Source organism: Limosilactobacillus urinaemulieris, assembly GCF_014838745.1.
Taxonomy (GTDB): Bacteria; Bacillota; Bacilli; order Lactobacillales; family Lactobacillaceae; genus Limosilactobacillus; species Limosilactobacillus urinaemulieris.
In genome coordinates, this window is sequence record NZ_JABUXR010000002.1 from 57,672 (window position 1) to 112,298 (window position 54,627).

The following is a 54,627-nucleotide window of genomic DNA, read 5'->3' on the forward strand; positions in this document are numbered from 1 at the left end:
CCAATTGGCTCACTGCCTAACGGTACCGACCCTAATGAATATTCTTGATAAATCAGTGTTATCTCATTCCCCGTTTTTAGTGCTTCCGGAATAATAACTCGAATTCCCCGAGTTTTAACCGTCAGACTTGCCCTTTGACTCTCACGGAAGCCATTAAAGGACGCCACTGACAGGTTATAAGTGGTGTTAGGAGTTAATCCCGTTACTTGATACTGCTTATTACTTACCGTAGCGATAAGTTGATCGCCATTTCTGATTCGATATTGCATTCATCATCAGTCCCAACTCAAATCAAGTGAATTTGGTGTTACGTTAGTTGCCGCTAAGTTGGTCACGTTAACCAACGCTTCATAAACCGTCAAACTAATCACGTTAGAAACCTTTTCACCAATCTTTGCGGTGATCGTAGCTGTCCCCGGAGCAATTGCTTTGACGTTTCCCGCACCATCAATCGTTGCCACTTGTGGGTTTGATGAGGTCAATACTGCTGCACCGTCAGTTTCATTAGCTGGCGTAATTGTAACGGTAACCTTAGCGGTTCCACCAACTTCAAGTGCTGTCTTATCAATTGCTAAGGTAATACTTTGAACCGGAATAGCACTTGTCTTGACCGTGATCACGTTAGACTTAGCGCTTTCTCGTAAGCCGTTGTAGGAACTAACAGCGAAGCGGTAAGTTGAATTGGCTGTTAAACCAGTAACAGTGTATTCTTTCTTATCGGTCACTTCAGCAATTTTCTTCAGATCGCCGTCAGTTCCGACACCTTGATAGATATAATATTTCATTAACTAATCCCTCCATAGTAATCGTTGCGTGTGTTCATCAATGTAGACAGATCGTAAGTCCGTCGGACTGGTTAGCTTTGAGAAGTAACCCGTGTTCGGTGACAGGTAGCTACTGCCTTGTCCGTTCGTTGCCTTAGCTTTTTCATCGTCAACAAAGCCAAGATCAACTTTAATCGTGCGATTCTCGTCTCCTAGATACCAAGCCCCATGATTATAATTGGGTGAAGCTTTTAAGTAAAAGTTACGAGGAATTTTAACTTGAATGGTGTCCTGATCCTTATATTCCGCTCTTGCAGGAATGTATTTGACATTGACCTCACCTAAGCCGTGAGAAGCACTGCCTAAACCATTAGTTTCGGTTCCGATCGCATCCTCGTAGTAAAAGACCCGTGGAATTGGATAATTGCCTTGATTATGCTTAATCTCAATAGTGTAGCCGTACAGGAAGTCTTCCAGGCTGTCCGCACTCAATAAAGATGAGTTCCGTTCCGCAACTAAGCCCATGTCAGTATTAATGCTAATAACGTTCTGATCATCCGGCATTTCGTCCTTGTGTTTGACTCGGATATTCCAGTAAGCCCCGTGACCATCGTCGTAGTTATCCCAACCATGCGTAATTGCAAGGTCACCGTCCATTAATGCCGTGTACTTCTGCATTGCATTAACAGTGGCGAAGTTGAATGGCCGGTCGTGGAATTGGGCTTGTTTGAGAATTTCCTGAATCTGCTTCGCCATCGTTAGCAGCGAAGAATACTTCGTCATCAATCCCTCTTTAGGATCATCAACCGCATTAAGAGCATCTTGTAAGGATTGCTTATACTTAGCTAACCATTCCAAGAAATTGTTGCTTAGTATCATCGCCAAGCCTATCTAACTCCTTTGAAATGGTTGTTTGCTTAGTTTGCAAATCAGCCAGAATCTTTTCAAATTCTTGTTCTCGTTCAATGCCTTCTTGACGGAGCCTCTCTTTAGCGTTAGTCAACGCAATATCCAGCTCACTAATATAGAAGTCACAAGCTCGTCCCATTTGAGCAACGCCGCCCAGAACCCGGAACCAAATATTAACTCCCGTTAAATGTGTATGACCGCCATCATCAGAATCATCAAGTAAACCAATAAAGCCCTTGAAAATTCCTTCTTTAGGAAACATCTGCTCAGGAAAACGATATAGTGCTTGACCATTGGCTTGACAATCCTTTGGATCGCCTGTTGATGAAACCGTTCCAGCGTCAGGTGCCATTTGCAGGTTCTTCTGATCATCAAATGAATAGTGACCAACATTCCCTTGAATAAAAGGCTTCATACCAGAAACATCTAATAGCTGTCCTTGGTAATACCAGACAATTTGCAGACCAAAGTTATTATCACCGACCCGCCCTTTAAAGTAAGGCGTTAGGTCAAACACTTCGGCCCCCTCTTTAGCAATATCAATCGCTATTCGGTAATGATGACCATTATTGTTATGTGTTACCTTAACTGGCAAAATTAATCCCTCCTTTTCTAACTAATTTCAGATGAAGTATCCGTATCACTAATATCAATAATGCTGGTTTCCCCGTCATTATCAGTAACAGAGATTCCAGCATCATTGATTAATTCAGTTCGGATATCATCTTTGTTCAAATCATTAAATTGCCCGTTCAGCGAATTAACCTCACTATTAAGATTATTCAACGCTTGTTCAATTAACCTAAAGTTCTCAACTAAATCATCATAAAATTCTCGACTAAGCGTAATTGGCAAATCAGTCGTATGTAACTTAATCCGCTCCTGCATTCTCTTCATCTCCCAACAAATAATTCCAATCTTTCCAAGCATCATCCTGACCATTTCTTAATAAAGTAACTGGACTTTTACTATCGACGATTTCTAATTGTTGTCTAGCATAACAATGGTTATCATTAACGATTACTTTGGTAATTAATATCCCTAGTTTCCCCTGATTAATTTTAATTCGAGAATTATCTAAAAATACTTTTTCATAAAAAACACCATCTGAATAATCAGCTGGTGTCTTCAATAAAGTATTCTTATCTATACGAATTCTGGGAACAATCTTAGCTCCTATTAATTTCAATATACGTTCACCATCGTCTCGGTTAAACATAAATGATCCATCAGGCCCTAATTTAGGAATTTTATTAATACCGTCTGGAGATGCTACCAAAAATTTACCACCCTGAACGGAAGTAGTTGAATAGTCAAAGCCCACAAACGCACCAGAACTAACTTGATAATCTTTATTGGGATTAGTCTCTACTGACTCATTTGCGTCAATTATCTGAATTAATTTACCGCTAACGTCAACATCTTTCCCTAGCCCATTTAGGGAATTAATACTTAACAAATCCATCTTTTGATTTAATTGATCATTATCAGCCTTTACAGTCCATTTATAAATAGTATTTCTCTCAAATTCAGCAGAATTAATATTCTTAAATTCAGTAGCCGGAGCATATAGTCCAACATTCCATCGATTCATCTTCCAGTTTCGATAAAATGGGCGAAAAATCTCTTCTATATTTTTGTTGTTCTTTACTTTCAGAAAATAATAAGCATTATTTGATAATCCAAGTTTATGAGCATTCTGGATAGACCACTGAATCTGATTTTCAACATCATCTTGGTATTCGTGGTAGCCATGAACAATTAATCCAGCATTTTTAGCACCTATAATAAATTTAGCTGCCCGCTCATCCTGAACATTCCCCACACCAAGACGAATAATTACTGATTTAATCCCTTCAGACTTTAATTTACTGAAATCTGTGGTTAAACATTGTTCAGAAATATCAATCACGTTGGGTGTCAGCATATTGTTTAGCCTCACTTTCAGTCCAAGTTTCTTGACCACTTTGTGTTTCCATATTAGAAGTTATTATCTTACGAACACTATCTTGAATAGCTGAAACATTATTGAGTTGGGCATTATCGTAATCAAGAATATTTTTACCATTAGAATTCAGCGTTTCAGTTGACTGACTGATTTCACTATATGGATACCATTGATAACCAACAACGGCCACAGTAGTTACAAAATGCTTGGGTTTAACTTCAACTCTGATTAATTCGCCAGGAATTGGCTTCTGATTACCTTGTAAAGTTGCGTCAATCTCTAAATCGGGGTTGAGATTAAGCTGAGTATCTGCATACCTCTTCATATCATCCTTGTTTTGAATAGTATCAGAAGTAATATCATCCGCACCAAATTGTCCCCATCGGTTAACACTTTCCTGATTTTGATACCAGAATGGTGCAAAATAATACATTTCTTTGCTATCAGTTGTTGTATTGTCAACGTCATTATCATCCCCAGCTGACCCAACTACTGCCGCCATTTGATCATTACGTTCCCACCACGATGGCGGATAGTAACTAATTGGGGTAACCTTGCACGATTCTCCAGGCTGTGGTTCATATTCCATCGTGGTTGAATTTAAAGCAAGAGTTACATGGTAGCTTGCTCCATGAGAACCATAGAATCCCATATCACCAGTTTGTGGCGAAGCAACATCGCTTCCACAACTCTCAAGTGACACCGTATACGCTGGTACATTAATACCAAAATCCTTATATACTTGTGAAACGAAACTAGAACAATCCATTCCACTAAATGGATTTCCACCTCGTGAACCACCTGCACCACCCCATACATATGGAACACCAACATATTTCTTGGCATCATCAATTACTGCTTGAGCACCTTTACCAGCATTTCCATTGGGTAAACCGGTATCGACTGTAGTATCCTGCTCATACGTAGCGCCAACTAGGCGGGCACAATTACTCATATTTGTAGAATCATAAGATAACGTTATCTCTGCTGTATCGTGCAAATAATCAATCCGATTACCATAATTTTTATAAAACTCATCATGCGAATAAACACGGATATTTAAGTTGTCTGGGTAAATTACGCAATCTGGCCATGCTTCTCTGATTCGGTCTAAGAGATCTTTTCCACTACCGCTAGCATATGGATCGTCTACATTAACTGAGTTAAATTCTCCAATTACTTGATACGTCACGCCCCAGCTGTTGTTTTTAAAAATACAATCTAGGATATTCTGTGGTGTCACCTGCTCAGTCTGATCATCACTACTATCTGAAGTAACCTGTAAATCAGTTTGATTGGAATTGCTATTATCTTCTGAATAATGTGAATTGTCTCCCCAATCAACTGAATCCTTATTACTGTAATGCCTTATACGCGAAATTTCATTTGAAACATGTGATAAGCTCACATCCACTGTCGCAATCCCACCTGAATAGTCTGGTTGAATCTGTTTAATTACAAACCATTGATCAGCAATTTTTACCATATTTTGAACTTCTAGCAGATTAAAGGCTTCTGAGCCATCATCATAAGCAGTAAATTGCGCTTGATACGTATTATTTACTTCCCATTGGATATAAATTGAATCTGATAATGCAGACTGGAGAACTGCTATATTATCATTTCCAGGGTTTACTGGAGGATAAAAGTACCCATCCTTAATCTCCAAAATAACCAAGGGAGTTGTAAGTGAACTCATATCAAATAGATAAATGGAAAACTAAATGTAATATCTATTGAGTTAGCTCCAGTACACTCAATATCATTCCACTCAGGATCTAAACTAATATAACCGAAATCGGTCTTACCGTTAACTTGTTCACCATCAAGATAAGTGGTTAATAGTTGACCATCCCAAATAATCACATGCTTACCATCACTGCTTTCGTTATAGGTCCAAGTAGTATTAGTAGTTTTATTGTGAATCTTCAATGAATTTCCATTAAACTTAATGATTATCTTTAAATCATGATTTTGAAAATAAGGATCAACTTTAATATCACTGGCGTTATAAACCTTAAAATTATTAGTTGTAAATTTATAACTCACTGAATCAGAGTGACTAGGCAAATTCATCCCAAATTGCCACCCCGATTGTTGAAACGTATAAGGGGAATCTGAACGATATAGTGAATAACGATACGGCTTAGGCAGATCAAAAGGAATTGTTAAATTAGCATAATTAGCTCCTGATTGAATTGGCGTAATATCAAATGGGTTAACATAGCCAAAATAAACTTTGGCATTATTCACGTCAGTTCGTACTCTAATCAATTCTCTTCGTCCAAACAATTTATATATTTCATGTTTAGCTAATTGGTAATCTTCCCAATTCCTGGAAGCCAATATGAATCGTTCGTTAAACGTGCGCTTAGCGAATGTTTGACCCACAAAAAAAGACCCATCCTTTCCAGATAGATCTTGATAATTATTAGTGAATTGCGGTGATGAACTAGCATCATCAACTCCCAAGTATGTTATACCTGGAACCTTATCAGTAATGTCGAATTCATCACTATCACCAATTTTCATTTTAAAAAATGGTTCCATGACTAGCTCATCCCCTAACTAAATGATCTCATTGCAGCGTCACGCGCTTGCTTTTTATAAAATTGCTTAGTATCAAAACTTCCTTGAGATTTTATTGCTAAGACTTGGTCATTACTTAATCCTAACAATTGTTCAAACTTCCCTAATAACTGATCAAACTTAGCATTAAGTTCTTGTAATTCCCTGTGATCTTCAGAATTATCAACTTGATTACTACGAGTTGGCTCTTCAGCATGGAAACGAGCGACAATCTCGCCCAGTAGTTGATAAGCTCTGGATCGTTTCGACATATCCAATGGGACAATCATTTCAGGACGATTATACTCACCAGCTTCGTATAATCCATGCTTATTAATAAGACCACCATTTTCAAAAGAATTAAGTCGTCTTGACCCTTGTGGACCTGAGTGTAACCATTCCATTTTGCGGTGACCCCAGATAGTTGTCCAACCAATCGAATTTTGCCAGTCCGAGTTATTAAAGAATGCCAATAACTCATCTAGCGGGTTCATTCGATTGTGGTGTCCCGGCATTGCATAAGCATTGAAAGTACCAGGAGTGTATTGCAATATACCTCCAGCTTCATTACCACCAGAGTTCATATCATGGATCTGCTGCATAACTGATCTGTTCCCAGATTCGTTAATAATAACCTGCATCAAGTCATGAATAAAGGCATCGCTAGGATGCACATGCATCATTGCAGCTGCACGCCGAATTAATCCTTCGGACGCTGCCCCACCATTGGGTCCTTGAAATTCATCTAGCATCTTTTTAATCCAGTTTTTAGCTTGCTGAGCAATGAACACTGGAACATGCTGAACTAAATCATTAGCAAATTTAATTGGTGTTGAAACTTTGACAAATTTTTTGAAAACTGATTCTAAAAATTCTACTGGGTGATCCATGAATTTATCAATATTATCCATGAAACTTTCCACATCATCTTTCAGATCGCCAAAGAAATTACCGACAGCATCTAAAGTACCCGTTGCATAGTGTGGGATTTTGCCCATCATCCGCATCAAAGTGTAGCTCCGTTCGCCATCAAGTACCGACGTACCTTTTGGCAACGGAACAACCATGTTACGCACCGCTGGGAACATGCCTACCGCACCGTTTGGCAAACGGTAAAGTTCACGATAATGGCCCGTCTTGCCATCGTTCACCTTAGCAAATCCACCAGGATGAGCACCTTGCGTACCAGTGGCATAACTAGGCATTGGCACTTGCCAGGAACCGCCAATCTTGGAAGCCCCTAACTTATCAAGCACCCAGTTAATCCCTTTTTGCAGGTCAGCCAGCATATCGTTAAATGGTTTAATTACACCACGGACTAAATCAACAAAATGGGTATGAATGGCTTGCTTAGCATTGGCGACCGTATCACCAATACTACTCATCTTGTCCTGCCAAGTTTTAACCATATCGCCCAGCCGTCCGCCGGTCATATCGTTTAACTTCTTATACATATCACGGAACAGACGTTGATGAAATTTATTCATATCATTAGCTGTTCGTTGGGTGTCGTCGAATAAACGATCCCAGTGACCACTAGTCAGATCTTTCCAAGTCTTAGTTTGATCTTCAATAACTTTATAACCAGCTTTGAATGTCCGCTTATGCTTTTGAAACATTCTCTGCGCCGCCTTGGTTGTCTGCCGATTCATCCAGTCCCAAGTCTTAGCGACATCTTTAGAACTGCGGTTTCCCCAACGGGCAACGTAGTTCCAGCCATTACGAGCATCCCGACTGGCCCGATTCCACATATTCTTGGAAGTTCGTTGAACATTTCTGCTCATCGTGTTCCAAGTTTTCCGGGCGTCTTTAAGGCCCCGTTGATTTTCACGGATTTGGTTCCGCCAAGCCGTCTTGGTCGTTTTGGTAATTCTCTTCCACATTCGAGAAGACGTTTTTTGGATGTTTTTCGATGAACTGCTAAAGAAGTGGCCGACCTTTTTCAGGCCGGTTTTAGCAACTTTACCAAGTCCATTAACAAAGCTCCGGAATTTCTTATTGTGCTTATACAGCAAGGCAATTCCACCCGCAATTGGGTTTACCAAGAATAATGCAATTTGTTTCCAATCACTCTTGAACCAGTTAACAACCGCCTTAAATCCTTTGACGATGGTTTTACCAGCCTTAACCGCCAGCTTCCCCATTTCACTACACATCTTCCTGAAGGTCTTACTATGGGTATACAACAGGGTAATTGCTACCACAACCGCCTCAATTGCAATAACCCACGGGTTGAAGCCAGCAGTTGCAAACTTCACGGCCAAGCCCAGAGCTTTAAAACTTTTAATAATCAATGGCAGCTTAGCAAATCCCTTAACAATATCTACCGCCATTAAGGTATCTTGCATTGTTTTAAAAGCAACACCAACACCTATAATTGTAGCACCAAATGTTTTTACCACTGACTGGTGCTTAGCGATAAAACCAATGAACTTAGCAGCTTGCACAGCTGCATTTGCCATTAACTTAGCCAGCATTTGCAGGCCATGCTGAGTATCTTTATTCTGCAAAGCATTGCTAAGTTCATTCAATCCAGTAGCTGAAACTTTTAATAGTGGCTTAGCAAGTTTGGCCTGTGTAGTGGTCCATTCCTGGCGTAACCGGTGCATAGATCCACCGGCAGACTGGTCAAATGCTTTAGCGTTCTTGCTGTAGTCCTTAGAAGCCTTGGCTAGGATGTCATTAAATTGGTCAGTAGTCATTTTGCCGGACGATATTAAGTCCTTAAAGGCTTGTTGTGACATTCCTGACGCCTTTGACATGGCAGCAGTTAATCCTGGTGCCTGTTTTTCTAGCCGACCCAAGGAAGCACTAGTAACTTTACCTGAACTCTCGATTCGCGACAAGCCACCAGCGAAGGCATTTGCCTGTTGATCAGATAGCTTCAATTGATCTGCCAAACTGGCGACCCCTTTGGTTAACGTTGTTGTTTGGCTAACTGAATGAGTCATCCCATAGAATCGGGTTTGCAAACCGTTAACAGCCTGCGCAGACAGATTAGTGTTCGTCTTCAATTCAGTTACTTGAGCAGAGAGTTCTTTAATGCCATTATCAGATACCCCAATATTCTTCCAGCGAGCTTCCAATGCGGCACCAGCTTTGGCAGCTTCCATCCCATTAGTAATAATGCTGTGAAACTGACTGGTAATAAAAGAAAAGCCTTGTTGAATCCAGCCGCCCATCAGATTAGCTTTCAGGGCACTGCCAAAATTAAGGGTCGTTTGACGGGCCTTTTCTTCGGCCTTATCAACATTTAGGATCTGATTGCGGAAAAACTTCCATTTAACTCCCTTAGGTGGTTCAAGGGCGATTTTAAGTTCTTCTGCACGATTTCTAGTATTAGCAATTGTTTCGCCAGTCCGATTCAACTGTGTTTCTTGCTTCTTGTAAGCCTCACTTGTTTTACCGGATTGACGCTCAATTTCATTAAGGAGCTTCTTTTGCGTAGCCTGCTGCTTTTCTAAGGATTTAAGTGAATCTGTTAATCCCGATAATTCATGTTGATTGGCTTCCCTGCTTTTTCCTTCTGCTCGTAACCTATCAACGTATGCTCGTGAGGCTTCCGAGGTAAGGCGGTACTGCCGTTGCATTTCAGCTAGCCCAGAAGTGTAATAGCTAGAATTACCCTTGGCCTTATTTAATTGTGATTCATAACCAGCCAGCTGTTTATTAGCCTGACTGATTTGCTTTTCCAAGTTTAGCCACTGGCTTCTCTGCTTACTATTCTCCTGGTTTAAGCCTTCTTGTTGCGAACGCAATTCAGCAATCTTGGCCCGCTGAATATCCATCACTTGGCTAAGACCACTAATTCGAGCCTTAACTGCTTCTGAATACTGCCCCGAGCTTTTTAAGACCTGTTCTTGGGCCCGCCAGCCGCTCGCTACTGCACTAACAGCATTGCGAAAGTCCCGCATGGAGGTAATGGCCGAAATCGTATCGACGGAAATCCGGGTAGCCATTTCATTTTGAACTTTCAAACTGTTACACCTCCTTTCCAGCAAAATAAAAAGCCAGCTATTACAGCTGACTCAAACGGTCGTTAATCATTTTTTGTAATTGTAGAAGTTGTTCCCGATTGGCAACGTCCCGAGTAAACTTCCGGGCGTAACTACCATACTGATAGTTACGCTGCTTATTAGGGTGCTCTTGTTGCCACTTCTTAGAAGCTCTCAACTGTGCCAGAGAAGTCTTCACAATTAGGCATCCCCTTCTAATTCTTCAGCCGGTGTTTTCCGTCCTTCAAGATGGTAAAGTCGTTCATCAATGGAATCAATCATTTTTTGGTAACTTTTATCAAGCAGGCCACCTTGTTTTATGGAACCCGGATATAGATAGTGCTCAATTAAATCTACCGTGTTACCTCGATCAACAAACAAAGTTAAGTGGGAATTAAAAGTGTAAGTGACTTCTTTCCCCTGGGCTTTTTGACCAGCTAAAGCGCCAAGAAATCCTGTACCGAAGCCACCAATCATATTACCAATAATGGCTCCCAAAATTGGGTGCCCCTTATTAATCGTACTCTCTTCCTTAGACCACATATGGTCCATAATTTCTGAATAACTTATCAATTGCGAATCAGCAATCGGACTCTCTTTAATAAACAGCCGCTTTTTTTCATCATCAAAATACATATCAAAAAAAGGAATGTTATCGCTTTGCTTATACTCTTTGTAGAGTGCTTTGGCTTCACGCTTATCCATAGTCACCCCCCCCAACAGCTTAATTATATAACTTATTAAGCTATTAAGGAAGCCCTTACGTAATTACTAGCCACCAAACATTTGATTCATCTTCTTGAACCCTTCCGCAGCATTGATTGGCCGTTCTTCTCGAGCTTTGGCACTTTGAATTTTCAGTAACTCAAAATAATCCTGCTTATCTAACTCTGATGGTAAAATTCCTGATTCAAGCATTAATCGTTGGCGAAAGTAGTTTCGATCTTCTAACTCTTGTTGATAATCATTTATTGCTCTTCTGAGCTGGCCGACTGTTCTTTTGGGGCTGCTTTCTTAGTCTCCTTTTCATAAGCAGATTCTGGCACGCCTTTGATTCGATTACATACATAGCTTAGATATTCACCAAGAATAGTAAAGTCCGCATGATCCTTAACAATTGTAATTTGCTTATCAGATAAATTCAAAACATCTTGCAAGAATTCTAATGACTTCTTAGTAAATTGACGTTCTTTTGTTAACATCGTTAATGATTGCTTAACAGAATCTTCTTCATCACTATTCTTTTCTGATTCGTCCATATCGACATTTAATGAGAGCATCGCAATCATCATTTCATCAGCCTTATCAACGTTGGTTAAATTAGTGTGAACGTTGACGGGCTTTTTTAAACCAATTTTCGTTGTATTCAATTTAACAACCATAAAGTTTCCCCCCCTCATAGCCGCCCTTACGTATTGTGTATTTCAATTGGCGACTGGTATTTTATTTATGCGGTTGGCTTATTAACATTCGACTGATTAGTATTAGTAAAACTATCTGTACCAGTGGCTTGAATATAGGAAGCCATCGGGTTATCACCCTTGTACCCACCGAACACTTCTGCCAGCATAACGTCATAACCCTTCCAGGACTTAGAGTCCCCAGTGTTATACATCTTGTAGGACTGCTGTGACCCATCTACATTCAGAAAGACGTTATTGGGAATTGGCGCCATTGCTTGGTACGTAAAGGCTGCATTACTATCCGTTTCATTCTTATTGGAAGTTCCATGGTTACGAGTTGGAATAATCATTTCACCGTTAGCAAAGCCCTCAAAGAACCAATTACCGTCAAAATCATGAGTGGCTAGTAAAATCGCAACATGGGGTTTCTTGCTACCTAGTACACGGCCACCATTAACAACACCATAACCAACCATCTTACTAGCATCTTCATATGGAATATCTAACATTGTTAAGGCTAACTGAGGTGTTGGAACCCCATGATTAATCCGCTTAACTTTGTTATTCGCATATTGTTGCTGACCAGCTTCTTCAAGTGCTGTGACATTGGCGGTGGTAGCACCATCACCGTCACCATCCCAAAGAGCAATCCCAGCTGGTCCTAATCCACCCTTATCAGGGTCAGTAATTAAAATACCTTTATCATCAGTAATTCCACCCATGACAAAGTCAATCCCTTTAACAGACATACCTGCCATTATTTTTCACGCTCCTTTATTACTAAATCCTTGGCAAAATAAAAGACCTTATCCACTTGCTGAGTGTCGGGGTCCGTTGAATGGTTTCTTGAATTTTCAATTGTCCAGCCGTCTTTAACAAACAACCGTGCAATTTTCATCTCTTCATCTAATGTTGAAAGGCCAGAATTTAATTTATAGAAGATATGAACTTCTACACCAATCGTCCAGCCTTTAAAAGTTTGGTTCGCATAATAGGTTGGCTCATTTAACCATTCACTGATAATACATATTGTTTCACTGGCTTTGACTCCAGCCCCTTTAGGAACCTTTTCTTTAAAATAACGATTAATCCAGGGAAAATCATTTCCCATCAATTCTCTTGCTTGGGTAACTGGTAGTTTCATCATTTACCACCACCCATTGCATCATAAACTTTCTTTTCGGCTGCAAATACCGCATCTGCGGATTTACGTCGTGCGTTATCTACAAAGTGAGTTGCTGGCATTTTAATTGTGCCATCATTAAGGAAACGAGCAACATAAGCTTTTTTTCCAAAACCAACCGTTGCGTTTCCGTTCTCCTCACCATTAATATCCGTATCTTGGCTCATGACATTATCCTGCAAGTGACCGTACTTAACGTCTTTATGGTTTGTTCTTGGCGTTGCTTCCCGTAGATGATCTTCTAAAACCTTGGCACCTGCTTTTGTCATCGCCTTTTGGGTTTCTTGATCTGGTACTACCAGTTTCTCAGCACGGTTAACAAATTGATCTAGTTGTAAACCAAAGTCATCCATTCTAATCATCACCTTTCGTAACATCTTTCAATGTAATCAGATCATAACGCTGTAACGAATGGCTATCATCGCGACTAATAGTAATAATACGGTAAGTCGCATCATCATTACCGTCAATCTGCGCCAACATTGACTTATCGACCTTATATTGTGAACGGACTGCAACCACAATCGTGTCTTCCAGTTTTGTTCCTAATAACGAATACTGTTGGCTTTGTGAACGCTGATAAAAGGCACAGTGCAGGCACCTTTTGGATACAAACTTGGTCGTAGAGCCATCAATGGTATCCGTATCGATCTGCTCTGTCACTCCAAAATCAATTAGATGATTGAGCCGGCTGATCGCTAGTTTCATCATTATCACCTACTTCTAAATCGTACCGCCCACGTAACTGACCGATAATACTGTTCACAGTCAAATTGATAGGAAATGTTTGTATATCGGATAATGCTAACCGATATTGATAATAAGTCGCTGCTAATGCCTTAACAGCACTTTCAAATAGTGGTCTTATATTTGCCTTCTCATAGAAATCTTGGTTATCGCCAACAGCATTCTTAATGAACTGATCAGCGGCTGCAATATACCCTTTTAAGAGGCCATCATCCGCTGACCCGTCCAGGTACAGTAATCCTTTGATTTCGTTCAGCATCTTGTCATCTGAATCAGCCAAGCAGTTCACCCACTTTCAATTAAGCAGTTTTACCACTATTTTCTGGAGTAGTTGCTGGTTGATTAGCAACAGTCTTAAATGAGCCAGCAGCCCAAGCACCATCATCAATCACTTCTACATCAAAACGATCAATACAACGAATCTTTGTCGTATTATGTTCAAATGCTCCTGCACCGACGTTAGTAGTAAATAATGACATATGTTCACGGTCGTATAAAGTAATACCTTGTTTTAAATCACCGTAGTAGAGCGGATGAGCACCAGAAATATCAGGTAACCACTTGTCAGCAACTACCGTGATTTGCTTTCCATCAAGCAAATAAACATCCTTTTGAGTTACATCACGTTGTAACATATAGCGACCTTCAGCATCCTTAACTTTTGAAAGAACATTGTACCCAGATTGGTTAGTAACAAAGGATGAAGTCTGCATAATAGCTGGATCTAATGTATTGTTTTCTAAGTCCTTAATATCATCAAATTTAGAAATTGTTGGCTTCTTAGCAGGCTTGCCCATTGCGGCGATAATTGCCACGTTACGAGTAACAGCTACTTTTTTAGCAATCCAGTTAGAAAGCCAAGCTAAAATATTTTCAGCGGAATCTTTTAATAAGTTGTTAGTAACCGTATTAATACCACCATATTCGTCAATAGCATATTTAATTAAACGAAGCTTCGGATCATCACCTGCACCGATTTCAGCTCCTTCACTATCGATCTTAGCCATTGGTGTCATGTCACTAAGTACTTCATATACCCGAGATCCAGACGTTGTAGAAACTGATTCAACGTTAACCAGGTTTTGCAAAGTAGCAAATTGACGAACCAAGGTGTGAATAGCGGTCTGAACATCAGTCGGAATTGTCAGGCCACCATTACCAGCAATATCGGTTTCTGTTGATGAAGTAACTGCGTTAAAACGTCCACGAATCATATTCTTAAAGTTATTGACAAAGTCCTTCTTCATATCCTTTTCCTTATCGGTCAAAGGCTTTTTATCCTTATCTTTCATCTTTGCCACTTCTACAGCTCGTGCTTCGTTTAGTTGCTCCTTAATTGCATCACGCTGTGACTTCAATTGGTCACGCTTTTCTTTTAATTCATTGAACTTTTCTGTAGAGAAGTCGTCATTTAAAACGGCCGCATTCAGCTTGCTATCTAGATCTGACACTTCTTGACCCTTGGCAATCCAAGCATCATTTAATTCATTAATTCCCATTTTGGTCATCATCCTTTCCAAATAAAATCGCCAACTTCTGGTCTCTCAAACTAGGAGTTGGCTTTTGCTTATTATTTTTAGTTTCCGGCTTAAGTGCGTTCTTAGTAACATCTTTCCGGTTTAATAAAGTCAACAATTTGTTAACAGCTGCTTTAGGAACAATCGTTGAAGTAGTATTAACTACTTGAGGAGTTTTTTCATCAACGAACAAGATCTTATCCGCAAATCCCTTATCCACTGCATCCTGTGCAGTCATCCAGGTTGACTTAGCCATCATCTGTAGAATGTCATCTCGCTTCATACCCGTCTTCAGTTCATAAGCATTAACAATCGATTGATCAGTGGCATCCATCATGTCGGCTGCTTTAGATAAATCATCAGTGTTTCCTTGAGTAATGGTCCACGCCTTATGAATCATTATTTGGGCTGTCGGCGATATATTAACTTCATCTCCAGCCATTGCAACAATACTTGCGGAACTAGCAGCTAATCCCTCAATATTGACAGTTACTTTTCCTTGATAACCTTTTATAAGTTGGTGTAAATTTCCGAAGCTGCTGAAACATCACCACCATTGGAAGCAATATCAACTTCCAATGCGTCACCATCTGCCGAATCAATTAAGTTATTAACTTTAGCTGGCGAAGTTGATGGAATATCAAAGAAATCATAAAAAGCTGCAGAAGCATCATCGACAATATCACCTTTAATTGGAATCTTCATCATTATTAACACCCCCCTTCGTTGCATCATTACTAGGTACTACTTGCACCGCTTGAACCTGTGCTTGCGATTGTTCTTTTTCTGGTAAGTCCTCTGGTAAATAACCAGCTTGTTGTAATAACCAGGTTGCTTGATTAGAGGCGATTGTACCATTCTTCTGCAAGTTAGAAATATTAGTGACATAGGCATCACCAGTCGGATCAATCACGGGCCGTAAGTCCATTTTGATTTGACCAGCTAACTTATTATTCAGTTCAGCAATCACCGAGTTAGTAAACCGTGATAATGACTGCAAATAATTAGCGTTCATCATGTCAATTGATGATTGCTGATCTCCTTGACCATTAATCACACTGTCGCTAACCCCGTAAACCTTAGCAATCTGAGCACCAGTCCAACTAGCCTGATTCAATAATTGAGCCACATTTCCTTGAATTTCTAGCGGTTCATACTTTTCCAAATCATCTAAAACAATTGGTCCGTTGTCCGAATTGTTCATTTGCTTCATGAACTCTTTCGAACGTTGAGCTTTCATTTTTCCGTTTAATAAGCCACCCTTGGTAACTGATAAAATACCAGGCGCCATAATGGAGCGCCCCAGTGCAGCTAGTGTAAGTCGATTAGAACTATCCCGAATTGCTAATTCATCAGCTAGTGATGCTAACGGGCTAATTCCTGTTTTACCGCCGTTCTGAGAAAGCAATCGAATGTGAATCATATTGCTTTGCGGAATGGCTTGAACAACACCGACTTCTGGTTCATCAAAAGTTACGTTATAAACCAATCCGGAACCGTCTTCTAACAAAAAAGGCGTAACTTGTGACGGTCGCAAATACTCCCATTGAGTATCAGTCCCATTATCATTACGCCATCGATATGCATAGGTCTCACCGCCTAATAATAATTGTGCAAACATGGATTGCCAGAATGCATGAACATTAGAAGTCAATGTTGGATTGTCCAGGATACCTTGCGTTCGTGATGATTCGGCCACAAATTTGGCATCTGCCATATCAGCAGATAGTTGATAGATTAATGAATAAATATCCGAATTTTGTAACGCTGTCCTGGCATCGACATATTTACTATTATTATCCGGATCTAAAAAATGCAGAATATAGCTATCATCTGCAATTGCAAGTCCTGGACTTGATTTTGGCATCTTAAATACAGGCATTACTTTTACCTCCTTTCATTACTTTGGTGGAGACGAAAGATACTCTGTTGCTAATCCAACCAGGATAAAGGCGACGCCAATACTCATTAACCCGGCAACTTGGTTAATTAAAAAACAGCCCCAGATAATAAATCCAAAGGCTGCTAAAAAACAGATAACGTCAATAAAGTGCCAAATTGTTTGAAATAATTTAATTATCATCGTCATCACCTCCCAGTAACCCTGATTCTTCACTTTCAAACCATTCTTTAACCTGCTCACTTGTCATCAGGTCCACTTGTTTACTCTTATCATTGGCTACACCAAAATCTTCAAAATGATACATACCTTGATATAAAGCATCGATAATTGCATCGACCACGTCAATTTTTAACGTAGCTTTAGCTTTATCGACTTGAATTCCAATTTTATCTTCCATGATTTGCGCGTTAATCAAGGCTTTCTCCATGATTTTGTCATCATCACGAGTGATGGTGCCTTCAATCATACCTTTTTGTAGGAATTTAGTGGAGTCTTTCAATTCACTGGTTCGTTGACGTATTGGTTCTAGCGGCCACTCCGTATTAATATCCATCTGTTTAATGGCCGTAGTAGCACCCCATGCATCGTAACCAAAAAACATGACCTTAAAATCATGATCATGAACATAATCTAACAACCAGTGATAGACCTGATCGTCATTAATTAATCCTTGAGGGTGAGAAGTAATTGTACAGTAACCTTGCTTAGCTAACTCTCGGTACTCTATTCCATCCTGCTTTTCCTTCGCCTCAATGGAACCGGCCTTATTCCAAGGAATAAAGCTATGTTGTTTAATGTGCCAGCGAGGATTGCCTTGATTATCCGTATATGGAAAGATAAATGCAATCGCTGTATTATCACTAAACATTGAGTAGTCAAAACCAATATAGACTTGACGCCCATCAATTTGATCAAAATTTATTTTGGCTCTTTCAATATCAGATAGCTTCAAGTAACTATTAGTAGCTTCTTGTAACCATAAGTTCAGACTTTTATTTTGAAAGTCATCAATGGATCCTGTCAGCATGTCTGAATCACGTTTGTCACGCAAGCCATCTAAAAGGATCTCTTTTTGATCTGGCAAGTATAGTAGCGGATTAGACTTATACCAAGTTTCTTCTTTAAAAGTCTCATCTAAGCTATCCTGTGACCAAATCATCCCCAGCATCCGATCACCGTCACGGGAATAATCCTGCTCCATAATTTGTTGAACTACCTTCTGATCATCGTGGAATGGCACCGATGGGTCTTGGTAAGAGGTTGAAATTTCAATGTACTGGTGGTTGGGGATTTTCGACTGTCCGGACATAATATCTTCACTACCCTTACGAGTAGCAACATTCCCAATTTCATCAAAAATAGCAGTTGTAAAGTGCTTGGAGTCATATTTATCAGCATTCATCGACATTGGCCACAAATTATTATTCGTCTTCCGCATCGTAATTCCTGTGTGATCGCGAATAACGATGTCTTGTTCTTTTGCTAGTTGTGCAAATACCGATTGACGTTCAATAATAATCTTTAGCATGTGGTTAATGTAACCGTATAGTTTCCCCGTTTGATCGTAATTTGATGCGGTAACCAAAAAATCCTGGTTAGCTAGTCCCATTGACTCAATCAAGAAACAGTAAACCATATAGATAGCCATGAGGTAAGTTTTACCTTGACCACGAGCAACAGAAAGAATAACTCGCGTGAAACGTTTCTTATTCTTATCATCCCGCCAACCAAAAATCATGCCAAAAATAAATTTTTGCCAATTCATTAAAGCTGTTGGTTCATCCGTATCAACGTTTGGCGCAATCTTGGCGAACTTCATAATTTTATTGACTTCTTTAAGGTCATAGTGATAGCTAAATTTGCCACGCTCTGCACGTTGTAAATCTCGTAGATGACGAAAGGAAGCTAGTTTAATCAAGTAACCACTAACTACCTTTTTATCTAAAACATCAAAGGCGTATTGCGTAGTTGGATCAGCATATTGGCGACGGATATTCTCAAAATTGCATTGATGATAAGCTCCTATCACGTCATGTGTTTGTGTCAGGTCGATTTGTTGCATTACTAAATACACCTCCTAAACTAATCCAATATCTTTAAACTGTTCCGCAACTGATTTTTCTTTTTTGTGACTAGCAATCTGCATTAATTCCTGACGAGCTTGTGGTGAAAGACCTAATTGTGAGCCAATTGACTTCAACTGTTTTAGTGCATCATTCATTGTTGCAACAGCAGGATTTTTTCGGTAACCGGCAAAATCTTTACCAATGATTTGACCGGTTGAATCTTGTAATGAATTAAATAATTTAGTTTGAATCCCATTTTCTTGAATATCTTGATATGCTTGGCGATAAATTTCATATTCCGAGCAATATTGTTCAACTAATGCATCATCTATTCTTTGAACCCGTTGCGTACTCTCTAAAAAAGGCACAACTTTACGCCAACACCCCTTTGCTAAGCGTCCTAAATAATGAGGTGGATCCTTAGATAAACGTCCGTTATTCTGCTTAAAATAGGCTTTTCTGGGCATTTTTAGATCTCCTTTCATTATTTTTGAAACAGTTTGACCCCCCTGGGGTAAAATTTTTAAAATTAGGGGTTGCGTGCAAGCTGGCTGCAATGTGTGCGCTCTTTCTGAGCGTGGTAACGGGGGCGGGGTGCTAAACTTCTGCCCCGTTTGGAAATAATCTTCATCAAAATTAAAATTGCTCTGCGGACATTTCTGAGGCTCTCAGGGCGATGTCGTTTTAACTATTAAATTCATTGCGTTAGAGTCTATTGGTGCCCTTTAGTCATTAGATACTTGATACTAAGTACATCATGCAACTTGGCGACTTGCTTGCGCTGGTTGTCGATGCCTGTACCATACCACTCATGTTCCCAATCGGTCTTTAATCGGTGACACTTGCGACAGATGGTTGCCAAGTTATCAAGATGATCTTTGAGTTCCTCATCATATTCAATCGGTACAATGTGATCAACGGTATTGCTGTTAGGTTGACCACAATATTGACAGATGTAATGATCACGTTCTAACACCTGTGCTCTTAACCGTTGCCATTGTCGGCTTCGGTAGAACTGGTACTGATTATGCTTAACACTATTCCGATTACGCGTTTGAGTATTGTACTTGTGTTGGTACTGTTGACTATGTGACCGTGCCCATCGTTGACGATTAGCAAGGTACTTCGCTTCGTGTTCATAATGCTGTTGGCAATAATGATCTGGTAGTTGTACCATCGAATGGCAACCAGAATAACGACATCTTCTATATCTAGACATATTTAATGACCTTTGCAATTATGTAGATAGTTTCATATAGCTTATTATGTGAAAATACTGAATCAGCAGGCACGTCAATAGTTTGGTCATGACTGCATCCAACGATTTCAATATCATCATACTTTTTGGCTAGCTCATTTAGCCATTTCTCCATGCCAAAGCTCAATGGGTCTTTGTGCTGACATTCAGACCAGTCATCCTCGTAAACCTTGAAACGGATTTCTCTTTTTAAATTCATCAGAATTACACCTCCATAATGTTATATCGATCGACATATGGCTTGATTGCATTGTATGGCCGTGTTGAATAACCAACTGGTGCATCAAGCAAATATGTAGGATCTCCATGAAAATCATTATCATCTTGATTAAACATTGCGATGCTAAAAGGATGTTTTCCTTTCTTGCGCAGTTCCGCAATCTTTTTTATCAAATCATCTGCACTATGAATTTTATACACTGTAATTTTCTGCATATTACCACACCTTTCTAAATTAAGGTAAACAAAAAGACGGTAGCCTATGCTATCGTCTTAATTATTCAGTCGCTCTTGTATCATTTCTTGCAGTTCTTTCAAATCATCATCAGTTGCTAAATCACGGATAAACTTACGAGCATATGACCGATAACGGTATATTCGTTGCTTATCCTTATTCTTATCGTTCCACTTCTTGTTAGCCTTTAGTTGAGCTTCACTAACCATAATGTCGACCTTCTCACGTTAATATGGTATACTGAATATGCAAAAAGCCAAGAGGCTCCATCTCTTGACTTCTTGCGTTCCGGAAATTAGACTAACCAGCTAACCGCTATTTGCGATTAGCTTTTTTTATTATCGCATAAGCCTTAGCGAAGTTAATCGCGGCTACCGACAATAGCCAAATTGTCAGTGCGATAACATGGCAGCCTCTCTTTCCGGAGTACTGTTATTTCCATCAGTATCATCCCCTTTCCGGATTCAGGGAATCACTTCCGGAACGCTGTAGTCTTTCGGGCGTCCCTTACTTGACTACATTTATATTATACATTATTAACGTATGGATAACAACAGAAAATTGAAAGAATCTTATTTATTTTTATGTACTTTAAAAGCTGGCAAGCGTTGACCTGTCAGCTTTTTCTATACGTTCATTTGCAATTTTGAAATACTTATCGTCTAGCTCCATACCGATAAAATTGCGCTTCAGATTAACCGCTGCTACTCCAGTTGAACCGGATCCCATTGTATTATCTAGTACGGTCATACCTTCATCAGTATACGTTTTAATTAAGTATTCAAGCAGATCTACCGGTTTCTCTGTTGGGTGGTTACTATGATAATTTCTATTGCTGAACTCAATTACATCAATTGGATAACGTTCACCGTGAGAAATGTGAGAAGGATATACGCCACTTGTTATGTGATAATTAGTTGACGGCTTATTTTTACCCTTGTCAACGTACAATTTGAACCCCATCCGCATTTGTGGATTGTAAGTTGGTAAATGTTTGTAAAACACATACACATTTTCGTGTGCTCGTAATGGCATATGATGAGACCATAAGAAACCAACAGCCATCGTCTTCTGCCATACCCAGTCATAGCGGAACGGCATCTTTTTAGGGGCATTCATGATTAAACTTGCACCAAATTTGCCCATGCCAAATAAAAGAACAGCACCATGATCTTTAATAATCCGCTGGTACTGTTCAAATAGTGGTTTTAAAGGAATTACTGAATCCCATTTATTAGCTGTCATTCCATAGGGCAGATCAGCCAAAACTAAATCAACTGATTTATTTTCTATTTGTTTTAGTAGTTTTAGACAATCGCCTTTGAATAGTCTTACGCTCACGTTCAAGCTCCTTTCTATGCCGTTCAGTGTGGTTTAGCATGTACAGCTCTGCACCACTACTAACCGTGCCCCATTTTTTATAATGTTTCATTGCTAAACTTCCCAGAAAATCCGTTCATTCAAGATATGCTTGTAAGTTTTCATGGCACTCTTTTGCGCCTTAAGCAATTCTTGATCATCTTTATCTAAGTTATAGAAATCATCGCTTTTCATGAACTTCTTTAGCTTACTGATTTTCAATCCTAAATCATCACGTTCTTTAACTAGTTTCAAATTATGTTCACTCATATTTTTCACTCCCAAATAAAGACGTCCTAAAAACTCCCAATCAAAGTGAGGCAAGTTGTATGGCAAATACCACTTTTGCTCCGAAATAACGTATAGTGACTTTTTACACCATCTCCCTTGAGGATTGCTTACTGGCTTACCTTCAATATCGAAGAACTGCATACCCGGAATATCGGCACCGCTATATGTAAATGTGTGATATGTTTTACCATTTTCAAGTTCGACGAAAAGAATTTCGTTGCCTACCATATGTATTCCTCCAAACAAAAAAGCCAGCGCTAGGCTGACTTAATAATTTACTTCATTATGAACCGTGATCATATTGATCAAAAGATGCGTCAATACTCATCACATAAAAAATATTTGAATTCTTTTTACCAATAATTCTGCCGAGATTCCCAAGTCGAAATACCCAGTAATCATCTTCACATTCTTTATAGCGATTACTAGATTTGAAATCAGAATGAATTCTTAATCTAACTTTTTCTTCAGGTATCTTTTCAAGCCCCTGTTTTTTATTAAGCCCAAGAATTCTAACAATATCTTCTTGAGAAAGCTGATATATTCTTTCTAAAAGTTTTAACCTTACCCTATTATCAATAGTATTTCCTCGACTATCAAGATTATACTTTGATTCCTTAGTCAAAAAGGAAAAATTAAAGGCAAACCTAGACGTATGATGAGGTTTAATTTTGGTTTCTTTTGGGAATGAGGGTGAATTAAAGTTATTACTTTTTATCTTCATCAGAAACAAAGACCCCGCTATAGAAATCTTTAATTGCCTTATCACTTATAACTTCACTTTGAGGAGTTTCTTGCCATGGCTTCTCACTATGAGTCTGCCTCATTAAATCATAAGCTGAACTATAACCATAAACATCATAGATACTATTTAAAATACTTGAAGCCTCATAATCATTCTGAAGCTCACTATAATTATTAAGATCTCTTTCTGTTATTTCACCGACTATTCCACGATGACCTCTATATTTTTCATGAACTTCTTCAACCACAGGTCCATATCTCCACGCAACAATATCATTGTTAAACATACGATGACCCGTAATAGATAAACTCGCAGCCTGAATATAATATAGTAACTTCATAGTCTTCATTTGAGTTAATTCTTCAACATTGGGGTTCGTACGCATATCTGCATTGTTTTTTACACGTAGCCAGTTAACTACTTTAAAAACATCGTACATAATGCTCCCTCCTTTACCACCTACATAGTACAATATATGCTATTACGATTGGAATACTTTTGCCTGAATCTTAATAATTTGTTCCCATCAATACTGATATTTTGGTTGTATCATGTGATAAATATGTTTAATTATTTTATGTAATTTCATTAATAAAAAGCCCAGTCGTTTGACTAGGCGTGGGTGATGTATATGTGTGCCCGGCTTTCCACACCGGACACGCTCCAGCAAACGTGTTGCATTCACACCAATATATAGAATCTAAATATATTTTGTGGTGCTTGCTGAAGCTCGTAAGCAATCGAGTTGACGTGTCTAAAAAAATAGTAGTTATTCTTAATGATTGCTTACTATGCTAAGAGCCGGAATCGAACCGAACTTCATGCGCAGGCTTCCGTTGAATCGCATAAAATTTCCACCTGTGCTCTCACCAGAGAACGTTAGCACGAAGCACTGTTAAACATTAAAAAGGAGGCTTAACATCTCCTTTAATTGATTGTGCTTCATGGAAGGCATAAGACAATATATATTGCCTTCCAAAGTGAACACCGGGAACTGCCCCCGCAAGCGTTGTCGTTTGGTGTCTGTCTTCACGTATCCACATAATCAGAACTAATTAACTCCCGCACCCGGTCGTAGTTTTCCGCCTACTCCTGTAACGGACGTTAGTGTTCTGAATAATTGTAATCTTATAGCCGTTGAGTAAGATTACAGCACTCTTCTGCTGATAACAGCACGGCTACCGTGAGACTAGCAGAGCCGGTATACATAAAACAAAGGAAGTGTTTCTTTACATCATCAAAATGCGTATGGCATTAGTACATGCTAGTCTCAACGTGGATTATGGAGCTTGCATCCATCTCCGGCTTGGTTACCGTTCCACACACTTAACAGAGAGAATCCTGAGTTGCTGGTAGTAACTCGTCTACTCCTCTGCCAGAGTCAATAAAGTCGTATTATTAAGCAGTTTAAGGACGTGCTCGGGTCACAGGTATTTGGTATTTGTAAGTTCAATTAATTTTTTGAACAATACCATAATACGGCTGTTTTTAAGGTAAAACCGGTCAAATACCGGCAGATCCCGGACAAAAACCGGCAAAAACCGGACATCTTCATTTGAAGATACGAACTGAGTCGTCAGGGCACATCAACGCACCTTCCCATAACGCTTGGTCTTGCAGTCTTCTGTACTGCCTATCGTCCATATAGGTGTTATATTGTTCGTTAATGTAATTCATCGTTCTAATTGCTGACCAGTTCTTGATGAAGCGATGAAGCAGAATATCACCTAAGATTTCCTCTTCCTCACCAACGCTCATTAGTACCTCGCAGCATTTAATTCTGGTCTTGTACTGATAAACGGCTTCAGCGTGATTAACGAACTTTTGGTCCGGGTCATGTGGTGTCCCATCATTCGGCTGTCCGTCCATACTAGGCGACTGCAAACCCGGGAACCGTTGCATTGCCTTAAGCTTGTACTTTTTCCATTCTCTTAGATACTCCTTGAACGCTTCCTTAGTGGCTTCTTTATCCAAATTACCAAATACGCTGTCAACCACGCTCTACACCCCTCGCACCTTGTGATATAATTAGTTTGCTTTATTTTTATACCAAACCGGGCGTTCCTATTCGGGGCGTCTTTTTGTTTGCTTTCTTTTTCCTGCCTCTTTAATTTATGCTCTATCCGTTTCTTGTGTTTCCGACGTAGGCTCGATTTTTGCTTCTTTTTCTTTGATTTCATGCTTTTCCTCCTAAAATCCAATTAAATCATGCACATCATAATCGATGTTCTTGTATACGTTGTAATAGTCGTAGTAAGGCTCTCCATTCTTTCTTCGTCGAACATTACCGTGAATATCGTGCCGAGCATGAGCCTCTTGAATCCTCGGATTAGTAAACCCAAATAATTTCATCTTGAAATCATGCTGACGAGGAACAACTACTTCAACTGGCAATCCAGTTCTTAGTGAAAATAACTTAAAACGTAGCTTAGCGCTCATATCAACTGCTCGTTGATTAATTCCTGTCTTCACATCGTAAACGTGCTCAATGGCTCCGTCGTGGGAATATACAACAAAATCCGGTGTATATGTATTACCCCGTTGGTTATACCCACCAAGCGGAAATTTATCAATTATCTTGTAGCTTGGATGAACCTTGAATTCCTTTCCACTGTTCTCGATGAACTGAATGAAGATCACGTTCCTTAATCGAATCGAAGTCCCAATCCTTGTAATGAACTTTCTTCCCAAAATGATTCACTAGTCATCTTCTCCTAGTAGCTCTGTCTGACCATCTGCTTCACGGTTATCTTTAACCAACTCGGTCTGATTAGATTCAATGGTTACTTTTACCCCCCATTGGCGTCCATGATTTCACCAAGTAAGTTCATATCGACATCTTTACCCTTGGCACTAAGCTGGATAACCGTATCACCGGCTGTCCGCTTAGCGTTTTTCAAATCTGCCTTAAAGTTAATTGCTTTATAATCTACACTCATCATTTATCTTCTCCTTTAATCCTTTCCTGCGTATCGTCAGCTTTAATTGTGGTTACTACTCCCAGTATGAAGCCGACTGCTCCAGCCCCTATTGCCGTGATTGCTAGTAAGTCATATATGCTCATTAGTTATCCTCCTCGTTCAGTGGTCTCCTACACATCGGACAAGCAATTGCTGGCTCTTCAGATTCTATTTCGTTCTCATAAGTTCTCTCATATAGATACCATTCGCCAAGCTCATAAACGAGTTTCACTTCCGTTCTGAAACCGTCATCAATAATTGCTTTGCTGGCAAAACCCGCTCCATCGTGAAAGTGACAGTACGGACAATTCTTCTGCTTTTCAGTTAGTTTCATTAGTCGTCCTCCACACAAACAACGCAATCATAATTGAGTAATATTTTCTTGCCGGGCGCTTCTATGCTCACAAATTTTGGTCTTAGAACCCAATTAGTTTTAAAAACTTCCATAACTTCATCAAAGTCGGCAGTAATCGTAATTGTTTGCCCATCCGTCAAGTGAATCTTAGTCATTGTTATTCCTCCACCGGTTCTTTCATGGCATCAATTGCTGGTGCTAATCGTGGGTTTTCTTTCTTCAATTTTTCTAATTCACGTTGTGAGTATTGATTAGCATAGTGTATATCGCTACAAGCCCACTCACCATCAATGTAGTTCAAACAATTAATAGCTCCATTGAGATCCTTGAACCACCGCAGACGATACCTCTTTTCCAGGGAGCGCTCTCTAACTGGTGTATCAATCAGCCGCTGAACAACCTCCATAGTACGAGCTAAATCTTGAGGAATTACATCATCAAGATTGTCAGGATCAAATTCAATGGTATCCCATACCCTCGCATCAACAGGCACGTTCAAAAAATAATCCATAGCGTATGAGTGTTTTCCAGGACCATAAAATGCTATTTCTGATCCGCTGTGTTTTGCACTTACTGTCGTTGTTGTTTTATTGATACACTTAATCAATTCATCAATTTTCATTCCTACCATCCTTCCCGCATGCGCCCTGCAATGAACGCTAAGATAATCACTAGCACCACTGGTAGCAGTACCCAGCCACCGGCAAACTTCATCGTCACTACTGCAATCAGCGCAATCGCAAACCACAGCACCGCATACAACACACTATCCATTACTTTTACTCTCCCTAACATCGATGTTACAAAGTATTAATAATACGTTTGATTCTATTTACTAGAGTTAGATTTTCAGCTGCTTGTTCTTCAAGTTGCTGTGCAATCTTCTCTAGCTCTTTTTTGTTCAAATCCATTAATCCAACTCACTCGCTTTCACTTCGTAAATATCCGGAAATATCTGGTCCACCTCTGCTACCTGTGCGGTCTGTTTTAAGGCATTAATGCTGATGACCTCGCACAGCTTGCCTTTATAATGCACGTAACCTTTACCACGTTTCAGGGCTTTCAGCCGTTCAAATTTCATACGCATTTCTCCTTGCCATCTTGGCGCACTCATGCTTAATTCTGATTGCTTCATCGAGTTTCTTTTGTCCGACCGGCTCGCTTAATAGCCACTCAAATTTTTCTCGATCAAATGGCACCTGGTAGTCCTCGCTTCGATCATCAAGACAGCCAAGATAATACACAGCCACTCGCAAGTTGGATTTAACTAGTCCAATAGCCTTCAGATAGCTAATACCATCAGATTTTGTATAACAATCCTTTTTCAGGACTTGCAGTCGTTTAATTGTGGAAGTCCATTTATTTTTTACTGCTGTTGCCATTTATCACACCTCACTTTGGCATTGGATCCATACTGTCATCTGGCATTACATAGTCGTCCTGTATTGGTAAATCAGGATTTTGTTTAGGCTTATCCTCAAGTTCTTTTTGCATCCACTTTGGAATTGGCTCACGCCTAATCGCCTCTCGCTTTTTATAGCTACTAGTCGCTTGTGGCTTCATGGTGTCATACTGTTTACGCAATTTAGCTGTACTTAAAATATTTGTTTTCCAGAAATCATCATTCTGGCACCAGTCAATCATGTTATGAATCTGCTTGGGTGTCCGTTTATCTCGTTCAATCATCAAACGGATATGGTCCGCCCACTTTTGTTTTTGAGATTCGGTTAGATCCAGATGGTCAGGATTGTTTTGTTTGATTTTGTCGAACAGATACATAGCCAGTTGATACTCAACAGAATCAGAGGTGAATTTTTTCTTTGACTCGTGGGAAGGCGATTTCGACTTGCCACTATTCTCTGTTGTAGTCTTATGTGTAGTCTCTGGTAGTCTATGGTATTGTTCAGGACTATCAGTCCCTTTCTGAGAGGGACTAGGAGTACCATTCTCAGCAGGACTGTCAGTCCCCTTCCTTTGGTCTTGCGAGTCCCCTTCCATTTGGTCAGATTGTCCTAATGCATTGGTCAATTTGTCCAACTCGTTATAGTCAATTGCGTACCACTTGGTACGGTCAAACTTCAGCTTGTTCAAATTGTTAGTTAGCAATATTTTTTTGTCTTCTAAATCTTTCAGATAGCGTTGAACAGTTTTAGAAGCAATCCAAGGAAATTGTTTATGCCATTCCTCAACAGTGTTCCGGATCCATTTCCGACCGCCTGCTTCTTTACCAACTTTTGGATTATTCAACCAGTATTGAATCTGTTGAAGAATCAACGCTTTATCCGAATTTCCCAATGCTTTAGCTAACGTTGGCAAGAATTGTAACGGTTGCTCGTTAATTAACAGCTTGCTCATCGTCTATCCTCCCTAGATGAAGTTCTTTGGCTAACTCAGGTGTCACCTTAATTGGCTTCAAATGGTATCGCTGCATAAAGCTCTTGATTCCCATTGCGTGCCTGATTGTGTGGTGTACCCGACATAGCGGTTCAATATACATTCCGGTGTGATTGATTGTGTTTCGGTTACGTCCCATTCCAACAGTGGTTACATGGTCAATATCCGCATGTTCTTTTAAGCAGATAGCGCATCGCTTGTGCTTAATACACATGGCAACTCGTGGGAAGTCACTTGGTAGTGAATCCCAAATTTTAGTTCTAAACGGAATATCTTCGTGAAACATGAAATCTAAGATAGTCGTAATCATGTAACTAGCGGTGGTAACAGAGCAATCCGACAAGCTAAACGGTTCAATGTTGAAAATTCCTTCAACCATGCTCTTGAAGTACGCCTTAGCTTCCTCCGGAACATATCCGGTATAAGCACAGAAGTCATTCAGCAAGGCATAGATTTTCTTTCGTTGGTCTGGTGTAATGTGTCGCCCGTCTTCGACTGATAGCTCAACTGTGGGCTGTTTGCCGTTAGCTAAGGTAGTTAGACGATTAATACTTAACTCGTCATCTAGCGCAATCTGAACGGTATTACCAGACGTACTAATTAACTTGCCGTACAATCACATCACCCCGTTTGTTCCTCCTGTTTCATTTGCTTAGCTGATGTAAGCATTCTCTCTACTAATTCAATTGATTTCTTCAGATAATCGTTTTTTGACATTTGCCCGTTGTCAGAACTACTTTGCATAATTCCTTTTACATCGTTATTCACTGCATCAAAATTAGATCCAGTTATCTTAGCGTATTCATTAACTAACGCCTTATAACGGTTAGCGTTAGCAGTAAGGCTATTGTTCTGCTGTTTACTTGCTGACCTCTTAGGCTGACGTTGCTGGTTCTGTTGATGATATTCGTTAGTGTCAGCGTCCTTAGTATCATCAATCAGAAATAAACCATTAAGGGCGTATTTGCGTGCATAACTAGAAGCCGTACCAGTGATTTGGCTTTCATCCATTCCTTTCTTATTCAATGGTTCTCGAGCATATCCGGTTGAAGATGTTTGTTTGCCATCTTTATCAGTAAATGTTGCCGTTGCTTTTATATAGTGCCAATCACCAACCAATATTGGTTCATCTGATAGCTCCAAGTTATCTCCATACTTCTTTAATAGTGGTTTAGCCGCCTTGAGAATATCTTCGTTTGAGCGATAAGCATAATGGCCGAATTTATTAAACTGACCCTTAGGAGCCTTAAGCTCAAACTGTACTTCTGATAGAGTCATCGCTAATCCTCCTTCGTTACCCACGATCCTTTTTCATTGATGTGTTTAATTTCAATTCTTGATGGTTTAGCAACAATTTTTACGTCATCAACTAATTCACCATCGCTGTTAACAACATGTTCACCGTCTGGAGATGATAATGTTTTCTTTAAATCTCCCCAGCAGAGTTTATCTTCCTCAACATGTTTAACGAATTCGGTGCCCTTATATTGGTTAATCAATGCTTGTTTATCCGCAACTTGTAGGCTAGTTGATGGCTTACTTTGAACAATTCGTCCAAACGGTGAATCCTTGAACTCCCAATTAGGATCCTCATCAATCTGTTCTTGTGCGTACTGCATAGCGATTGACTTAAAATTATCTAGTTCAGCTTGAAGATCTTTAATTTGCTTTTGGTAGAATTCAATTGATTTTTCCATCATCTTTTTCTTGCCAGCAATTTCTTGTCGAACTTGTTCGGCCTTTTGAAACGTCCAAATCAAGCCCTGCTTGTCTTCAATTTGATAACGCTTTGGTTGATGTTCTTGTACTTCTTGGTCTCTTTTAACAGTATTAGTCTTCATCGTTATCCGCCTTTCTCATTGCATCGTAAGTGTCTTGGCTGTACTCGTTACCGTCCTCAACGACTACTTCGTCCAAATGAAGTGGATCGTTATCGGGGTCATGCCATTTCTTTTCTGCTTTTTCTAAGTCGTTATTCATTAAGCCCACCCCATTTCAACGCTTAAATGGTCATTTAGAATTTCTTTCATCGCAAAATATGTCATTAAATCGTTAACCTCATTCACGTGTAAACAGTGAGCATTAGTGGTATCAAGAGTCATTAAATCTAATCCTTCAATGCAGCCTTTGTAGTATGCAGCCATTGCAGGTGTTTCTTTTTCCATAATTTTCATTTATAATTGACCTCGAATCTATATTTGATATGTGATTTACTTTTGAGCATTCGTTTTTGCGGAACGGGTGCTCTTTTTTTGATCCATGTGGTTGAGTAGTAGCAATAGTCCATAAATGAACGGGATAAATAATGCCCCGTCATATGCACCGATTGAACCGCAGTAAACCATCCACGCTCCAAGTGCAAATGCTATCAACCGTGAGTGCAGAACTTCGTTAATCATGACTTCTCACCACCTTTCGTTGTGATATGCTTAACTCATCTCCTAGTGAAAGGAAGTGAATTAAAATGGAATCAAAGAAGCATATCTATGCAAACCTAGCTCCAATGGGTTGGACAGATTTAACATCTGATCCAAACTGTGAAGTGGGAATTGATCATAAGCCGCCTTTAATCTGGTGGGAAGAAAACGCTAAAATCTACGCACCAGAAAAGCGTGATATGTTTAACTCCGCTTACCAGTTACCTTATTTAGAGCTAATTTACGATGGTAAAGAATATAGAATTAGTCCATATCTTCTCCAAGTTGTATATGACTAATGAATATTCTCAATTACTGAACTGATTTCTTTGGAAGTCAGTTCTTTTTTTGTGACGTGATAACTTGCTTCAATCCTGCTAGCTACTTCTTCAAATTCCCGATAACTTAATCCACTCATTGCGTTAGCAATTTGTTCTAATTTTTCTTTTTTCATTGGTTATTGCCTCCTACATTTCATCTGGAAGTTAATGCTTTAGTTCCCTTAATTCCATATACAGTTGGCCTACCGTGTCGGGATCAGGTTGACTGTTTTTATTTTTTAGTAGTTTCAAAATATACTTCGCTAGTTCGCTGTACAGTTCCTTTTGCATTACTTCACTTCCTTTCTATGTTTCTCTTGATACTTCATCTGAAACGAATTACCCAACATAATCAGCATTGCGATTGCTACGGCTGTGAAAAATACTATCTGTGCCACTTAATCAGCTCCTTAAATGAATATCCTTGTGTTTCTCTTCGTACTGCTCGCATTGCCAATCTATAAAGCGATTAGCTTCGGCAATGTTAATCATCGGTGTTCTTTCACTGAATTTATGGAACACATCGAATCCCGCTTCTTCAGCTTGTCTTCTCCATCTTTGAAACTGCGAATCGGATAACCCAAGCTGATGTTGAAACGGTCTTTTTCCAATCCAATTAAGCATCTAATCAGCTCCTTTCTTTTGCTATACTTAAAGCATCTCCTAATGAAAGGAGGTGAATAAATTGCAACAACAACTAATTAATGCACTCAAGCAGGTTGCAAACGGTCAGTACCCTACTACTATCCGTCACTTGCAACCATTGCTTGAGCAGTTAGGCTGGTCATTAGAACAACTAACCGAAGTCGCTAACGAACTAGATAATCAAGGAATTATCACAACTAGATTTGCTAGTAACAAACTTAAAAGCATTGCATTGTCGGCTGATTTTCTTGATTTGATCTAATCTTTAAGGGTTCCTTGATAAGGGCCCTTTTTAATTAAGTACCAATCGTTAGCAGTTAAATCTTCTTTTTTAGGATCCCAACGAATACCAGCAAAGCGATTTAACACAAACAATTCACAGCACCCCGGCCCCTCTGTGGGAACAATACATGTATCATCCCAAGACCAATGTTTTCTAGAAATTGCCTGTTTAGGTTTTATTTTTTTGCAGGCTTCATAGATATTCATACCCGCTACCTCCTGTTTGACTATTTCTTTACAGCATGTTTGCACGTACCGTTTTGGTACTTACGAGGCAAAAAAATATCATCAATTTTCATATTAAACATTTTTGCAATTGCAAACATTTCATCTAATGTAAACTCTGAATTTCCTAATTCCTTGCTTCGGTATGTTTTTGGCGTAATCCCTAAGTAGGTTGCCATTTGCTCCTGCGTCATTTTCTTTTTATTTTTTCTTAAATCATAAAGAATTAATTGCAATTAGTTCGTCCCCCCCTTTCTATTACCATATCGGTACAACAATATTGTAGTACCAAATTGGTACTTAATCAATAGTTTTTTTCCCTTTCTTTTATCTATGTACCTTTTTGGTGCAAATCTGTTATACTTTACATAAATTAACATCGAGGTGGGACAATTGGAAAATTTAGCTTCATATGTGGGCAAAAGGATAAGAAAACTAAGGGAATCCAGAAATATGACGCCTAAACAACTGGCTGAGAAGCTTAATGTCTCACGTGTTGCTGTGAATAGATACGAGACCGGGGCTAGAAAAGCTAATCAAGATGTTCTATTCGATTTAGCAAATATTTTTCATGTGAGCATTAATGATTTCTTCCCCGATTCAACAACCGCAAAGGATACCCAAAGTTTAATTGATATTTACGATCAATTACTCCCAGAGCGCCAAAATAATGTTTACAATTACGCATCGGATCAATTAAATAAACAAAAGAATGCCTATTCCTCATTAATTGGTGAGAATAAGCATATTGTATATATTTATGGCGCTGTGTCAGCCGGAACAGGCGAATATATTCCTCAAGACGAAGATAAACCAGAAAAGGCTATCGTTGAGGGAGTTATTCCTGATCACGACTTCGCAGTTCGTGTAAATGGTGATTCAATGGAACCAGTTTTTAACAATGGGCAAATTATTTATGTTAATAAATTAGACAATACAGAAGTTAGGAACAACCAATTTGTAATTGCAGAAGTTGATGGTGAATTTTTTGTAAAGAAGTTAAGGCTTGAAAACGGTGATGTTCAACTTATTTCTTTAAACAAAAAATATCCAAACATAACAATTCATGAGTACAATGATTTTGCAATTCGTGGAGTCGTTATTATTTAGTAAGCTTAACACCTTAACTACTGAGAAAAGGAGAAATTTAAAAATGTTTTTTTATATTGTAAGCTTTATTGTTTTAGTTGCTTTAGGGGTAATTATATTTCGGAGCAAAAGAAGCCCAAAATTAGGACGCATTGTGGGAACCATTCTAATACTATTTGGAATTATGGTTTTATATTTTGGCCACATAGACACAGACTGGAGTGCAGGTGCTAGCAATTGGGATGATATTTCTTCAGTAAATGAACATGTTACCGATGAAGATACTCAAATTAAAAATGTCAAAAAGTACAATGGATATATGCTGATTACTTTAAAGAAAAATGCCGTTAACTTTGGAGACACAAAAACTGCAAACGCCGCTAACCTTTTTGATCAATGTTTTAAGTTTGCCAAAGACGCTAAAAACGGTGTTGCAGATAAAGGAGTAATTATTTATCAGCCTACTCCAAACGATGGGCCACTTAATGGATTTGCTGTATTATACACAAGCTCAGGCTTTAGCAAGATGCCGTCTCTAAATAAAATGCTAGATGATCGTTCTTCCATTCTTAAACAATCTACTGCATATAGTCTTGGTGGTGCTAACTATAATTCAACTGGCCTAGATAAAATGGGCGTGAAAATTCAAAGTAGTAATCAACCTAACTGGTTTATGAAGTTCTGTGGAAATCGCTATATAGGTGAATAATTAAAAAGGCCTGCTAGTGCGGCAACACTAACAGGACCAGGGTTGAATTTGATGGTATGTCTATTGCAAACTGCTCTTATATCAGTGACAAGATAAAGCTAGACGAATAAATTTAAACCAGTCGAAATCGACCGGTTTAAAAAGTATCAAGAAATAAAAATAACCGCCCCACCATAATTAGTGGAGCGGTTTAAAAAGAAAACAAAAAGAACGTATGTACGATGAAAGGAGGTGAGACTATGTTTCCAAGGAAATACAAAAATAAGTGGCGCTTTGGTCAACGCTATAAGGATCCACTTACAGATAAATGGCGAACCGCAACTGTAATCGCTGATCGCAATACAAGAGTTACCCGTCACGAAGCTCAGATTGCCCTCGATAAGAAGATTAATGCTAAGCTAGCAAGTATTACCGGGGAACACAATAAGCACCGTCAGATGACGTTAGGCGAGCTATATAACACATACTGGAATGAGAAGAAAGATAGTTGGCGACTGAACTCAAGAAGGACTTACCGCAATTCTTACAAGATATTCTTTCAGCACTTTGACCAGGAAGCAAAATTATCTAACTTAACTTCTCTAATGCTAACTAACCATTTTGACAACATGATTAGCGAAGTTCAGAAGAAACAAAAGAATAAATCATACAAGGGAAGTTGCAACATTCGATCAATTAGCGGCTTAAAGATATATTATGCTCGAGTAAGCATGATGTTCAATTATGCTGTAAGAAAGCAATTCATTAAAGAAAATCCTTTCAAGAATGTGCATATTGCTTGGCCTAAAGAGAACCATCGTTCACTAATTGAACAGAAATATCTTGATGAAGACGAACTTAGCATTCTTCTCAACTACTTCAGAAAGGTACAACCTGATTTCGCTGATATGTTTGAATGGCAATATCTAACGGGTATGCGTTTTGGAGAAGCGGCATCCCTTTATCTAAAAGATATTGATCTCAAAGAGAAGCTGGTACATGTGAATGGAACCTTACTATACGATAATGGCCCTAAGCAAAATTATATTAAACAAGATGTACCAAAGACAGATTCTAGTTTTCGAGAGATTGCCCTATCTGATCGAGCCATTGAGATTTATCAGCAACACGCTAAAGGCAAGAAGAGAAATGACTTCTTATTTACAGACAAGGATGGTTACCCCTACTCCGTGCAACATGCTAATAATTGTTTAAATTCATTTAGGAAAAAGCATGACCTCGGTAAGATAATCACAACGCACACTTTTAGACACACCCACGTTTCAAAACTTGCTGAATTAGGAGTACCCCTTTATGTAATTCAACATAATGTGGGACATTCTAATAGCAAAATTACCAGAGATGTTTATTTGCATGTAACAAAAAAAGCCCAGCAAGAACTGCGCAATAAACTCAATAAGATGTAAGTTTGTTGCACAATTGTTGCAAAGGCTTATCTTTAACTCTTCATAATCGTTGATATATCAATCATACCAAGGAGTTAGAAGATTTATTATTAATATTGTTCCATGTACCGTTGCCGTTCCCAATCAGAAACATGAGCACGGTAAGCATCATATTCACGGGTCTTAGCCTCTTCAAAGCTTTGGTATAAGTGTTCACCCATTGAGCTCTTAATCACTTCATCATCAGCTAGGTCCTTTAATGCACTGTGTAAAGTGTCAGGTAAGTTAACAATCCCCTTGTTCTTCCGTTCCTTAACAGTCATATCATAGATGTTTTCATCAACGTTGTGAACTGGTGGCAAGTTATTCCGTAGACCATCAAGTCCCGCTTTAAGAACTGCAGCAATTGCTAAGTATGGGTTGGCTGCAGGATCAGCTGACCGCAATTCAAGACGAGTTCCCATTCCTCGGTCATTTGGAATTCGAACCAATGGTGAACGATTAGAAGTTGACCAAGCAACATAAACCGGTGCTTCATAACCTGGAACTAACCGCTTATAAGAGTTAACAATTGGGTTAACAATCGCAGTATAACTCCGTGCGTGCTTCATCAAACCACCTAAGAAATGGTAAGCAGTTTCTGATAATTGGTTCTTATCGTTTTCATCATAGAAAGCATTTTTGCCATCTTGAGTAAAGAGTGACATATTAAGGTGCATTCCTGAACCATTAATTCCAGACAATGGCTTCGGCATAAACGTTGCGTGTAATCCGTACTTCTTAGCGATTGTCTTAACAACCAGCTTAAATGTTTGAATATTATCAGCCGCTTCAAGTGCATTAGAGTACTTAAAATCAACTTCATGCTGACCAGGAGCAACTTCGTGGTGAGCTGCTTCAACATCAAAGCCCATCTTTTCTAATGCAAGGACAATATCGCGCCGACAATCTTCACCAATATCAGCTGGTTCCATATCAAAGTAATTTTCGGAATCATTAACCTTGGTGGTTGGATTACCGTTATCATCCGTCTTAAAAAGGAAGAATTCTGGTTCAGGGCCAATATTAAATGAATTAAAGCCCATCTTTTGCATTTCTTTTATAACTCGTTTGAGATTGTTCCGTGGGTCACCTGAGAATGGGGTACCATCTGTCATGTGAACACTGCAAATCACCCGAGCAACCTTTCCGTGATCAGCTCCCCAAGGGAAGACTAACCAAGTTGACATATCAGGGTAAAGGTACATGTCACTTTCCTCAATCCGCACGAAACCATCGATTGAAGAACCATCAAACATGATTTTATTATCCATTAATTTATCAAGTTGGCTAACCGGTAAGTCAACACTCTTAATTGTTCCTAACAAATCGGTGAACATCACCCGCAAAAAGCGAATATCCTCATCTTTAACCATTTGACGTACTTCATCTTTGGTATATAAATGTCTAGCCATAAATTCATTTCCCTTCTTAAAGACACCTTAGTCAGGTTCCTTAATAAAAGAAAGTAAATAATAATTTTACTGGCCAGTTTCAATTTAAAATTTAGACTAGACCAATCCAAATTAAATAACTTGTATTCATTAAGTAACCCTGTTTCCTTAGTACTGCTTAAGGATACCAATTGAAAATCATTAAGTCAATTTACTGAAAACGTTTTAACCTGATTATAACTAAATCAACACAAAAACTTTAATTTTTTAACCAGGAAGATATAAATTGTTTAATTTCGTTAGTATTATTTTGACCGCCTACAAGGTCAAACCAGTGAACATCCATCTTATTTCTAAACCAAGTTAACTGTCGTTTTGCATAATGGCGTGAATCTTGTTTAATTTTATTTACAGCATCATCAAGAGAACATTTACCAGCAAAGTAGGGAAATAACTCATGATAACCAATTCCCTTTCCGGCTGGTAATTCAATTCCGCCCTGATCATATAACCATTTAGCCTCATCGATTAATCCAGCTTTTATCATCAAATCAACTCGATGATTGATGCGGTCATATAATACTGGTCGCGCTGTAGTAAGTCCAATCAGTAGAAAGTCATCCATTGATTGCGCCTGATGTTGTTGGGAGAATAGTTGACCACTAGTTTCAATTACTTCCAATGCGCGAATCACCCTCCGTGAATTATTTTCAGGGATTGTCATTGCTGCTTGATGGTCCTTCTTTTCTAGTTGTTGCCAGAGGTAATGGGCACCATTTGCTTCTAAATTTTTTTGCCAATGTTGGCGAATCTTTACCGAGCGAGCATTATCTTGATGACCACCTAATGCAAGGTTATTTGTTAATGACTGCAAATAAAATCCAGTTCCACCAACGATTAACGGTAACCGTTTAGCATTACTGATCTTTTCAATCCAAGAATTAGCTTCCCGTTTAAATTTAGCAACTGAATATTGTTGATCAACGTCACAAATATCAATTAAGTGATGAGGAATTCCTGCCATTTCTTCAGCTGTTACCTTAGCTGTTCCAATATCCAGGTGTCTATATACTTGCATTGAGTCACCAGATATTACTTCACCATTAAAGGCAGTTGCAATTTCGATTGATAGAGCAGTTTTACCTACCGCTGTAGGGCCAACAATTGCCACAACTTTAGACATTTTTTATCTCCTTAATATAAATTTTGATCCTTCTGACTGGTAAAAAGGCATTAAGTCTTGCATAATAGAAGTAACATAGTAACAAGAGGAGGTTATATATTATGAAAAACTTTGCTAAGGGTGTCTTAATCGGAACTTTCGGTACTCTCGCCGCAATTGCTAGCGGAGCATTCACCTTCCACAAGACAGTCGTTAAACCAATTGAAGATCAAGAAGAAAAATTTGATGAGAACCGGAAAGCTGCCACTCGAAAGAGTCGTTCAGCTCACCAGGCTTAATCAATTCTCTTATAAAGAAAAGGGAGTGGGACAGAACTAATTTGCTAGTTTGAACTCCCGTAAGCACAAATAGGGTTTCAGAGTTCGGCTTTGCCGAGCACTGAAACCCTATTTTCATACTGCGCTATTCGTTTTTAATTAGGTAACAAAACCTATACAAAGCCCTAATACTTAGACTTCTTAGTCTTTCCTTTCCAATCATTATAGCCACCCTTAAGGATGTACAGTTGGTGATAACCATGTTTAGCAAGAAAGGCAGCAGCTTGAGTACTAATTGCAATTCCTTGGTCATACATATATACAGGAAGATCAGGACGTAATTCACCATATTGTTGTTTCAAGTAAATATATGGTAAATTCCGTGCCCCTAAGATATGCCCCTTCTTAAAGTCATTGGGCTGCCGAAGATCGATCACTTGTGCTTTACGCATCCCCTGATGAAAAGCATCTTGATCCAGAACCGTTGCATACTTCTTCCGACGGTAGTATTGGAAAAGCCAAGTAAGTCCCCAAGCAAGCAAAAGGACGATAATAACAATATTAAAGGTTAATAAACCATTACTAACTCCAAGAACCACGTTAACGCTCCTCACTTTTTACATGAATTGCCGAGCCAAAGAAGCAGCCCCGATAACCCCAGCATCATTACCAAGTTCAGCTAACTTCAATTGAGTTGATGTCCGGACAGTTGGGAAAGCAAACTTCTTGAAGTTTTCGTTAACCCGCTTCAAAAGGAAGTCACCAGCAGCGGAAACACCACCACCAATAACAAGGTATTCAGGGTTAAGCGCATTACTTAAGTTAGCAGCAGCTAATCCTAGGTAAAATGCAACTTCATCAACAACGGTGTTTGCTAAGTAGTCGTTTTGCTTAGCTAAATCAAAGACAATCTTAGCAGTAATTTCGTCACCATTACCAATCATTGCCTTTAGGCGGCTGTCACCTTCATATTCTTCAGCCTTGTCCTGAGCAATGTGAACAATCCCAGTAGCGGAAGCATATTGTTCAAGGCAGCCACGATTACCACAAGTACAAAGGTACCCATTAGGCTTTACGATCATGTGACCAACTTCACCACCAGCACCGACCATACCGTGAACTAACTTGCCGTTGGAGATTAATCCACCCCCAACACCAGTACCAAGTGTCATGAAGGCAACGTCATCACCTTCATTACCAGCACCCTTCCAGCGTTCACCGAGGGCAGCCACGTTAGCATCATTGTCAAGAGAGAACTTCATGCCAGTTCCTTCTTCAATTTGTTCCTTAACTTTTTGAGTAGTCTTCCAGTTAAGGTTATAAGCACCAACAACAGTTCCCTTATCACGGTCAATTGTACCTGGAGTTCCCATTCCAATACCAACAAATTGATCACGATCCATCTTGTACAAGTCAAGGTGGTGGTTAATTGAATCAATAATATCAGGAACAATGTGTGAACCTTCATCTAAAATATTAGTCCGTAAAGACCACTTTTGTTGAATTTCACCATTTTCAGTTAAGATCGCAAACTTAATAGTAGTTCCACCAAGATCAACACCAATTAATTTTTTAGCCATTTTTTCATTTCCTTTCTTATTAACAACTTAAATTGCTGTTCCGTTTTTTTCACGCAGTTCTTCTTCACGATGTTCTTTCCGAAGAACGATTTTTGCTTTCATGTAGGTCGCGTTATCAACAACCCCAGCTTGATATAAGTGATCCAGCTCGATCGCAATTAACTCAATATCATATAACCGTTTACCAACATAGACATAAACATTAAATTCCTTTAGCAACTGTTGAACATCATATAGAGTTCGATATTCTCGCGGTCGTGTCACCTTAAATCACCTGCCAATTGCAATTATCATAGTAATAATGCCAAAGAATAATACAACACTGCCAATCATCCGTTTATAAAGGCGAACGTGCCCGACAAACGGCGCACCAACAACATATGATATTAAAAATCCACCGAGAAGGCCACCAATATGTCCGGCAAGATCCACTCCAGGAAGGAAGAAGTCCATCACGATGTTAATTCCGACTAAAACCAAGAATTGTCGGCTTAAGTCCTGAATTAATTCGTTATCGTGAAATGATTCCCCTAACATTAAGAATGCTCCAAACAAGCCGAAAAGTGCCGTACTCGCACCGGCTGAAATTGTATTAGGCAAGAAATAAGCACTTGCCAAGTTCCCGGTAAAAGCACTCACCAAATAAATCACCAGCATTCGCCAATGACTGAACAGTTCCTCAATATACATTCCCAAGAAATAAAGGGTAATACTATTAATAATTAAGTGAGCAATGCCGATATGGAGAAATACCGGTGTTATCAACCGCCACCATTGACCCTCATGGATCAAGGACGTAACTCGCGCACCACACTCTATTAGAACACTAGAATTCGTTGAACCGCCTAATAGTGTCATTATAATAAATGCAACTATCTGAATAATCAAGAGGACAACGGTTACTGGTGCTCTTCGCCAAATTTGATCCCTCATTAATCAGTCTCCGGTAAAGAAAGCACTTTATTGACATGTCTGTCGTATTGATCACTTTGCCACTCATTTTCGTTTGCTAATTGGGTAGTAAAAGATAGTGAGACCGTATCACCATCATATTGGTCTAAGTAACGATCATAGTATCCCCCGCCAAAACCAATCCGACGACCAGACAGAGTAAATGCAACCCCTGGAACAATCATTAGATCAATTTCATCGGGTTGGTACACTCGACCATTTTTTGGTTCTAAAATACCAAAAGTTGTTTCCACAAATTCGGTATCTTCATTCAACGCCACAAACTCCATTTGACGATCTGGCAAGGTTCGTGGGACAACAATTTGACGGTTCTCATGACGAGCATGAAGTATGATTAGAGAAGTATCCAATTCTAAGGACTGACTTAACGTTGTTGCGATAACCTTAGCATTCATCCACTCGGGTTGGTCAAATAGCATTGAAGTTAATCTTTTTTCTTCATGTAAACGCGTATTAAGATCAAGTTGTTGCAGTCGTGCGATATACGCCTGACGCAACTCCTTCTTTGAATACGTCATTATCCTACAATCTCTCCTTTTAAACGTTTTCAATCTATAATTATCACAGCTCATGACTATTTATGCAAGCGTTTTTTCACTAAGTAATAAAAAAGGCACCTAAAAAGGTGCTTTTTTATTACTTAGTTTCACGGTGTAAAGTAACCTTACGTTCCCGAGGGCAGTACTTGTTTAATTCAAGACGGTCGGGATTGTGACGACGGTTCTTACTAGTTAAGTAAGTCCGTTCGTGGCATGATGTGCATTCAAGGATAATGTTGACACGCATTGTCATGACCTCCTATTTTTTATTATTTAACGTGGTTATTAACCCTAACTCGTACAACTATATCATTAATTAACTAGTTTGACCAGTCTTTTGTGATAATTGTTAAGGAAAAATACTTGACAGATAACCTAGCGACTAGTCATTACTGGTACTCTTAGAATCCTGAACCATCTTCCAATAAGCACTGAATATTTGCTTAGCCATGTTCAAGTTAGCACCACCATTTTCATTAGTTACTCCCGGAATTGCAAGAGCAACAACAACTTGAGGGTTCTTAGACGGCGAGTAACCGGCAAAACTAATTGTTGAGGTCTGATGACCATTAGTAACAGTTTCAGCAGTCCCCGTCTTCCCTGAAATAGATGGTTTAGCACTTCCCAAGGACTTAGCAGTTACGTAAGAACTCGTTCCGTGAGTAACCTGATACAGTCCCTGACGTACTAGATCAAAATCTTCCTTTGAAGCAGGAATTGTAAATTGAACCTGTGGTTGGGTTGTGGATTCAACTCTTCCTAGCTTACCATTAGACTTGCTACCACGAATTTCCTTAACCACATACGGCCGCATCCGGTTCCCACCATTAGCGATCGTTGACATATATTGAGCCAGCTGAATAACAGTATAACCATCATAGTTCCCGTATGATAAGTCAAGTGCTGAACCAATATGCGCCTGAGTCGACGGCCCATTATAACCAGCTGTTTCTCCCGGCAGATCAATTCCTGTCTTTTGCCCCAAACCAAACATGTTAAAGTATTGGCGTTCCTTAGCAAAAATACTTGGTTTCAATGTTAACTGGGCACCTGGTTTATAATTCATTCCGCCCTCCTTCATGATTAATTGCATCATGTAGGAGTTTGATGAAACTTCTAGTGCCATTGGAGCACTTAAAGCCATGTTAGCAGAACCAGTTTTATTGAACCACGAACTCTTCGTTGAGGTCCCCGCAACCTTAATTGGTTGATCGGTCAAGGTATTATTGGTTGGTGTAATAACACCACTCATTAAACCACCCATAATAGTAGCACCCTTAACAACAGATCCCATTGTAATCGGGTGGTTAATTGCTCCAATCTCATCAACGGTTTGTTTACCAGTCTTAATATCCCGGTCAATTCCAGCCATAGCATAAATTGCCCCAGTATGCGGATTCATTACTACTGCGTAAACACCTGACGAGTATTGAATCCCTGCCGAAGAGTAATTCTGTTTCAAAATTTCTTGAACACGTTTTTGGAACTTAGAATTAATCGTTAAGACAAGGTTATCCCCCTTCTTACCAGGATACTTAACTACCTCATCAGTTACCTTATTTCCACTAGTAGTCACCTGTGTCTGTGATTTTGAACCAGCTAGAGTTCCCTGAAACATCTTTTCCAAGTAACTTTGACCCACACTATCACTTCTGGAATAGCCTTGCGAAAGCAAACTATTAACCTGGTCACTTGGTAGTCCGGTTGTCGAAACAGTCCCGGTTAGTGATTGGAAATCCTTCCCTTGGGGATAGTTTCTTGTCCAAGCCGTTCCGATTTTTACACCAGGCATCTGGTTTAAGTGTTCACCAACTTCTGCAAGCTCTTTACTAGTAACTCCAGACTTTTTGATGTAAGTTGTTGATAGCGAATATGCTCCGGTCATCGCAGCATATATCCGGGCATTACTCTTCTCGTGATTTGACAATCGCCATTCACTCGGATGACTCTTTAAATACTTTAATGCAGCATTATATTGATCATCATCACTAGCATCCTTAGAGAGGTTTAGCTTTTTAGTAATTCGCTTGAGGTTATCCTTATTTGCTAGGTAGTAATCTTCTTCATTCCGGTCCGTTAACCGCGTATCACTGTTACTTACGGTAATGTACTTTCCTAAGCGATTAGCAATCTTATAAAGCTGATCAGTGGTTACGTCAGAGCTCTTAGTATAAGTAATTGCTTGGTGCGTTTGATTACCAACGATTACCTTACCGCGACTATCGTAAATCATCCCCCGCTGGACATTATTTGTTTGAATCGTAGTATCTGATCGTTTAACCTCCGCCTTATAGGATGACCCGTTAAGGACTTGCAAGTAAAATAAACGACCAGCAAGCATTAGTAGCAAGATTCCGACAATCCAAAGCAATAAGTTCAACCGTGAGGGAATTATGGATTGAGCGTTTTTATGTTTACCTTTATTTGAACTAAAATAGTTCGTAATTCGATCAAAAAGCTTCACAGTATTAAACTTCTCCTTTTACCGTGATGAATTCTATTGTAGCAAATTTTACTTCATTTGACAGTTAAAGCTGACTTACCAAAATGACATCATACACTTTATTGTTGTAAAAATGAATATGTAAATCGGTAAATCAAAGAAACTTAACAGAACCTTCATATTCATCGGGGATTAATTCGGTATATAATGACAAAGATATTTTATTTAGGAGGACATTTTGTGCAATTTCGTTCTCAACTTAAAAAACAACATATTTTATTAATCAGTTTCCTTCTTCCCGTGATTATAATGGGAGGCTATTTTGCCTATCGCTCAATGGCGCCATTTGGGCAAAATAGTTTGCTAACCGTTGACCTTGGACAGCAATACATTGATTTCTTCTCTTACTTCCGGCGAACCCTGCTGTATCATTCAAGTGAATTTATCTATTCATTTAGTAAGGGCCTTGGCGGAGAGATGTGGGGGACAAATGCTTATTATCTTTGGAGCCCATTAAACCTAATTCTTATCTTCTTCCCCGCTGCCCATCTTTCCAGTGGTGTTTTGGTGTTAACCCTATTAAAATACGGGCTTTCTGGCCTTTCATTTGCCTGGTTATTAACAAAAACTAAGCTACAAACCGGAATTCGTATTCTTGCATTTAGTACCGCCTATGCCCTTAATGGTTGGATTGTTGCTAATCAGCTAAACTTACTCTGGCTTGATGCAATGATTATTTTACCGTTAGTTATCTGGGGACTTCATCAAGTTATTTTTGCTCGTAAATTTTCTTGCTATATTTGTTGGCTTGCCGTGATGATGATCGATAACTACTACATGGCATGGATGATCTGCATATTTACAATTCTTTTCTTCATCTGGCAACTTCCAATAATTAATAATTGGCAAGAGCGAATGCGAGCTTTTAGTCGCTACGTAGTTTCTTCATTAATTGCTACGGGTATCAGCTGTATCGTCTTACTACCAACCATCTATACCCTCCTTCAAAGTAAGGGAACTTATACTAACAACCATATTCAAAGTCGCTTCGAATATAATCCGCTAAAACTGCTTGCTAAGCTTGTTCCCGGATCGTTTAATTTTAACCAAATGCCTAGTGGCCAAGCAAATATTTATGTGGGAATGCTAATGATGTTTGGCTTCGGATTATACTTTTTAAACCGTAATATCAACCTTCGTCAGCGAATCCTCGCTCTCCTCATTACGATCTTTTTCATCCTCTCATTCTGTTATGAACCATTTGACCTTTTTTGGCATATCGGCCAATTCCCGGTATGGTACCCTTCACGGTTTTCATTTATCTTCTGTTTTTGGACAATTCTTCTTGCTGCTACCTGTCTTCAAAAAGGTTTTCAGCCTGGAAAATGGCAACTCGCAGCCTTACTGATAGTTACCTTAGCAATTTTTGCATATGTTGAAATCCTAACTGTTTCCTATATTAATAACAGTCAGAAATTAATCGGACTAGGGATCGCAGTTATCAGTATTATCTTTTTAGCGATCCCTCATGCAGCTTCCCCAAGCTTAAATAATCTTTTACTGGTACTGATCACAATTTGTGATGTTTCAACTAGCGCCTATACTGCCCTCAACCAAATCTCATATGTCAGTCAAACCGAGTTTAGTGAGTATACCACAGCACTTAATAACGCCACTACAAAGATTAAGAATAGTGATCAGAACTTCTACCGAATTGCTAAAACATTCATGCGAACTAAAGACGATCCTATGCAAAGCGGCTTTAACGGTGGTGATCACTTTGGCTCAACGATTGTTCCTAGTCTCCCCACATTCATGGGAGCAATTGGACAACCAGCCGGCGATGGCTTCGTGTCATATGATAATGGTACTCAAGTAACGGATTCGTTATTAGGTTTCCGCTATACAATGGCAGTTATTGATCCAAATCGTTCAACGCCATTTCTTCCCTTATCAGGTTATCGTCCTGATTGGAATACTCAGGAACCTGTAGCAGTAACTAATAATATTGGAATAAGAAAAAACAAAGCTGCATTACCGATTGCGTTTGGTGCTAATTCACGAATTCTCAACTTAAGCCATGATACTTATGATCCCGTAGCTTACCAGTCTGAAATCTATCAAGACTTAGCTAACTCTCCACAACCATTATTTGAAATACAAAACTTTAATCAGGTCGATTTCCAAAATGTTCAAAGTGCAAAACAAATTACCGGAACCGTTTTTGAAAAAGAACAAAAGTCTGCCGGAGCAACCGTCAAATTAGAATTCATCCCTAATAGCAATGATTCATACTATTTAACCGTTGGACCAAATGTTAAGGATGATGCATCAATTACGGTTAATAATCGGCATTTTAGTCAATATCAAACATACAGGGATACAGTCGTTATGAATGTTGCCCATCATCCAAAAGGGCAAAAGATCATAATTACCTTCCATCTGAAACACGCGGAATTATGGATGCAAAATGTGAGCTTGTACCGGCTTAACCAACAAGCATTTAATCACGATCTCAAAGTTTTGCAACGGTCTCCATTGAAGCTCACTCATACTAGTGCAACAACTCTTAACGGAAAAGTAAATATTAAACAGGATCAGGGAGTTTTGATGACAACGATTCCCTACGATCGTGGTTGGCATGCTAAAATTGATGGTCATCCGGTAAAATGTCAAAAAGTTATTAATACATTCTTAGCACTGAAGATTAAACCAGGAACCCATCAGGTAACTCTTCATTACCGGCCACCATACTTAATCACCGGAATGATTATTAGCGTGCTAAGCTCATTAGCAGCATTCTTCTTAATTAAATTTAGCTTGCGTCGCCACTAAAGGGAAAAGCAGGAACGTAAACTAGAGGGCTATATTAGCCCCTATATACGTCCCCGCTTTTTTCTTTTGATTATCTATTTCCATTGTGCAGAAGCACCGGTCGAAGCATCGGCCTTACTATCTGCATGATCATCAGAGTCTTTATCTAATCCAGCAACATCAGGTGTTGAGTCACCATCTTCATGCTTGAAATGGAAAATTGGACCATCGGATTTTTCATCATAATCAACCGTCATTATTAATCCCTTGAAAAACCATTCATCAAGGTTATCAATATGATAATTAACGTTACCCTTCTTTACTTCAAGAATTGGTGAAACAGGAACATCCTCACGTGTAAAGCCCTGTGAAAAGCCATGGTGAACTTCAGTTGAACCATAAGTTTTCCCGTAGAACTTTACTCCACCGCCATTTTCCAAGCTTAAGTTAGTTCTAAACCAATTATCTGCAGCATCGGTTATAATCATTTTCATTAACTTCACATCCCTTCGATTACCATACTTTATGATAGCACTTTCATTAGGAAGAAAGATATCATTTTCGGTTAATAAAGCTAAAACTTAATAGATTAGACAACTGATCATAAAAGGTCCAAACTCCCCTTGCGGAATTTGGACCTCAAATATATTAAGGTTAATTTGACTATTCTACACTCAAAATTTTAACCTTCATCGTGCCGTTAGGAATTTCAATTTCAACCTCTTCGCCGACCTTGTGGCCAAGAAGTCCCTTAGCCATTGGTGACTCATTAGAAATCTTACCGTTAAATGGGTCAGATTCTGATTCCCCAACAATTTGGTAACTTTCTGGTTCTTCGTCGGGAAGTTCCTTGATTGTTACTTTCCGTCCCATTGATACTTCATCTTTATCAACGTCTTCATTATCAATGATTTCAGCATATTGAAGCATATTTTCAATCTGTGAAATTCGTCCTTCAACAAAGGCTTGTTCATCCTTTGCAGATTCATATTCAGAGTTTTCAGAAAGGTCACCATAACTTCGCGCAATCTTAATTCGCTTGATAACTTCTGGACGACGCTTCATTTTAAGGTCTTCAAGTTCTTGTTCAAGTTTTTGTTTTCCTTCCAGCGTCATTGGAAAAGTTTTTTCTTCAGCCATTTAATTACACACTCCTATCTTATATCCATTGGTAAATTACCATTTGTTTAGGTAAATGTAAATAATTATCCTAAAAATATTTTTAATGACTTTCACGAGATTCCTGCAAAAGACTAACAATCTGCGGTGTTGAGTACGAAGCCTTCAACTTAAATGTTCCAGCCTTTACTCCTGATTCCTTATGAGTTTGCAAATAGTAGTCACAGACAAAACTACTCCGCACTAATCGTTTCTTTTTTAAAATCACACCTACTTGATGATCAGTCGCACCCTGCGGTATTTTAACGCTTAACACCTGATTTGCCGAAGGATCGACCGGTCTTAAAGCGTAGTTAAAATATTGATGGATCCCTAAGCCACAACAAGTTAAAAGAACTAGAATAATTAGAACAACCCGATTTTGGCGATGTAATTTTTCGTTAGTCATTATTAACGAATCTCAGCATTTAATTGTTCCTGAAGGTGTTTTGTTACCTTAGCGAATGCCTGATTTACCTGGTCCTCTTTCAAGGTTGCATTGGTATCCTGGTAAGTTAACGTGTATGCCAATGACTTCTTTCCAGAAGAAAGGTGGGCACCACTATAAACGTCAAACAAGTGAACATCTTTCAAGAAGGCACTACCGTATTGCTTAATTAAATCAACAATCTCTTCGTTTGTAACTTTGGTATCAACTAATAAGGCAATATCACGCGTGATTGTTGGGAACTTGCTAATTGGCGTATATTCATTTTCAATCTTCTTGGACTTCATTAACTGTTCAAGGTTTAATTCAAAGACGTAGGTTTCAGGAACCTTATATTCTTTTGCCGTTTGCGGATGAACCTGACCAACAAAACCAACTAGTTCACCATCAATTAAGATATTAGCTGTTCGTCCAGGGTGCATCTCTTCTCGAGAATGATCAGCAACGTATTCAATCTTTCCTGCGATCCCCATGTTATGAAGATACCGTTCCAACATTCCCTTTACTTGGAAGAAATCAACAGGCTGATCAGCAACATGCCAGCTATTATTCAATAATTGACCAGTAATTGCTCCTGCAACATGTTCTTGTTCTTCTGGACGTTCTCCACCACGCGGAATAAATACTCGACCTTCTTCATAAAGGGCAACATTGTTAACGTTACGGGCAACATTATAAGCAATATCAATTAATAAACCACTAATAATGCTCATCCGGGTTGCTACGTGATCAGAACTCATTGGGAAGTCAATTTTCATTGGTTCAGCTACCGGATCAATTTGGAATTGCTTGGCTTTGTCAACAGTAGTCAATGAATAACTGATAGCTTGGTTCAGCCCCATTCCTTCAAAATCATGGCGGGTAGCGCGAATAAATCGTTGCCGCGGAGATAATCCACCATGATTACGAGTCATTACCGGTAAGCTTTCAGGTAAATTATCATAGCCATAGATCCGGGCAACTTCTTCATAAAGGTCGGCTGGCAAGCTGATGTCCCAACGACGGGCAGGAACCGTAACCAGAACCGTGTCATTACTAGTTAACTTATTAGCAAAAGCTAACCGATCAAAAACACCGGTAACATCCTCCATCTTTAGGTCAGTTCCCAAAACGTGATTAATCTTTGCTAATGATAGCTCAATATTCTTATCCTCTGCTGGCTTTTCACTGCCAGTAACAATTCCCTTAGTAACAGTTCCGCCAGCTAATTCAGCAATTAATTGGGCTGCTTCATTAAGAGCAGTTTCAACAGTTGCTGTATTAATTCCCCGCTCAAAACGCATTGAGGATTCACTGTGAAGATCAAGACGACGAGCCTGTTTCCGGACCATTACTGAATCAAAGATTGCTGCTTCAAGTGCCACGGTAGTAGTATTTCCTGATACAGCAGTAGCTTGACCACCCATTGTTCCAGCAAGCGCAATCGGTTGATCACCACTGACGACAACAATATCATTTTCGTTTAATGTCTGTTCTTCATCGTCAAGAGTAACGAATTTTTCATCTGCTCGAGCATGACGGACACTAATATCATGATTTGGCAACTTATCATAATCATAACTGTGTAGGGGTTGACCATATTTGAGCAGAACATAGTTAGTAACATCCACAACATTATTAATTGGCCGAATACCAGAATTCCATAGGCGAATTTGGAGCCATAGTGGACTATCTTGAATCTTAATACCCTTAATTACTCGTAGCTTATATGTTGGTGCAATCTTGTTATCACTAATTTCAGCATTAATGAGGTCAGCAGTTGCTTGGTCATCATTTTCTTCAACTGCAACTTCCTTGAAATGCGGCTTTAAATTATAAAATGCAGCAATGTCATTAACATTACCATAGATACTCAACATATCTCCACGGTTAGGAGTAACATCGGTATCAATAATCGTATCATCCATCCCCAGGTAGCTGAATACCGATTCTCCTGGTTTAGCATCATCAGGTAAAATGTAAATCCCGGCTTCATAAGCTTTGGGAGCAATTCGATCACTAAAACCAATCTCTTGTAAGGCACAAAGCATCCCATTTGATTCAATTCCCCGAATCTTACCACGCTTTATTTTTTGGTTATTCGCAATGCGGGCACCGTTTAAGGCAACAATTACTTTTTGTCCGGCCGCAACATTAGGTGCTCCACAAACAATTTGGAGCGGCTCTTCTTCGCCAACATTTACGGAACATACATGCAAATGATCCGAATTGGGGTGAGGTTCACAGGTCTCAACTTCCCCCACCACTAAATTTTTCAAGCCATCACTTAATGAATAAACATCATTAATATCAACAGACGTCCGCGCAATCTTTTCGGCAAGATCGCGTGGCTCAACGTCAAGGTCTAAATATTCATTTAACCAATCGTATGAAACTTTCATTGCCGTTATCCTTTCCGATCAAATTGAGTTAAGAAACGAACATCATTTTGGTAGAAGTTCCGAATGTCGGTAACCCCATACTTTAACATTGTAAATCGGTCAGGGCCCAATCCAAAGGCAAAGCCACCAAACTTCTCTGGATCAACACCAGACATCCGTAAAACGTTTGGATGAACCATCCCGGCACCAAGAACTTCAATCCAGCCAGTATGCTTACAAATAGAGCATCCCTTTCCCTTACAATTAAAGCATGTAATGTCAGCTTCTACTGATGGTTCAGTAAATGGAAAGTAGCTTGGTCGCAGGCGAACATCTAATTTATCACCAAAAAGTGATTGGGCAACAACCTTCAATGTTCCTTTTAAATCAGCCATTGTAATGTGTTCACCAACAACCATTCCTTCAATTTGGTTAAATTGGTGACTATGGGTAGCGTCATCCGTGTCCCGCCGATAAACTTTTCCTGGTGAAATCATTTTTAATGGTCCCTGGCTAAAGTCATGTTTCTCCAACATCCGCGCCTGCATTGGGGAGGTTTGGGTCCGCATTAAGACAGACGGTGTAACATAGAAAGTATCCTGCATATCTCGTGCTGGGTGATCCTTTGGCAAGTTTAATTTTTCAAAATTATAAACTTCTTGTTCGACCTCGTCACCAACAGCAACCTCGTATCCCATCGAAACAAATAGGTCAACCACTTGATCAATAATTTGTTGGATAACGTGTGGTTCACCCTGAGCTACTGGTGTTCCGGGTAAAGTAACGTCAACAGTTTCTGCCTCTAATTCCGCATTCATTGCAGCTTGTTCTAGTTCTGCCTTTTTACTTTCAATTGCAGCGGTAAGTTCATCACGAACCTTATTTGCAAATTGCCCAACCTTTGGCCGTTCTTCAGCGCTTAAATCACGCATTCCACGAAGAACATTGGTAATTGGCCCCTTCTTTCCGAGCATTTTTACCCGAACTTGGTTAATTTTTTTCAGGTCTTCAGATTCCCTGATTTCTTGCAATCCCTCTTCACGAAGTTCAGCAAGTCGTTCTTTTAATCCCATAATTTCACTCCTTTTAGTAAACAAAAAAAGCCCCGTCCGATTAGGGACGAGGCTTCGCGGTACCACCCTAGTTTGCAAAAAAATGCACACTCAAAATCGATAACGGCGATCAACCGGAATATCATTACATATCGGCTCCGGAAATGAAATTCCCTAGGTATTACTGACCGTTAATTGCAGAATTATAACAGCTCTCTAACAATAATAATCAAGGTACTAGTTTCCATCGACACTTTTAATATCACAGACTATTGTAGCTAAGCGCCCTTAGCAGGTCAAGGAAAAATTAATTCCACTTGTCACTCCACCGATGAACCGTACTCATAACTTCCCGAAGTTCTTGTCCCCGTTCCGTTAATGAGTAATCAATCCGATTCTCACCCTTATAGGTATTCCGGACAACAATGTGTTCGTCCTCCAATTCCTTAAGGCGTTCACATAAAACCCGATCACTACATCCATTAATACTTGCTGAAAGATCCTTAAAACGCATTGTATCCTTAACCAGAAGGGCTTCGATAATTAAGCCATTCCATTTTTTGCCAAGGATCGAAAAGGTATGGGTGAATTTCGGGCAAAGTTTACAGCCACCAGCATTAGCCGACTTCTCAGCTAATTGTTGCATAGTAACAACTCCCTTCCACAAACTACCATACAGACTTCATACGACGCTTACGGATCTTTCGTGCTAACTTAGCCCGAAGCGGACTAAAGAATTCATGCTCAGCCTCAAAGTCATCTACAAGTGAAACAATCCAACTTTCACGATACTTTGGTAACGCCAATGTTGCGCCAAACATATGCTTAAGGATAATATCTTTCTCCTTAGCATTCAACTTTGTTAATTTTTCAGCATTCCGCAATGCTACCCGTGGATGAATAAACGCATGTGTCCCCAAGTCAAATTTGGTAGTTCGCCAATCATAATAAAAGAGATCATGTAGTAAGCCAGCGCGAGCAACACTCCGATAATCAAGATGCATTCGTTTGGCAATCCTATAACTATCGAATGAAACCGCAATCGAATGTTGGAGACGGTTCGAGTGATGGTGTTGTGTGTACTGAGCTAACTTCTGAACAGCTGGCTGAGCTAATAAATCACTAACAATAGAAACATACTCCGAATCGGTTCGCCATTCATTAATTGACTTCATATAATCCCCCTTTTCAATTCTTAAAGATATTTTACAAGATCTATCTTAACAAATAAATCATTAAGCATTATAAATTTTTATTTAACTGAAACATTAGAATTCCAGCAGAAACAGCAACATTCAGCGACTCTGCCTGTCCCCGCATTGGGATGTAAAGGTTAGCTGTCGTTTGACTAAGAAGCTGTTCGCTCATCCCTTGACCTTCATTTCCCATAATTAAAGCAAAGGTTTTTCCTGGTTCAACATCACGAAAACTTTTTGCTTGCGGATTAAGCTGAGTCCCGTAAACTGGCGCATTAACCATCTTAAAATCTTCAATCCATTTTGCTAGATCTCCTTCGTACAAATTCAAATGAAATTGAGATCCTTGCATTGACCGAATCACTTTCGGGCTAAAAATATCTGCCGAGCGATGGCTAACCACTACGCCCGCAAATCCAGCAGCATCGGCAGTCCGTACCATTGTGCCAACATTACCTGGATCTTGGACCCGATCAAGAAATAGCCAGCCACCACGAAGGTTTTCCATGTCTGGAATTTTGTGTGCGTCTGGCAACGGAGCTACTGCCGCAATTCCTTGTGGGGTAACCGTATCAGTAATATGTTGCATTACTTCTTCAGTAACTTCATATACTTCATCAGTAAGTGAAGTTAACTCTGGATGAGCGGCAAGCTGTTCACTCGTTCCGATTAATTGTAAGACTTGAGCGCCAGACTGAACCGCCTCATTCACCAAGTGCCAACCGTCAAGCAAATATGTCCCTGTTTGTCGACGGTATTTCTTTGTTTGAAGTTTTTTCCAATTTTTTACGTGTTGATTATGAATCGACGTAAGTTTTTCCATTTAATTATCGACTCCTCTTTTGATTAATTATACCATGGTTATAGCGTACAATGATGTTAATAATTTCTATGATTTTATGATTTTATTAAGAGAAGGTGTAACCTAAATGGAACTTCACTGTTTAAAAATAATTGTTCACGGTCAGGTTCAAGGGGTTGGTTTTCGTTACGGAACATTACAAATCGCTAACCGCCTCACCATTACGGGAACTGTTCAGAACTTATCGAATGGGACTGTCAAAATTATCGCTGAAGGTAATCACCCAAACTTGGAAAAATTTATTCACTTAATTAAAGCTGGACCAACCCCATTTGCCCGTGTTACCAACCTGCAAATTGATGAACTGCCACTCCATCATTATCGGCTTTTTATGATTAAATAGCGTTAAATCAGTAGAATTGCTAGTGGATTTAATGTTAATATATGTACTGTTTTATACTATTTAACACTATACTTAAATACACTAAGGGAGAATATT

Annotated in this window: 77 protein-coding genes and 1 pseudogene (1 of these 78 cut by a window edge); 8 read left to right on the top strand and 70 right to left on the bottom strand. The window is 39.3% G+C overall.

Going from position 1 to position 54,627, the window contains the following annotated elements:
* From HUK45_RS01205 to HUK45_RS01440, 49 genes and pseudogenes are all read right to left on the bottom strand, one after another.
* Positions 1-269 carry the 5' portion of a fibronectin type III domain-containing protein gene (locus tag HUK45_RS01205; protein WP_191910723.1) on the bottom strand. 196 nt of this gene lie to the left of the window's left edge, so 269 of the gene's 465 nt are visible here — the first part of the coding sequence; its start codon is at positions 267-269; its stop codon lies beyond the left edge, outside the window.
* Positions 270-275: 6 nt separating this feature from the next.
* Positions 276-785 (bottom strand): Ig-like domain-containing protein, encoded by a 510-nt coding sequence (locus HUK45_RS01210; protein ID WP_191910724.1) that lies wholly within the window; start codon positions 783-785, stop codon positions 276-278.
* A gap of 3 nt (positions 786-788) precedes the next feature.
* Entirely contained in the window at positions 789-1,643 is an 855-nt protein-coding gene (locus HUK45_RS01215; RefSeq protein ID WP_235971923.1) for a hypothetical protein, read from the bottom strand.
* The gene (locus tag HUK45_RS01220; protein WP_191910726.1) at positions 1,606-2,268 is read right to left on the bottom strand and encodes a hypothetical protein; all 663 of its coding nucleotides are present in this window, start codon (positions 2,266-2,268) and stop codon (positions 1,606-1,608) included. The genes HUK45_RS01215 and HUK45_RS01220 overlap by 38 nt, the downstream gene beginning before the upstream one ends.
* 17 nt (positions 2,269-2,285) lie before the next feature.
* A complete protein-coding gene (locus tag HUK45_RS01225) occupies positions 2,286-2,561 on the bottom strand; it encodes a hypothetical protein (protein ID WP_191910727.1) in 276 nt (91 codons plus the stop codon).
* Entirely contained in the window at positions 2,545-3,600 is a 1,056-nt protein-coding gene (locus tag HUK45_RS01230) for a GH25 family lysozyme (RefSeq protein WP_191910728.1), read from the bottom strand. Before HUK45_RS01230 ends, HUK45_RS01225 begins: the two co-directional genes overlap by 17 nt.
* The gene (locus HUK45_RS01235) at positions 3,578-5,320 is read right to left on the bottom strand and encodes a phage tail protein (protein ID WP_191910729.1); all 1,743 of its coding nucleotides are present in this window, start codon (positions 5,318-5,320) and stop codon (positions 3,578-3,580) included. Before HUK45_RS01235 ends, HUK45_RS01230 begins: the two co-directional genes overlap by 23 nt.
* Positions 5,317-6,171 (bottom strand): phage tail domain-containing protein, encoded by an 855-nt coding sequence (locus tag HUK45_RS01240; RefSeq protein ID WP_191910730.1) that lies wholly within the window; start codon positions 6,169-6,171, stop codon positions 5,317-5,319. Before HUK45_RS01240 ends, HUK45_RS01235 begins: the two co-directional genes overlap by 4 nt.
* A 14-nt stretch (positions 6,172-6,185) precedes the next feature.
* Entirely contained in the window at positions 6,186-10,166 is a 3,981-nt protein-coding gene (locus HUK45_RS01245; protein ID WP_191910731.1) for a tape measure protein, read from the bottom strand.
* 40 nt (positions 10,167-10,206) lie between these two features.
* A complete protein-coding gene (locus tag HUK45_RS01250; protein WP_191910732.1) occupies positions 10,207-10,383 on the bottom strand; it encodes a hypothetical protein in 177 nt (58 codons plus the stop codon).
* A 2-nt stretch (positions 10,384-10,385) separates the two neighbouring features.
* Complete coding sequence (locus tag HUK45_RS01255; protein ID WP_191910733.1) at positions 10,386-10,889, bottom strand: hypothetical protein; 504 nt, start codon at positions 10,887-10,889, stop codon at positions 10,386-10,388.
* Between the two features lie 66 nt (positions 10,890-10,955).
* Positions 10,956-11,102, bottom strand: coding sequence for a hypothetical protein (locus HUK45_RS01260; protein ID WP_191910734.1), 147 nt, complete (start codon positions 11,100-11,102; stop codon positions 10,956-10,958).
* A gap of 50 nt (positions 11,103-11,152) precedes the next feature.
* Positions 11,153-11,566 (bottom strand): phage tail tube assembly chaperone, encoded by a 414-nt coding sequence (locus HUK45_RS01265; protein ID WP_191910735.1) that lies wholly within the window; start codon positions 11,564-11,566, stop codon positions 11,153-11,155.
* 65 nt (positions 11,567-11,631) lie between these two features.
* Positions 11,632-12,345: a phage tail protein gene (locus tag HUK45_RS01270; protein ID WP_191910736.1), complete on the bottom strand. Its 714-nt coding sequence runs from the start codon at positions 12,343-12,345 to the stop codon at positions 11,632-11,634.
* Positions 12,345-12,734, bottom strand: coding sequence for a DUF806 family protein (locus HUK45_RS01275; protein WP_235971911.1), 390 nt, complete (start codon positions 12,732-12,734; stop codon positions 12,345-12,347). The genes HUK45_RS01270 and HUK45_RS01275 overlap by 1 nt, the downstream gene beginning before the upstream one ends.
* Positions 12,731-13,132 (bottom strand): HK97-gp10 family putative phage morphogenesis protein, encoded by a 402-nt coding sequence (locus tag HUK45_RS01280; protein WP_235971924.1) that lies wholly within the window; start codon positions 13,130-13,132, stop codon positions 12,731-12,733. Before HUK45_RS01280 ends, HUK45_RS01275 begins: the two co-directional genes overlap by 4 nt.
* Positions 13,125-13,481 (bottom strand): phage head closure protein, encoded by a 357-nt coding sequence (locus HUK45_RS01285; protein ID WP_235971913.1) that lies wholly within the window; start codon positions 13,479-13,481, stop codon positions 13,125-13,127. Before HUK45_RS01285 ends, HUK45_RS01280 begins: the two co-directional genes overlap by 8 nt.
* On the bottom strand, positions 13,441-13,797 hold the full coding sequence (locus HUK45_RS01290; RefSeq protein WP_191910737.1) for a head-tail connector protein: 357 nt from the start codon (positions 13,795-13,797) through the stop codon (positions 13,441-13,443). Before HUK45_RS01290 ends, HUK45_RS01285 begins: the two co-directional genes overlap by 41 nt.
* A 19-nt stretch (positions 13,798-13,816) precedes the next feature.
* Positions 13,817-15,016, bottom strand: coding sequence for a phage major capsid protein (locus tag HUK45_RS01295; protein WP_191910738.1), 1,200 nt, complete (start codon positions 15,014-15,016; stop codon positions 13,817-13,819).
* Positions 15,006-15,742, bottom strand: a pseudogene (locus HUK45_RS01300) (head maturation protease, ClpP-related). The gene HUK45_RS01295 and the pseudogene HUK45_RS01300 overlap by 11 nt, the downstream one beginning before the upstream one ends.
* Positions 15,723-16,916 (bottom strand): phage portal protein, encoded by a 1,194-nt coding sequence (locus HUK45_RS01305; RefSeq protein WP_191910739.1) that lies wholly within the window; start codon positions 16,914-16,916, stop codon positions 15,723-15,725. The pseudogene HUK45_RS01300 and the gene HUK45_RS01305 overlap by 20 nt, the downstream one beginning before the upstream one ends.
* A gap of 18 nt (positions 16,917-16,934) precedes the next feature.
* A complete protein-coding gene (locus HUK45_RS01310) occupies positions 16,935-17,117 on the bottom strand; it encodes a DUF1056 family protein (RefSeq protein ID WP_191910740.1) in 183 nt (60 codons plus the stop codon).
* Positions 17,107-18,999 carry a terminase large subunit gene (locus HUK45_RS01315; RefSeq protein ID WP_191910741.1) on the bottom strand — a complete coding sequence of 631 codons (1,893 nt, stop codon included), beginning with the start codon at positions 18,997-18,999 and terminating at the stop codon, positions 17,107-17,109. The genes HUK45_RS01310 and HUK45_RS01315 overlap by 11 nt, the downstream gene beginning before the upstream one ends.
* A gap of 15 nt (positions 19,000-19,014) precedes the next feature.
* Entirely contained in the window at positions 19,015-19,470 is a 456-nt protein-coding gene (locus HUK45_RS01320; RefSeq protein ID WP_191910742.1) for a phage terminase small subunit P27 family, read from the bottom strand.
* Between the two features lie 245 nt (positions 19,471-19,715).
* The gene (locus HUK45_RS01325; RefSeq protein ID WP_413230813.1) at positions 19,716-20,180 is read right to left on the bottom strand and encodes an HNH endonuclease; all 465 of its coding nucleotides are present in this window, start codon (positions 20,178-20,180) and stop codon (positions 19,716-19,718) included.
* Between the two features lie 34 nt (positions 20,181-20,214).
* The gene (locus tag HUK45_RS01330; protein WP_191910744.1) at positions 20,215-20,460 is read right to left on the bottom strand and encodes a hypothetical protein; all 246 of its coding nucleotides are present in this window, start codon (positions 20,458-20,460) and stop codon (positions 20,215-20,217) included.
* Positions 20,461-20,465: 5 nt separating this feature from the next.
* The gene (locus HUK45_RS01335; protein WP_191910745.1) at positions 20,466-20,696 is read right to left on the bottom strand and encodes a hypothetical protein; all 231 of its coding nucleotides are present in this window, start codon (positions 20,694-20,696) and stop codon (positions 20,466-20,468) included.
* A 57-nt stretch (positions 20,697-20,753) separates the two neighbouring features.
* Complete coding sequence (locus HUK45_RS01340; RefSeq protein WP_191910746.1) at positions 20,754-20,924, bottom strand: hypothetical protein; 171 nt, start codon at positions 20,922-20,924, stop codon at positions 20,754-20,756.
* 382 nt (positions 20,925-21,306) lie between these two features.
* Positions 21,307-22,056, bottom strand: coding sequence for a DNA-methyltransferase (locus HUK45_RS01345; RefSeq protein WP_328797112.1), 750 nt, complete (start codon positions 22,054-22,056; stop codon positions 21,307-21,309).
* Positions 22,057-22,149: 93 nt separating this feature from the next.
* Positions 22,150-22,593: a crAss001_48 related protein gene (locus tag HUK45_RS01350; RefSeq protein WP_191910748.1), complete on the bottom strand. Its 444-nt coding sequence runs from the start codon at positions 22,591-22,593 to the stop codon at positions 22,150-22,152.
* A gap of 55 nt (positions 22,594-22,648) precedes the next feature.
* A complete protein-coding gene (locus HUK45_RS01355) occupies positions 22,649-23,089 on the bottom strand; it encodes a hypothetical protein (RefSeq protein ID WP_191910749.1) in 441 nt (146 codons plus the stop codon).
* Positions 23,073-23,549, bottom strand: a complete 477-nt coding sequence (locus HUK45_RS01360; RefSeq protein WP_191910750.1) for a Panacea domain-containing protein — start codon at positions 23,547-23,549, stop codon at positions 23,073-23,075. Before HUK45_RS01360 ends, HUK45_RS01355 begins: the two co-directional genes overlap by 17 nt.
* Before the next feature lie 1,112 nt (positions 23,550-24,661).
* The gene (locus HUK45_RS01365) at positions 24,662-25,108 is read right to left on the bottom strand and encodes a hypothetical protein (protein ID WP_191910751.1); all 447 of its coding nucleotides are present in this window, start codon (positions 25,106-25,108) and stop codon (positions 24,662-24,664) included.
* A gap of 192 nt (positions 25,109-25,300) precedes the next feature.
* A complete protein-coding gene (locus HUK45_RS01370) occupies positions 25,301-25,750 on the bottom strand; it encodes a DUF1064 domain-containing protein (protein WP_328797114.1) in 450 nt (149 codons plus the stop codon).
* Positions 25,751-25,899: 149 nt separating this feature from the next.
* Positions 25,900-26,052, bottom strand: coding sequence for a hypothetical protein (locus tag HUK45_RS01375; RefSeq protein ID WP_191910752.1), 153 nt, complete (start codon positions 26,050-26,052; stop codon positions 25,900-25,902).
* Positions 26,049-26,174, bottom strand: a complete 126-nt coding sequence (locus tag HUK45_RS09680; RefSeq protein WP_268889990.1) for a hypothetical protein — start codon at positions 26,172-26,174, stop codon at positions 26,049-26,051. The genes HUK45_RS01375 and HUK45_RS09680 overlap by 4 nt, the downstream gene beginning before the upstream one ends.
* On the bottom strand, positions 26,174-26,404 hold the full coding sequence (locus HUK45_RS01380) for a hypothetical protein (protein WP_191910753.1): 231 nt from the start codon (positions 26,402-26,404) through the stop codon (positions 26,174-26,176). Before HUK45_RS01380 ends, HUK45_RS09680 begins: the two co-directional genes overlap by 1 nt.
* Complete coding sequence (locus tag HUK45_RS01385; protein ID WP_191910754.1) at positions 26,404-26,580, bottom strand: hypothetical protein; 177 nt, start codon at positions 26,578-26,580, stop codon at positions 26,404-26,406. Before HUK45_RS01385 ends, HUK45_RS01380 begins: the two co-directional genes overlap by 1 nt.
* Before the next feature lie 2 nt (positions 26,581-26,582).
* Entirely contained in the window at positions 26,583-27,047 is a 465-nt protein-coding gene (locus HUK45_RS01390) for a hypothetical protein (RefSeq protein WP_191910755.1), read from the bottom strand.
* A 2-nt stretch (positions 27,048-27,049) separates the two neighbouring features.
* A complete protein-coding gene (locus tag HUK45_RS01395; RefSeq protein ID WP_003717388.1) occupies positions 27,050-27,199 on the bottom strand; it encodes a hypothetical protein in 150 nt (49 codons plus the stop codon).
* Between the two features lie 136 nt (positions 27,200-27,335).
* The gene (locus HUK45_RS01400) at positions 27,336-27,506 is read right to left on the bottom strand and encodes a hypothetical protein (RefSeq protein WP_191910756.1); all 171 of its coding nucleotides are present in this window, start codon (positions 27,504-27,506) and stop codon (positions 27,336-27,338) included.
* Positions 27,496-27,807, bottom strand: coding sequence for a hypothetical protein (locus tag HUK45_RS01405; protein ID WP_191910757.1), 312 nt, complete (start codon positions 27,805-27,807; stop codon positions 27,496-27,498). The genes HUK45_RS01400 and HUK45_RS01405 overlap by 11 nt, the downstream gene beginning before the upstream one ends.
* A 10-nt stretch (positions 27,808-27,817) precedes the next feature.
* Positions 27,818-28,780 (bottom strand): hypothetical protein, encoded by a 963-nt coding sequence (locus tag HUK45_RS01410; RefSeq protein WP_191910758.1) that lies wholly within the window; start codon positions 28,778-28,780, stop codon positions 27,818-27,820.
* Entirely contained in the window at positions 28,761-29,435 is a 675-nt protein-coding gene (locus HUK45_RS01415) for a putative HNHc nuclease (protein ID WP_191910759.1), read from the bottom strand. The genes HUK45_RS01410 and HUK45_RS01415 overlap by 20 nt, the downstream gene beginning before the upstream one ends.
* Before the next feature lie 5 nt (positions 29,436-29,440).
* Complete coding sequence (locus tag HUK45_RS01420) at positions 29,441-30,097, bottom strand: ERF family protein (protein WP_191910760.1); 657 nt, start codon at positions 30,095-30,097, stop codon at positions 29,441-29,443.
* Positions 30,098-30,099: 2 nt separating this feature from the next.
* The gene (locus HUK45_RS01425; RefSeq protein WP_191910761.1) at positions 30,100-30,660 is read right to left on the bottom strand and encodes a host-nuclease inhibitor Gam family protein; all 561 of its coding nucleotides are present in this window, start codon (positions 30,658-30,660) and stop codon (positions 30,100-30,102) included.
* The gene (locus HUK45_RS01430) at positions 30,650-30,799 is read right to left on the bottom strand and encodes a hypothetical protein (RefSeq protein WP_191910762.1); all 150 of its coding nucleotides are present in this window, start codon (positions 30,797-30,799) and stop codon (positions 30,650-30,652) included. Before HUK45_RS01430 ends, HUK45_RS01425 begins: the two co-directional genes overlap by 11 nt.
* Positions 30,799-30,993: a hypothetical protein gene (locus HUK45_RS01435; RefSeq protein WP_124031975.1), complete on the bottom strand. Its 195-nt coding sequence runs from the start codon at positions 30,991-30,993 to the stop codon at positions 30,799-30,801. The genes HUK45_RS01430 and HUK45_RS01435 overlap by 1 nt, the downstream gene beginning before the upstream one ends.
* 36 nt (positions 30,994-31,029) lie before the next feature.
* On the bottom strand, positions 31,030-31,218 hold the full coding sequence (locus HUK45_RS01440) for a hypothetical protein (RefSeq protein ID WP_191910763.1): 189 nt from the start codon (positions 31,216-31,218) through the stop codon (positions 31,030-31,032).
* A 65-nt stretch (positions 31,219-31,283) separates the two neighbouring features.
* Here HUK45_RS01440 and HUK45_RS01445 point away from each other — a divergent pair, with 65 nt between their 5' ends.
* Positions 31,284-31,535 (top strand): hypothetical protein, encoded by a 252-nt coding sequence (locus HUK45_RS01445; RefSeq protein WP_178695705.1) that lies wholly within the window; start codon positions 31,284-31,286, stop codon positions 31,533-31,535.
* Here HUK45_RS01445 and HUK45_RS01450 read toward each other — a convergent pair.
* Together HUK45_RS01450 and HUK45_RS01455 are read right to left on the bottom strand one after the other, a co-directional pair.
* Positions 31,532-31,690, bottom strand: a complete 159-nt coding sequence (locus HUK45_RS01450; RefSeq protein WP_191910764.1) for a hypothetical protein — start codon at positions 31,688-31,690, stop codon at positions 31,532-31,534. The two genes, HUK45_RS01445 and HUK45_RS01450, sit on opposite strands and share 4 nt — an antisense overlap.
* A gap of 268 nt (positions 31,691-31,958) precedes the next feature.
* On the bottom strand, positions 31,959-32,180 hold the full coding sequence (locus HUK45_RS01455; protein WP_191910765.1) for a hypothetical protein: 222 nt from the start codon (positions 32,178-32,180) through the stop codon (positions 31,959-31,961).
* A 61-nt stretch (positions 32,181-32,241) separates the two neighbouring features.
* Between HUK45_RS01455 and HUK45_RS01460 the strand changes: the two genes are divergently transcribed.
* Positions 32,242-32,463 carry a hypothetical protein gene (locus HUK45_RS01460; RefSeq protein WP_191910766.1) on the top strand — a complete coding sequence of 74 codons (222 nt, stop codon included), beginning with the start codon at positions 32,242-32,244 and terminating at the stop codon, positions 32,461-32,463.
* Here HUK45_RS01460 and HUK45_RS01465 read toward each other — a convergent pair.
* On the bottom strand, positions 32,460-32,690 hold the full coding sequence (locus HUK45_RS01465) for a Thoeris anti-defense Tad2 family protein (protein ID WP_191910767.1): 231 nt from the start codon (positions 32,688-32,690) through the stop codon (positions 32,460-32,462). The genes HUK45_RS01460 and HUK45_RS01465 overlap by 4 nt on opposite strands.
* 20 nt (positions 32,691-32,710) lie before the next feature.
* On the bottom strand, positions 32,711-32,944 hold the full coding sequence (locus HUK45_RS01470; RefSeq protein WP_191910768.1) for a helix-turn-helix transcriptional regulator: 234 nt from the start codon (positions 32,942-32,944) through the stop codon (positions 32,711-32,713).
* A gap of 178 nt (positions 32,945-33,122) precedes the next feature.
* Between HUK45_RS01470 and HUK45_RS01475 the strand changes: the two genes are divergently transcribed.
* From HUK45_RS01475 to HUK45_RS01485, 3 genes are all read left to right on the top strand, one after another.
* The gene (locus HUK45_RS01475; RefSeq protein ID WP_328797120.1) at positions 33,123-33,818 is read left to right on the top strand and encodes an XRE family transcriptional regulator; all 696 of its coding nucleotides are present in this window, start codon (positions 33,123-33,125) and stop codon (positions 33,816-33,818) included.
* A gap of 43 nt (positions 33,819-33,861) precedes the next feature.
* On the top strand, positions 33,862-34,506 hold the full coding sequence (locus HUK45_RS01480) for a hypothetical protein (protein WP_191910770.1): 645 nt from the start codon (positions 33,862-33,864) through the stop codon (positions 34,504-34,506).
* Between the two features lie 239 nt (positions 34,507-34,745).
* Complete coding sequence (locus tag HUK45_RS01485) at positions 34,746-35,912, top strand: tyrosine-type recombinase/integrase (protein ID WP_191910771.1); 1,167 nt, start codon at positions 34,746-34,748, stop codon at positions 35,910-35,912.
* Between the two features lie 89 nt (positions 35,913-36,001).
* Here HUK45_RS01485 and glnA read toward each other — a convergent pair whose 3' ends face one another.
* The gene (gene glnA, locus HUK45_RS01490; protein WP_191910772.1) at positions 36,002-37,345 is read right to left on the bottom strand and encodes a type I glutamate--ammonia ligase; all 1,344 of its coding nucleotides are present in this window, start codon (positions 37,343-37,345) and stop codon (positions 36,002-36,004) included.
* A gap of 238 nt (positions 37,346-37,583) precedes the next feature.
* Positions 37,584-38,507: a tRNA (adenosine(37)-N6)-dimethylallyltransferase MiaA gene (gene miaA, locus HUK45_RS01495; protein WP_191910773.1), complete on the bottom strand. Its 924-nt coding sequence runs from the start codon at positions 38,505-38,507 to the stop codon at positions 37,584-37,586.
* Positions 38,508-38,608: 101 nt separating this feature from the next.
* Here miaA and HUK45_RS01500 point away from each other — a divergent pair, with 101 nt between their 5' ends.
* Positions 38,609-38,785 carry a DUF3042 family protein gene (locus HUK45_RS01500; RefSeq protein ID WP_102169472.1) on the top strand — a complete coding sequence of 59 codons (177 nt, stop codon included), beginning with the start codon at positions 38,609-38,611 and terminating at the stop codon, positions 38,783-38,785.
* A gap of 164 nt (positions 38,786-38,949) precedes the next feature.
* Here the strand turns inward: HUK45_RS01500 and HUK45_RS01505 are convergent, their stop codons facing one another.
* The 7 genes from HUK45_RS01505 to HUK45_RS01535 all read right to left on the bottom strand — a co-directional run bounded on the left by HUK45_RS01505 (position 38,950) and on the right by HUK45_RS01535 (position 44,319).
* The gene (locus HUK45_RS01505) at positions 38,950-39,363 is read right to left on the bottom strand and encodes a rhodanese-like domain-containing protein (protein WP_191910774.1); all 414 of its coding nucleotides are present in this window, start codon (positions 39,361-39,363) and stop codon (positions 38,950-38,952) included.
* An 18-nt stretch (positions 39,364-39,381) separates the two neighbouring features.
* Positions 39,382-40,344, bottom strand: a complete 963-nt coding sequence (locus tag HUK45_RS01510) for an ROK family glucokinase (protein WP_191910775.1) — start codon at positions 40,342-40,344, stop codon at positions 39,382-39,384.
* 27 nt (positions 40,345-40,371) lie between these two features.
* Complete coding sequence (locus HUK45_RS01515; protein WP_003717305.1) at positions 40,372-40,608, bottom strand: YqgQ family protein; 237 nt, start codon at positions 40,606-40,608, stop codon at positions 40,372-40,374.
* A gap of 6 nt (positions 40,609-40,614) precedes the next feature.
* Entirely contained in the window at positions 40,615-41,277 is a 663-nt protein-coding gene (locus HUK45_RS01520) for a rhomboid family intramembrane serine protease (RefSeq protein WP_102169470.1), read from the bottom strand.
* Positions 41,277-41,834 carry a 5-formyltetrahydrofolate cyclo-ligase gene (locus tag HUK45_RS01525; protein WP_191910776.1) on the bottom strand — a complete coding sequence of 186 codons (558 nt, stop codon included), beginning with the start codon at positions 41,832-41,834 and terminating at the stop codon, positions 41,277-41,279. The genes HUK45_RS01520 and HUK45_RS01525 overlap by 1 nt, the downstream gene beginning before the upstream one ends.
* A gap of 118 nt (positions 41,835-41,952) precedes the next feature.
* Positions 41,953-42,102, bottom strand: a complete 150-nt coding sequence (gene rpmG, locus HUK45_RS01530) for a 50S ribosomal protein L33 (RefSeq protein ID WP_003717302.1) — start codon at positions 42,100-42,102, stop codon at positions 41,953-41,955.
* Between the two features lie 135 nt (positions 42,103-42,237).
* On the bottom strand, positions 42,238-44,319 hold the full coding sequence (locus HUK45_RS01535) for a peptidoglycan D,D-transpeptidase FtsI family protein (protein WP_191910777.1): 2,082 nt from the start codon (positions 44,317-44,319) through the stop codon (positions 42,238-42,240).
* Between the two features lie 186 nt (positions 44,320-44,505).
* Here HUK45_RS01535 and HUK45_RS01540 point away from each other — a divergent pair, with 186 nt between their 5' ends.
* On the top strand, positions 44,506-47,133 hold the full coding sequence (locus tag HUK45_RS01540) for a YfhO family protein (RefSeq protein ID WP_191910778.1): 2,628 nt from the start codon (positions 44,506-44,508) through the stop codon (positions 47,131-47,133).
* A gap of 74 nt (positions 47,134-47,207) precedes the next feature.
* Here the strand turns inward: HUK45_RS01540 and HUK45_RS01545 are convergent, their stop codons facing one another.
* The 8 genes from HUK45_RS01545 to HUK45_RS01580 all read right to left on the bottom strand — a co-directional run bounded on the left by HUK45_RS01545 (position 47,208) and on the right by HUK45_RS01580 (position 54,149).
* A complete protein-coding gene (locus HUK45_RS01545) occupies positions 47,208-47,606 on the bottom strand; it encodes a HesB/YadR/YfhF family protein (RefSeq protein ID WP_102169466.1) in 399 nt (132 codons plus the stop codon).
* Positions 47,607-47,775: 169 nt separating this feature from the next.
* Positions 47,776-48,252, bottom strand: a complete 477-nt coding sequence (gene greA, locus HUK45_RS01550; protein ID WP_191910779.1) for a transcription elongation factor GreA — start codon at positions 48,250-48,252, stop codon at positions 47,776-47,778.
* An 82-nt stretch (positions 48,253-48,334) separates the two neighbouring features.
* On the bottom strand, positions 48,335-48,679 hold the full coding sequence (locus tag HUK45_RS01555) for an endolytic transglycosylase MltG (protein ID WP_191910780.1): 345 nt from the start codon (positions 48,677-48,679) through the stop codon (positions 48,335-48,337).
* Positions 48,680-48,681: 2 nt separating this feature from the next.
* Positions 48,682-51,099, bottom strand: a complete 2,418-nt coding sequence (pheT, locus tag HUK45_RS01560; protein WP_191910781.1) for a phenylalanine--tRNA ligase subunit beta — start codon at positions 51,097-51,099, stop codon at positions 48,682-48,684.
* A 5-nt stretch (positions 51,100-51,104) separates the two neighbouring features.
* Positions 51,105-52,151, bottom strand: coding sequence for a phenylalanine--tRNA ligase subunit alpha (locus HUK45_RS01565; RefSeq protein WP_191910782.1), 1,047 nt, complete (start codon positions 52,149-52,151; stop codon positions 51,105-51,107).
* Positions 52,152-52,437: 286 nt separating this feature from the next.
* Positions 52,438-52,776, bottom strand: coding sequence for a winged helix-turn-helix transcriptional regulator (locus HUK45_RS01570; RefSeq protein ID WP_191910783.1), 339 nt, complete (start codon positions 52,774-52,776; stop codon positions 52,438-52,440).
* Between the two features lie 22 nt (positions 52,777-52,798).
* Positions 52,799-53,305, bottom strand: coding sequence for an HD domain-containing protein (locus HUK45_RS01575; protein ID WP_102169460.1), 507 nt, complete (start codon positions 53,303-53,305; stop codon positions 52,799-52,801).
* Between the two features lie 67 nt (positions 53,306-53,372).
* A complete protein-coding gene (locus tag HUK45_RS01580) occupies positions 53,373-54,149 on the bottom strand; it encodes a TrmH family RNA methyltransferase (protein WP_191910784.1) in 777 nt (258 codons plus the stop codon).
* Positions 54,150-54,255: 106 nt separating this feature from the next.
* Here HUK45_RS01580 and HUK45_RS01585 point away from each other — a divergent pair, with 106 nt between their 5' ends.
* Positions 54,256-54,531 (top strand): acylphosphatase, encoded by a 276-nt coding sequence (locus HUK45_RS01585; protein ID WP_191910785.1) that lies wholly within the window; start codon positions 54,256-54,258, stop codon positions 54,529-54,531.
* Positions 54,532-54,627 lie beyond the last annotated feature (96 nt).

Excerpts from the sequence above, each read along its gene's own strand:
- HUK45_RS01355 (WP_191910749.1), bottom strand. The coding sequence starts at position 23,089 with ATGAAGATAAAAAGTAATAACTTTAATTCACCCTCATTCCCAAAAGAA.
- HUK45_RS01485 (WP_191910771.1), top strand. The coding sequence starts at position 34,746 with ATGTTTCCAAGGAAATACAAAAATAAGTGGCGCTTTGGTCAACGCTAT.
- HUK45_RS09680 (WP_268889990.1), bottom strand. The coding sequence starts at position 26,174 with ATGAGCATATATGACTTACTAGCAATCACGGCAATAGGGGCTGGAGCA.
- HUK45_RS01315 (WP_191910741.1), bottom strand. The coding sequence starts at position 18,999 with ATGCAACAAATCGACCTGACACAAACACATGACGTGATAGGAGCTTAT.
- HUK45_RS01230 (WP_191910728.1), bottom strand. The coding sequence starts at position 3,600 with ATGCTGACACCCAACGTGATTGATATTTCTGAACAATGTTTAACCACA.
- HUK45_RS01410 (WP_191910758.1), bottom strand. The coding sequence starts at position 28,780 with ATGAGCAAGCTGTTAATTAACGAGCAACCGTTACAATTCTTGCCAACG.
- HUK45_RS01450 (WP_191910764.1), bottom strand. The coding sequence starts at position 31,690 with ATGAAAAAAGAAAAATTAGAACAAATTGCTAACGCAATGAGTGGATTA.
- HUK45_RS01405 (WP_191910757.1), bottom strand. The coding sequence starts at position 27,807 with ATGGCAACAGCAGTAAAAAATAAATGGACTTCCACAATTAAACGACTG.
- HUK45_RS01400 (WP_191910756.1), bottom strand. The coding sequence starts at position 27,506 with ATGAAATTTGAACGGCTGAAAGCCCTGAAACGTGGTAAAGGTTACGTG.
- HUK45_RS01585 (WP_191910785.1), top strand. The coding sequence starts at position 54,256 with ATGGAACTTCACTGTTTAAAAATAATTGTTCACGGTCAGGTTCAAGGG.
- HUK45_RS01570 (WP_191910783.1), bottom strand. The coding sequence starts at position 52,776 with ATGCAACAATTAGCTGAGAAGTCGGCTAATGCTGGTGGCTGTAAACTT.
- HUK45_RS01360 (WP_191910750.1), bottom strand. The coding sequence starts at position 23,549 with ATGTACGATGTTTTTAAAGTAGTTAACTGGCTACGTGTAAAAAACAAT.
- HUK45_RS01430 (WP_191910762.1), bottom strand. The coding sequence starts at position 30,799 with ATGAATAACGACTTAGAAAAAGCAGAAAAGAAATGGCATGACCCCGAT.
- HUK45_RS01420 (WP_191910760.1), bottom strand. The coding sequence starts at position 30,097 with ATGACTCTATCAGAAGTACAGTTTGAGCTTAAGGCTCCTAAGGGTCAG.
- HUK45_RS01510 (WP_191910775.1), bottom strand. The coding sequence starts at position 40,344 with ATGGCTAAAAAATTAATTGGTGTTGATCTTGGTGGAACTACTATTAAG.
- HUK45_RS01565 (WP_191910782.1), bottom strand. The coding sequence starts at position 52,151 with ATGGGATTAAAAGAACGACTTGCTGAACTTCGTGAAGAGGGATTGCAA.
- HUK45_RS01380 (WP_191910753.1), bottom strand. The coding sequence starts at position 26,404 with ATGAAACTAACTGAAAAGCAGAAGAATTGTCCGTACTGTCACTTTCAC.
- HUK45_RS01215 (WP_235971923.1), bottom strand. The coding sequence starts at position 1,643 with ATGATACTAAGCAACAATTTCTTGGAATGGTTAGCTAAGTATAAGCAA.
- HUK45_RS01340 (WP_191910746.1), bottom strand. The coding sequence starts at position 20,924 with ATGGTTAGTGAAGCTCAACTAAAGGCTAACAAGAAGTGGAACGATAAG.
- rpmG (WP_003717302.1), bottom strand. The coding sequence starts at position 42,102 with ATGCGTGTCAACATTATCCTTGAATGCACATCATGCCACGAACGGACT.
- HUK45_RS01285 (WP_235971913.1), bottom strand. The coding sequence starts at position 13,481 with ATGATGAAACTAGCGATCAGCCGGCTCAATCATCTAATTGATTTTGGA.
- HUK45_RS01310 (WP_191910740.1), bottom strand. The coding sequence starts at position 17,117 with ATGATAATTAAATTATTTCAAACAATTTGGCACTTTATTGACGTTATC.
- HUK45_RS01455 (WP_191910765.1), bottom strand. The coding sequence starts at position 32,180 with ATGCTTAATTGGATTGGAAAAAGACCGTTTCAACATCAGCTTGGGTTA.
- HUK45_RS01335 (WP_191910745.1), bottom strand. The coding sequence starts at position 20,696 with ATGCAGAAAATTACAGTGTATAAAATTCATAGTGCAGATGATTTGATA.
- HUK45_RS01235 (WP_191910729.1), bottom strand. The coding sequence starts at position 5,320 with ATGAGTTCACTTACAACTCCCTTGGTTATTTTGGAGATTAAGGATGGG.
- HUK45_RS01305 (WP_191910739.1), bottom strand. The coding sequence starts at position 16,916 with ATGCCTGTATTTAAGATGCCAAAATCAAGTCCAGGACTTGCAATTGCA.
- HUK45_RS01390 (WP_191910755.1), bottom strand. The coding sequence starts at position 27,047 with ATGAAAATTGATGAATTGATTAAGTGTATCAATAAAACAACAACGACA.
- HUK45_RS01375 (WP_191910752.1), bottom strand. The coding sequence starts at position 26,052 with ATGATGAGTGTAGATTATAAAGCAATTAACTTTAAGGCAGATTTGAAA.
- HUK45_RS01540 (WP_191910778.1), top strand. The coding sequence starts at position 44,506 with ATGACAAAGATATTTTATTTAGGAGGACATTTTGTGCAATTTCGTTCT.
- HUK45_RS01435 (WP_124031975.1), bottom strand. The coding sequence starts at position 30,993 with ATGAAAATTATGGAAAAAGAAACACCTGCAATGGCTGCATACTACAAA.
- HUK45_RS01445 (WP_178695705.1), top strand. The coding sequence starts at position 31,284 with ATGGAATCAAAGAAGCATATCTATGCAAACCTAGCTCCAATGGGTTGG.
- HUK45_RS01320 (WP_191910742.1), bottom strand. The coding sequence starts at position 19,470 with ATGCCCAGAAAAGCCTATTTTAAGCAGAATAACGGACGTTTATCTAAG.
- HUK45_RS01225 (WP_191910727.1), bottom strand. The coding sequence starts at position 2,561 with ATGCAGGAGCGGATTAAGTTACATACGACTGATTTGCCAATTACGCTT.
- HUK45_RS01525 (WP_191910776.1), bottom strand. The coding sequence starts at position 41,834 with ATGACGTATTCAAAGAAGGAGTTGCGTCAGGCGTATATCGCACGACTG.
- HUK45_RS01395 (WP_003717388.1), bottom strand. The coding sequence starts at position 27,199 with ATGGATAGTGTGTTGTATGCGGTGCTGTGGTTTGCGATTGCGCTGATT.
- HUK45_RS01440 (WP_191910763.1), bottom strand. The coding sequence starts at position 31,218 with ATGATTAACGAAGTTCTGCACTCACGGTTGATAGCATTTGCACTTGGA.
- HUK45_RS01280 (WP_235971924.1), bottom strand. The coding sequence starts at position 13,132 with ATGATTAGAATGGATGACTTTGGTTTACAACTAGATCAATTTGTTAAC.
- HUK45_RS01575 (WP_102169460.1), bottom strand. The coding sequence starts at position 53,305 with ATGAAGTCAATTAATGAATGGCGAACCGATTCGGAGTATGTTTCTATT.
- HUK45_RS01255 (WP_191910733.1), bottom strand. The coding sequence starts at position 10,889 with ATGGATAAGCGTGAAGCCAAAGCACTCTACAAAGAGTATAAGCAAAGC.
- HUK45_RS01520 (WP_102169470.1), bottom strand. The coding sequence starts at position 41,277 with ATGAGGGATCAAATTTGGCGAAGAGCACCAGTAACCGTTGTCCTCTTG.
- pheT (WP_191910781.1), bottom strand. The coding sequence starts at position 51,099 with ATGAAAGTTTCATACGATTGGTTAAATGAATATTTAGACCTTGACGTT.
- glnA (WP_191910772.1), bottom strand. The coding sequence starts at position 37,345 with ATGGCTAGACATTTATATACCAAAGATGAAGTACGTCAAATGGTTAAA.
- HUK45_RS01325 (WP_413230813.1), bottom strand. The coding sequence starts at position 20,180 with ATGGTACAACTACCAGATCATTATTGCCAACAGCATTATGAACACGAA.
- HUK45_RS01265 (WP_191910735.1), bottom strand. The coding sequence starts at position 11,566 with ATGGTTGTTAAATTGAATACAACGAAAATTGGTTTAAAAAAGCCCGTC.
- HUK45_RS01270 (WP_191910736.1), bottom strand. The coding sequence starts at position 12,345 with ATGGCAGGTATGTCTGTTAAAGGGATTGACTTTGTCATGGGTGGAATT.
- HUK45_RS01350 (WP_191910748.1), bottom strand. The coding sequence starts at position 22,593 with ATGGTAGGCAACGAAATTCTTTTCGTCGAACTTGAAAATGGTAAAACA.
- HUK45_RS01580 (WP_191910784.1), bottom strand. The coding sequence starts at position 54,149 with ATGGAAAAACTTACGTCGATTCATAATCAACACGTAAAAAATTGGAAA.
- HUK45_RS01465 (WP_191910767.1), bottom strand. The coding sequence starts at position 32,690 with ATGAATATCTATGAAGCCTGCAAAAAAATAAAACCTAAACAGGCAATT.
- HUK45_RS01330 (WP_191910744.1), bottom strand. The coding sequence starts at position 20,460 with ATGAATTTAAAAAGAGAAATCCGTTTCAAGGTTTACGAGGATGACTGG.
- greA (WP_191910779.1), bottom strand. The coding sequence starts at position 48,252 with ATGGCTGAAGAAAAAACTTTTCCAATGACGCTGGAAGGAAAACAAAAA.
- HUK45_RS01480 (WP_191910770.1), top strand. The coding sequence starts at position 33,862 with ATGTTTTTTTATATTGTAAGCTTTATTGTTTTAGTTGCTTTAGGGGTA.
- HUK45_RS01385 (WP_191910754.1), bottom strand. The coding sequence starts at position 26,580 with ATGACTAAGATTCACTTGACGGATGGGCAAACAATTACGATTACTGCC.
- HUK45_RS01260 (WP_191910734.1), bottom strand. The coding sequence starts at position 11,102 with ATGCTTGAATCAGGAATTTTACCATCAGAGTTAGATAAGCAGGATTAT.
- HUK45_RS01295 (WP_191910738.1), bottom strand. The coding sequence starts at position 15,016 with ATGGGAATTAATGAATTAAATGATGCTTGGATTGCCAAGGGTCAAGAA.
- HUK45_RS01545 (WP_102169466.1), bottom strand. The coding sequence starts at position 47,606 with ATGAAAATGATTATAACCGATGCTGCAGATAATTGGTTTAGAACTAAC.
- miaA (WP_191910773.1), bottom strand. The coding sequence starts at position 38,507 with ATGTCTAAAGTTGTGGCAATTGTTGGCCCTACAGCGGTAGGTAAAACT.
- HUK45_RS01275 (WP_235971911.1), bottom strand. The coding sequence starts at position 12,734 with ATGATGAAACTACCAGTTACCCAAGCAAGAGAATTGATGGGAAATGAT.
- HUK45_RS01210 (WP_191910724.1), bottom strand. The coding sequence starts at position 785 with ATGAAATATTATATCTATCAAGGTGTCGGAACTGACGGCGATCTGAAG.
- HUK45_RS01425 (WP_191910761.1), bottom strand. The coding sequence starts at position 30,660 with ATGAAGACTAATACTGTTAAAAGAGACCAAGAAGTACAAGAACATCAA.
- HUK45_RS01500 (WP_102169472.1), top strand. The coding sequence starts at position 38,609 with ATGAAAAACTTTGCTAAGGGTGTCTTAATCGGAACTTTCGGTACTCTC.
- HUK45_RS01240 (WP_191910730.1), bottom strand. The coding sequence starts at position 6,171 with ATGGAACCATTTTTTAAAATGAAAATTGGTGATAGTGATGAATTCGAC.
- HUK45_RS01555 (WP_191910780.1), bottom strand. The coding sequence starts at position 48,679 with ATGACTAACGAAAAATTACATCGCCAAAATCGGGTTGTTCTAATTATT.